At 61.1% G+C, this 55,012-nt stretch carries 48 protein-coding genes and 3 pseudogenes (1 of these 51 only partly in view); 30 read left to right on the top strand and 21 right to left on the bottom strand.

Annotated features, from left to right (window positions below):
- Positions 1–252 precede the first annotated feature (252 nt).
- The gene (locus tag FN060_RS18440) at positions 253–1,188 is read right to left on the bottom strand and encodes a sugar-binding transcriptional regulator (protein ID WP_142589430.1); all 936 of its coding nucleotides are present in this window, start codon (positions 1,186–1,188) and stop codon (positions 253–255) included.
- Between the two features lie 172 nt (positions 1,189–1,360).
- Between FN060_RS18440 and FN060_RS18435 the strand changes: the two genes are divergently transcribed.
- The 8 genes from FN060_RS18435 to FN060_RS18400 all read left to right on the top strand — a co-directional run bounded on the left by FN060_RS18435 (position 1,361) and on the right by FN060_RS18400 (position 9,486).
- On the top strand, positions 1,361–2,071 hold the full coding sequence (locus FN060_RS18435) for an HAD family hydrolase (protein ID WP_142589428.1): 711 nt from the start codon (positions 1,361–1,363) through the stop codon (positions 2,069–2,071).
- 119 nt (positions 2,072–2,190) lie between these two features.
- Complete coding sequence (locus tag FN060_RS18430) at positions 2,191–3,825, top strand: ABC transporter substrate-binding protein (protein WP_142589426.1); 1,635 nt, start codon at positions 2,191–2,193, stop codon at positions 3,823–3,825.
- A 111-nt stretch (positions 3,826–3,936) separates the two neighbouring features.
- On the top strand, positions 3,937–4,935 hold the full coding sequence (locus FN060_RS18425; protein WP_142589424.1) for an ABC transporter ATP-binding protein: 999 nt from the start codon (positions 3,937–3,939) through the stop codon (positions 4,933–4,935).
- 48 nt (positions 4,936–4,983) lie between these two features.
- Positions 4,984–5,922, top strand: a complete 939-nt coding sequence (locus tag FN060_RS18420) for an ABC transporter ATP-binding protein (protein ID WP_142589582.1) — start codon at positions 4,984–4,986, stop codon at positions 5,920–5,922.
- A 10-nt stretch (positions 5,923–5,932) separates the two neighbouring features.
- Positions 5,933–6,859 (top strand): ABC transporter permease, encoded by a 927-nt coding sequence (locus FN060_RS18415; protein ID WP_077548212.1) that lies wholly within the window; start codon positions 5,933–5,935, stop codon positions 6,857–6,859.
- An 11-nt stretch (positions 6,860–6,870) separates the two neighbouring features.
- Positions 6,871–7,752 carry an ABC transporter permease gene (locus FN060_RS18410; RefSeq protein ID WP_142589422.1) on the top strand — a complete coding sequence of 294 codons (882 nt, stop codon included), beginning with the start codon at positions 6,871–6,873 and terminating at the stop codon, positions 7,750–7,752.
- 33 nt (positions 7,753–7,785) lie between these two features.
- Positions 7,786–8,535, top strand: a complete 750-nt coding sequence (locus FN060_RS18405; protein WP_142589420.1) for a glycerophosphodiester phosphodiesterase family protein — start codon at positions 7,786–7,788, stop codon at positions 8,533–8,535.
- Positions 8,536–8,571: 36 nt separating this feature from the next.
- Positions 8,572–9,486, top strand: a complete 915-nt coding sequence (locus FN060_RS18400; protein ID WP_142589418.1) for a TIM barrel protein — start codon at positions 8,572–8,574, stop codon at positions 9,484–9,486.
- Between the two features lie 550 nt (positions 9,487–10,036).
- On the opposite strand, the pseudogene FN060_RS23185 reads toward FN060_RS18400, so the two are convergent.
- A pseudogene (locus FN060_RS23185) lies at positions 10,037–10,581 on the bottom strand (hypothetical protein); the annotation flags it as partial.
- On the opposite strand from FN060_RS23185, the pseudogene FN060_RS18390 reads away from it, so the two are divergent.
- Positions 10,582–10,874: pseudogene (locus FN060_RS18390) on the top strand (substrate-binding domain-containing protein); the annotation flags it as partial.
- Between the two features lie 100 nt (positions 10,875–10,974).
- Here the strand turns inward: FN060_RS18390 and FN060_RS18385 are convergent.
- From FN060_RS18385 to FN060_RS18350, 7 genes and pseudogenes are all read right to left on the bottom strand, one after another.
- The gene (locus FN060_RS18385; RefSeq protein ID WP_342345189.1) at positions 10,975–13,221 is read right to left on the bottom strand and encodes a tetratricopeptide repeat protein; all 2,247 of its coding nucleotides are present in this window, start codon (positions 13,219–13,221) and stop codon (positions 10,975–10,977) included.
- Positions 13,212–14,261, bottom strand: a complete 1,050-nt coding sequence (locus tag FN060_RS18380) for a family 8 glycosyl hydrolase (RefSeq protein WP_425312185.1) — start codon at positions 14,259–14,261, stop codon at positions 13,212–13,214. The genes FN060_RS18385 and FN060_RS18380 overlap by 10 nt, the downstream gene beginning before the upstream one ends.
- Positions 14,258–16,387: a cellulose biosynthesis cyclic di-GMP-binding regulatory protein BcsB gene (locus FN060_RS18375; RefSeq protein WP_183949796.1), complete on the bottom strand. Its 2,130-nt coding sequence runs from the start codon at positions 16,385–16,387 to the stop codon at positions 14,258–14,260. The genes FN060_RS18380 and FN060_RS18375 overlap by 4 nt, the downstream gene beginning before the upstream one ends.
- 320 nt (positions 16,388–16,707) lie before the next feature.
- Positions 16,708–18,888: a UDP-forming cellulose synthase catalytic subunit gene (gene bcsA, locus FN060_RS18370; protein ID WP_142589414.1), complete on the bottom strand. Its 2,181-nt coding sequence runs from the start codon at positions 18,886–18,888 to the stop codon at positions 16,708–16,710.
- A 71-nt stretch (positions 18,889–18,959) separates the two neighbouring features.
- The gene (gene bcsN / locus FN060_RS18365; protein WP_142589411.1) at positions 18,960–19,901 is read right to left on the bottom strand and encodes a cellulose biosynthesis protein BcsN; all 942 of its coding nucleotides are present in this window, start codon (positions 19,899–19,901) and stop codon (positions 18,960–18,962) included.
- Positions 19,902–20,719: 818 nt separating this feature from the next.
- Positions 20,720–21,362: pseudogene (locus tag FN060_RS23180) on the bottom strand (IS3 family transposase); the annotation flags it as partial.
- Between the two features lie 315 nt (positions 21,363–21,677).
- A complete protein-coding gene (locus tag FN060_RS18350; RefSeq protein ID WP_142589405.1) occupies positions 21,678–22,514 on the bottom strand; it encodes a DNA-binding transcriptional regulator in 837 nt (278 codons plus the stop codon).
- A gap of 118 nt (positions 22,515–22,632) precedes the next feature.
- Between FN060_RS18350 and FN060_RS18345 the strand changes: the two genes are divergently transcribed.
- The 7 genes from FN060_RS18345 (at position 22,633) to FN060_RS18315 (ending at position 29,956) form a co-directional block, all read left to right on the top strand.
- On the top strand, positions 22,633–23,580 hold the full coding sequence (locus FN060_RS18345; RefSeq protein ID WP_142589403.1) for a DUF6282 family protein: 948 nt from the start codon (positions 22,633–22,635) through the stop codon (positions 23,578–23,580).
- A 180-nt stretch (positions 23,581–23,760) separates the two neighbouring features.
- Positions 23,761–24,522, top strand: coding sequence for an SDR family NAD(P)-dependent oxidoreductase (locus FN060_RS18340; RefSeq protein ID WP_210310711.1), 762 nt, complete (start codon positions 23,761–23,763; stop codon positions 24,520–24,522).
- A gap of 145 nt (positions 24,523–24,667) precedes the next feature.
- Complete coding sequence (locus tag FN060_RS18335; protein ID WP_142589401.1) at positions 24,668–26,092, top strand: aldehyde dehydrogenase family protein; 1,425 nt, start codon at positions 24,668–24,670, stop codon at positions 26,090–26,092.
- Between the two features lie 117 nt (positions 26,093–26,209).
- Positions 26,210–26,659: a tripartite tricarboxylate transporter TctB family protein gene (locus FN060_RS18330; protein WP_142589399.1), complete on the top strand. Its 450-nt coding sequence runs from the start codon at positions 26,210–26,212 to the stop codon at positions 26,657–26,659.
- Positions 26,660–26,683: 24 nt separating this feature from the next.
- Complete coding sequence (locus tag FN060_RS18325) at positions 26,684–28,189, top strand: tripartite tricarboxylate transporter permease (protein ID WP_142589398.1); 1,506 nt, start codon at positions 26,684–26,686, stop codon at positions 28,187–28,189.
- Between the two features lie 46 nt (positions 28,190–28,235).
- Complete coding sequence (locus FN060_RS18320; protein ID WP_142589396.1) at positions 28,236–28,859, top strand: nuclear transport factor 2 family protein; 624 nt, start codon at positions 28,236–28,238, stop codon at positions 28,857–28,859.
- Between the two features lie 122 nt (positions 28,860–28,981).
- Entirely contained in the window at positions 28,982–29,956 is a 975-nt protein-coding gene (locus FN060_RS18315; protein WP_142589394.1) for a Bug family tripartite tricarboxylate transporter substrate binding protein, read from the top strand.
- A gap of 78 nt (positions 29,957–30,034) precedes the next feature.
- Here FN060_RS18315 and FN060_RS18310 read toward each other — a convergent pair whose 3' ends face one another.
- From FN060_RS18310 to FN060_RS18295, 4 genes are all read right to left on the bottom strand, one after another.
- Positions 30,035–30,946 carry a cupin domain-containing protein gene (locus tag FN060_RS18310; protein WP_142589392.1) on the bottom strand — a complete coding sequence of 304 codons (912 nt, stop codon included), beginning with the start codon at positions 30,944–30,946 and terminating at the stop codon, positions 30,035–30,037.
- A 48-nt stretch (positions 30,947–30,994) separates the two neighbouring features.
- Entirely contained in the window at positions 30,995–31,888 is an 894-nt protein-coding gene (locus FN060_RS18305) for a beta-keto acid cleavage family enzyme (protein ID WP_142589390.1), read from the bottom strand.
- Between the two features lie 211 nt (positions 31,889–32,099).
- On the bottom strand, positions 32,100–32,894 hold the full coding sequence (locus tag FN060_RS18300; RefSeq protein ID WP_142589388.1) for an HpcH/HpaI aldolase family protein: 795 nt from the start codon (positions 32,892–32,894) through the stop codon (positions 32,100–32,102).
- A 75-nt stretch (positions 32,895–32,969) separates the two neighbouring features.
- On the bottom strand, positions 32,970–33,788 hold the full coding sequence (locus tag FN060_RS18295; RefSeq protein ID WP_142589387.1) for an IclR family transcriptional regulator domain-containing protein: 819 nt from the start codon (positions 33,786–33,788) through the stop codon (positions 32,970–32,972).
- Positions 33,789–33,976: 188 nt separating this feature from the next.
- On the opposite strand from FN060_RS18295, the gene FN060_RS18290 reads away from it, so the two are divergent.
- From FN060_RS18290 to FN060_RS18280, 3 genes are all read left to right on the top strand, one after another.
- On the top strand, positions 33,977–35,008 hold the full coding sequence (locus tag FN060_RS18290) for an NAD(P)H-quinone oxidoreductase (protein ID WP_244665853.1): 1,032 nt from the start codon (positions 33,977–33,979) through the stop codon (positions 35,006–35,008).
- Between the two features lie 214 nt (positions 35,009–35,222).
- Entirely contained in the window at positions 35,223–36,200 is a 978-nt protein-coding gene (locus tag FN060_RS18285; RefSeq protein ID WP_142589385.1) for a Bug family tripartite tricarboxylate transporter substrate binding protein, read from the top strand.
- A gap of 113 nt (positions 36,201–36,313) precedes the next feature.
- Positions 36,314–37,714, top strand: coding sequence for an MmgE/PrpD family protein (locus FN060_RS18280; protein ID WP_183949792.1), 1,401 nt, complete (start codon positions 36,314–36,316; stop codon positions 37,712–37,714).
- Positions 37,715–37,791: 77 nt separating this feature from the next.
- On the opposite strand, the gene FN060_RS18275 is transcribed toward FN060_RS18280, so the two are convergent.
- The 6 genes from FN060_RS18275 to pqqB form a co-directional block, all read right to left on the bottom strand.
- On the bottom strand, positions 37,792–39,291 hold the full coding sequence (locus FN060_RS18275; protein WP_142589381.1) for a tripartite tricarboxylate transporter permease: 1,500 nt from the start codon (positions 39,289–39,291) through the stop codon (positions 37,792–37,794).
- Positions 39,284–39,751, bottom strand: a complete 468-nt coding sequence (locus FN060_RS18270; RefSeq protein ID WP_142589379.1) for a tripartite tricarboxylate transporter TctB family protein — start codon at positions 39,749–39,751, stop codon at positions 39,284–39,286. Before FN060_RS18270 ends, FN060_RS18275 begins: the two co-directional genes overlap by 8 nt.
- 371 nt (positions 39,752–40,122) lie before the next feature.
- Positions 40,123–41,232 (bottom strand): pyrroloquinoline quinone biosynthesis protein PqqE, encoded by a 1,110-nt coding sequence (pqqE, locus tag FN060_RS18265; protein ID WP_142589378.1) that lies wholly within the window; start codon positions 41,230–41,232, stop codon positions 40,123–40,125.
- Positions 41,229–41,498 (bottom strand): pyrroloquinoline quinone biosynthesis peptide chaperone PqqD, encoded by a 270-nt coding sequence (gene pqqD, locus FN060_RS18260; RefSeq protein ID WP_244665852.1) that lies wholly within the window; start codon positions 41,496–41,498, stop codon positions 41,229–41,231. Before pqqD ends, pqqE begins: the two co-directional genes overlap by 4 nt.
- Before the next feature lie 23 nt (positions 41,499–41,521).
- On the bottom strand, positions 41,522–42,280 hold the full coding sequence (gene pqqC / locus FN060_RS18255; protein ID WP_142589374.1) for a pyrroloquinoline-quinone synthase PqqC: 759 nt from the start codon (positions 42,278–42,280) through the stop codon (positions 41,522–41,524).
- Entirely contained in the window at positions 42,277–43,215 is a 939-nt protein-coding gene (gene pqqB, locus FN060_RS18250) for a pyrroloquinoline quinone biosynthesis protein PqqB (protein ID WP_142589372.1), read from the bottom strand. Before pqqB ends, pqqC begins: the two co-directional genes overlap by 4 nt.
- Positions 43,216–43,615: 400 nt before the next feature.
- On the opposite strand from pqqB, the gene FN060_RS18245 reads away from it, so the two are divergent.
- Genes FN060_RS18245 through FN060_RS18220 form a run of 6 tightly spaced genes read left to right on the top strand, consistent with a single transcriptional unit; the run spans position 43,616 to position 48,655 of the window.
- On the top strand, positions 43,616–44,821 hold the full coding sequence (locus FN060_RS18245) for an ABC transporter substrate-binding protein (protein ID WP_142589371.1): 1,206 nt from the start codon (positions 43,616–43,618) through the stop codon (positions 44,819–44,821).
- Between the two features lie 23 nt (positions 44,822–44,844).
- Complete coding sequence (locus FN060_RS18240) at positions 44,845–45,822, top strand: YVTN family beta-propeller repeat protein (RefSeq protein ID WP_142589369.1); 978 nt, start codon at positions 44,845–44,847, stop codon at positions 45,820–45,822.
- A gap of 29 nt (positions 45,823–45,851) precedes the next feature.
- A complete protein-coding gene (locus tag FN060_RS18235) occupies positions 45,852–46,340 on the top strand; it encodes a cupredoxin domain-containing protein (protein ID WP_142589367.1) in 489 nt (162 codons plus the stop codon).
- Positions 46,341–46,368: 28 nt separating this feature from the next.
- Complete coding sequence (locus FN060_RS18230; protein WP_142589365.1) at positions 46,369–47,154, top strand: ABC transporter ATP-binding protein; 786 nt, start codon at positions 46,369–46,371, stop codon at positions 47,152–47,154.
- Entirely contained in the window at positions 47,151–48,023 is an 873-nt protein-coding gene (locus FN060_RS18225) for an ABC transporter permease (protein ID WP_142589363.1), read from the top strand. The genes FN060_RS18230 and FN060_RS18225 overlap by 4 nt, the downstream gene beginning before the upstream one ends.
- The gene (locus FN060_RS18220; RefSeq protein WP_244665851.1) at positions 48,020–48,655 is read left to right on the top strand and encodes a hypothetical protein; all 636 of its coding nucleotides are present in this window, start codon (positions 48,020–48,022) and stop codon (positions 48,653–48,655) included. The genes FN060_RS18225 and FN060_RS18220 overlap by 4 nt, the downstream gene beginning before the upstream one ends.
- A 2-nt stretch (positions 48,656–48,657) precedes the next feature.
- On the opposite strand, the gene FN060_RS18215 is transcribed toward FN060_RS18220, so the two are convergent.
- Positions 48,658–49,020 (bottom strand): c-type cytochrome, encoded by a 363-nt coding sequence (locus tag FN060_RS18215; protein ID WP_162197812.1) that lies wholly within the window; start codon positions 49,018–49,020, stop codon positions 48,658–48,660.
- A 506-nt stretch (positions 49,021–49,526) separates the two neighbouring features.
- Here FN060_RS18215 and FN060_RS18210 point away from each other — a divergent pair.
- The 3 genes from FN060_RS18210 to FN060_RS18200 are packed head-to-tail and all read left to right on the top strand — an operon-like array spanning position 49,527 to position 52,058.
- Positions 49,527–50,519, top strand: a complete 993-nt coding sequence (locus tag FN060_RS18210; RefSeq protein WP_142589360.1) for an ABC transporter substrate-binding protein — start codon at positions 49,527–49,529, stop codon at positions 50,517–50,519.
- 29 nt (positions 50,520–50,548) lie between these two features.
- Positions 50,549–51,340, top strand: a complete 792-nt coding sequence (locus FN060_RS18205) for an ABC transporter permease (protein ID WP_244665850.1) — start codon at positions 50,549–50,551, stop codon at positions 51,338–51,340.
- Positions 51,309–52,058, top strand: a complete 750-nt coding sequence (locus FN060_RS18200; RefSeq protein ID WP_142589576.1) for an ABC transporter ATP-binding protein — start codon at positions 51,309–51,311, stop codon at positions 52,056–52,058. The genes FN060_RS18205 and FN060_RS18200 overlap by 32 nt, the downstream gene beginning before the upstream one ends.
- 36 nt (positions 52,059–52,094) lie before the next feature.
- Here FN060_RS18200 and FN060_RS18195 read toward each other — a convergent pair whose 3' ends face one another.
- On the bottom strand, positions 52,095–52,442 hold the full coding sequence (locus FN060_RS18195) for a hypothetical protein (RefSeq protein WP_142589356.1): 348 nt from the start codon (positions 52,440–52,442) through the stop codon (positions 52,095–52,097).
- A gap of 435 nt (positions 52,443–52,877) precedes the next feature.
- Between FN060_RS18195 and FN060_RS18190 the strand changes: the two genes are divergently transcribed.
- Entirely contained in the window at positions 52,878–54,782 is a 1,905-nt protein-coding gene (locus FN060_RS18190; protein WP_142589354.1) for a methanol/ethanol family PQQ-dependent dehydrogenase, read from the top strand.
- Positions 54,783–54,909: 127 nt separating this feature from the next.
- Positions 54,910–55,012, top strand: the start of a protein-coding gene (locus FN060_RS18185) for a c-type cytochrome, methanol metabolism-related (RefSeq protein WP_142589353.1). 419 nt of this gene lie beyond the right edge of the window; 103 of the gene's 522 nt are visible here — the first part of the coding sequence; it begins with the start codon at positions 54,910–54,912; the stop codon falls past the right edge of the window.

Below are 55,012 nucleotides of genomic sequence, written 5' to 3'. Positions count from 1 at the left end.
GAGGGACGGTTGAAACATGGGTCAATTCTCAATGGAAATATCAGGCTGCCCCGGGTCAGCTCTCAGTGGAAATCAACAGCCATCGTTTGATCTGCATAAAAGCAGACATCGCTTGGCCCCTCACGTCGCCACTATTTGCGACGTTCAACGGCGACGACCAAACAGGTCTGCGATTGCGTATCCGTCCGTATTCGAAAATGCCGCCTCATGTAATGGTCGAGTCCGCGAGCCACAGCGCTTTGCCGGATGGGATCATGCGCGCAAAAGAAAGCGAGCACTATCCGCGTCTGTCACGACTGCGGTTGCGAGCCGTGCGTTGAGCACAGCAAGAAGGATTGCATGCTTATGGGGGCCACCCGATGCGATGATGCGAAAAGGGATGGCGCGATAGGACTCAAGGTTGGGGGAAATCACCTGGCGGTTCAGCGGGTGATCGACCGGGCAACCCTGGGCATCGAGGTACCGTCCCAGGAGATCGCCCACGGCGCCGGCGGCCACGAGTTCCCTGATGTCAGTCTGTGCTGGAAGACCATAGCGTACCTGCAACGACCTGCCGGTCACGTCACCGACGCTCAAAAAGGAAACATCGACAGCCGTCGCCTCGCGCAGGAATTCCTGGAAAACCGGCTGGGCCATGATCTGGGTGTGTGCCTTCTCGCTGCCCGCATAGATCGGCGCAGCGAAATAGTGACACTTTGCGCTTAGCACCTTCGCGAAGCTGTGGACGATCTCGAAGGTATTGATCTCCGAGCCGCGGGTCAGGCCACCCATCAATGATCGAATGCGCATCTCCGGCTCGCTCGTTGCTGTCATATGATGCACCGTCTCGCGTAACGTGGCGCCCCAGCCGACGCCGATCGAGCTGGGCCTGCGGCTCTGGATCAGCCGATCGAGGTACCCGCCAGCGGCCCGGCCAATGACGGCATGCATGTGATCCGGATCCAAAGGCGTCGGCGCCACGACCGCATGTTCTAAATGAAAACGGCGGCATAGCCGCGCCTCCAACTCGATGTTCTCCGCGAGCGAGGAGTTGAAACTGATGCGCACGACTCCTTTCTCCATCGCCTCGCCCAGCAGCTCATTCACCCGCCGCCGCGTGAGGTTCATGCGCTCGCCAATCTGCGCCTGGGTAAGCCCCTCAACGTGATACAGCCACGCCGCCCGCACCATCAGTTCCTGACTTTCCACGCTTCGCTCCGATCAAATGTCACACTGGCGTAACATGTGTAACCTACGAACGCTGCATCAACCACCGAGGCTAATGGCACATGTCCACAAGCAGATCGGAAGAGCAATTCGATGCCGGTGCGTCTGCCTTGTCGGAAGCATCACGTCGGGTGTGAACAAACAGTGGAACGGAATGACTGTAGAGCTTCTCATATTCGATTGCGATGGCGTGCTGATCGACAGTGAGCCGGTCGCGACCGCCATCTTGTGGAAGGCGCTCAACGATGCCGGCGTCTTAATTTCTCGGCCGGAGGTGCATCGTCGCTTCACCGGCTATTCCGAGATCGACGCGCACCGAATCTGTATCGAGGAACTGGGCCTGGCAGAACCCGCATCCGTCTTTGCCGGTCTTCGAACTGCTCTGTATCCGGAGTTCGCGCGCTCGCTTTCTCCGATGACAGGCATGCCTGCCCTCGTCCGATCCTTGTCGGTTCCAAAATGCGTCGCTTCGAACAGCGGTATTGAGCGCCTGCAAAACAGCCTCGGCCTCCTCGATCTGTGGCACGACTTCGCACCGCATATCTTCAGTGCCGAAATGGTCGAGGCGCCGAAGCCCGCTCCGGATCTCTTCCTGCATTGTGCCCGTGAGTTTGGCATCGATCCGAGCCGCTGCCTCGTCATCGACGACAGCGCCCACGGCATTATCGGTGCCGTGGCGGCCGGCATGCGCGCAATCGGCTTCGTCGATCCCGCTGATCCGCGTCCGAACCGGCCAGGTGTATTGGCTGAGGCCGGGGCGGTCACAGTCGCGACAGGTGCCTTCGAACTCCAGAAAGCCCTCGAGGGGCTTCTCCCTTCCGCTGTGTCTTCGCAGTTCGGTCCGACGCTTGCGGTGCCGGCCTGACCATTGCGCGTCGCGGCCTCCGCGGCACGTCATCGAAAATTCACTAGCCCATTAACAAACCGACATTCGAGAAGCGCAGGAGAACTCGCATCTCGAATATCCAACCCAGGAGGTTATCGATGCTTTCCATTAATCGACGCGGCGCGCTCGGCCTTATCGGGGCCGCCACCGGCAGCCTTATCCTTCCGCGCATGACCTTCGCGCAGGGCAAGCGCCCCTCGGTGACCATAGCGGTGCAGAAGATCACCAACAACAATACGCTCTGCGTCTGGAACGAGCAGTCCAATGTTGGGGAGCGGGTCTTCTTCCCGAACCTCTGGGAAGGTTTGATCAACCGTGACTGGATGGGGAACCAAGGCCCCGTCGCCGGCCTTGCGACCGAATGGAAGCGCATCGATGACAAGACGCTCGAGCTGAAGCTGCGCCAGGGCGTCAAGTTCCACAATGGCGACGAGTTGACGGCCGAAGATGTCGTCTTCTCCTTCTCCAAGGAGCGTGTGTTTGGTGAGACTGAGCCGAAGGGCGGCAAGACGATTTTCGCCGATGACCACAAGCCGACGACCGCCAAGGAACTGCCCGCTTCCGTCCCTGGCATCGGTCGCCGTCTGTGGCCGGCGCTCGCCGGCGTCGAGGCTGTCGACAAATACACAGTCCGCTTCCACAACACGACGCCCGACGTCACGCTCGAAGGCCGTCTCTACGCCTATGGTAGCCAGATCGCCAACCGTCGCGCCTGGGACGAGGCTGCCTCCTACACCGAGTGGGCGCGCAAGCCGATCACCACGGGCCCCTACATGGTCGCCGAATACAAGCCGGACGTCTCGCTGACGCTCGTCGCCTTCGATGAATACTGGGGCGGCCGCCCACCGCTCGAAGAAATCCGCTTTGTCGAGGTCCCGGAAGTCGCCTCGCGCGTCAACGGCCTGTTGTCGGGCGAATATGACTTCGCCTGCGACCTGCCGCCGGACCAGATCGCGTCCGTCCAGTCCGCATCGGGCTTCGAGGTTCAGGGCTCGACAATCCTCAACCATCGCATTTCCGTGTTCAATACGCAGAACCCCGTGCTTGCCGATCCGCTGGTGCGCCGCGCTATGACCCACGCGATCGATCGTCAGGCGATCGTCGAGGCGCTGTGGGGCGGCCAGACCGTCATTCCCGCCGGCCTGCAGTTCGACATCTTCAAGACGACGGATATGTTCATCGATGGCTGGCAGGTGCCGGAATACAATCCGCAACTCGCCCAAGACCTTTTGAAGCAGGCCAACTACAAGGGCGATGCGATCCCCTTCCGCCTGCTCAATAATTACTACACCAACCAGACCGCTAACGGCCAAATCATGGTCGAAATGTGGAAGCAGGTAGGCCTCAACGTCGAGATCCAGATGAAGGAGAACTGGGCGCAGATCCACGATCCGGAAGGCGTAAAGGGCGTGCGCGATTGGTCGGCCTCGGCAAATATCAATGATCCGGTGACGCCGATGGTCACGCAGTTCGGTCCGAACGGCGAGATGCAGCAGAAGAAGGACTGGACCAACGCCGAGATGAACGAGTTGTCGGTTGTGCTGGAGACTTCCACTGACCGGGCGCTGCGCAAGAAGGCCTATGCCCGCATGCTGGAAATCTGCGAGCGCGAAGACCCGGCCTACCAGGTCCTGCACCAGAATGCCGTCTTCACCGGTATGAAGTCCTCGCTCAAGTGGAAGGCAGCACCCGCCTTCGCCATGGACTTCCGCTCCAACAACTGGACCATGTAACGGTCTCGTTTTTGTCCGGCGGGTGATAAGCTCGCCGGACTTCCCTTCCAAAAAACCGTGGCGGCCAGGCCCAGCCTGGCGTGCGATCAGGCCTTGAAGAAGGAGAACGCAATGTCCAACCATCTCGTCGAGATCTGCGACCTGAAGGTCGCCTTCGATGGCGTCCAGGTGCTGCACGGCATCGATCTGGCGGTCGGCCGTGGAGAGGCACTCGGCCTTGTCGGTGAATCCGGCTGCGGCAAATCCGTTACATGGTTGGCGGCGCTGGGACTCCTGCCCGGCAGGGCGACAGTATCCGGTTCCGTCCGCATTGAGGGACAGGAATTGTGCGGGACGCCGCGCCAGGCGCTCGAGAACGTCCGCGGCGGGCGCATCGCGATGATCTCCCAGGACCCGTCGAGCTCGCTCAATCCGGTCATCCGCATCGGCCGGCAGATCACCGAGGCACTCACGCTTCATCGCGGCCTCCGAGGAGAAACTGCGAGGGCAGAGGCACTCCGGGTCATGGACATGGTCGGCATTCCAGATGCCCGCCGCCGCTTCGATCTTTATCCCCACGAGTTTTCCGGGGGCCAGTGCCAGCGGCTGATGATTGCCATGGCGCTCGCCGGCGAGCCCGACCTGCTGATTGCCGACGAGCCTACGACCGCGCTCGACGCCACCATCCAGGCGCAGATCCTCGACCTGCTCATCCAGCTCCGCGCCGAGACCGGGATGGCCACCGTCTTCATAAGCCACGACCTCGGCGCCGTTTCGCAGGTCTGCGAGCGGGTTTGCGTCATGTATGCCGGCCGCATCGTTGAACAAGGCACGATCGCGCAGCTCTTCTCGGAGCCCCGGCACCCGTATACCCGCGGCCTCTTCGATGCGATTCCGCGCCTCGATGGTCCGCGCGACCGGTTGATCCCGATCCCGGGCACGGTGCCCAATCCGAAGCATCTGACTGCCGGCTGCGCCTTTGCGCCCCGCTGTGCCCATGCGGCGGCCACCTGCGATTTTCAACGGCCGGCTCTAGACCTGCTTGATGACGGGCGGCACCTGGCATGCTTCAATCCTGTGCCTTTTGCCAAGACTGTGCCTGTCCGCCAGAAAATGTTGGAGGGTGTTTAGGTGGCCGCTCCGCTCATTGAGGCCGAGGGACTGACACGTGTCTACGAGATGCGGCGGGGGCTCTTCGGCAAAGTCACCCCTGTGCGAGCCGTGGACGGCGTGTCGCTCAAGGTGCTGCCGGGAGAAAGCCTCGGCATCGTCGGCGAATCCGGGTCGGGCAAGTCGACACTTGGCCGTATGCTGCTCGGCATCGATCCTGCGCAGACCGGAACGGTGACCTTCGAGGGCGAGCAAATGCCAGCACTCGGGACCGCTGAATGGCGTGCGCTGCGGGCAAAGATGCAGCTTGTCTACCAGGATCCGCTGGCCGCGCTCGACCGGCGGCTCACGATTGCGGCCCAGATCCGCGAGCCGCTGGACATCCATGATGTTCTGGCCAGGGAAGAGCGGATGGCGCGCGTTGAGGCGCTGATGACCGCCGTTGGTCTTCGTTCCGACCAGGCCGACCGATATCCGCATGAATTGTCCGGCGGACAACGACAGAGAGCCGTGATCGCCCGGGCGCTTGCTACCCGTCCCAAGCTGCTCGTCTGCGACGAGCCGGTCTCCGCGCTCGACGTCTCGATCCAGGCGCAGGTGGTCAACATGCTGCGTGACCTGCAGGAGGACAACGGCATCGCCATGGTCTTCATCAGCCACGACCTGAAGGTCGTGCGCAATATCGCCGACCGCGTCGCGGTCATGTATCTGGGCCGGATTGTGGAGGAGGCGTCCTCTGACGTGATCTTCGCTTCGCCACGTCATCCTTATACTCAGGCGCTCGTCTCCAGCGTGCCGGTTCCGGGGCGGCCGTTAAAAGGTCGGATGATCCTTCAAGGCGAGCCGCCAAACCCTGCAAGCCGGCCCTCCGGCTGTGCCTTCCATCCCCGCTGTCCACTGGCGACCGCGCTTTGCCGCAACGTAGTGCCGGAGCTTCGGACCCTTGGCGACGGGCGCACTGCTGCTTGTCACCTCGTTGAAGGCGCGAATGCGCCGATTGCCGCCTGAGGAGACGTCTGTGATCCGCTTCGTCCTCATCCGCCTGCTGCGTGCCTTCGTCACCATCCTCGCCGTAGTGACCTTCGCCTTCATCGTGCTGCGCATGTCGGGCGATCCGGCGCAGGTCATGCTCGGACCCGACGTGCCGCAGGAGGCAGTCGACGCCTTCCGACGCGCCTGGGGTCTCGATCAGCCACTGTGGGTTCAGTACTTCGCCTACATCCACTCGATCTTCACCGGCGATTTCGGCGTGTCCATGCGGGACAAGGCCTCCGCCTTGCGACTGGTACTGGAACGTATTCCGGCGACACTCCAGCTGACGATCCCGGCCCTGCTGCTGAAGCTCTTTATCGGCATTCCCGCCGGGGTCTATGCCGCACTTCACCGTCAGAGCGCGATCGACAGAGGCGTTATCCTTCTCGCTATCCTCGGCTTCACCATCCCGTCCTTTGTCATGGGTCTTCTGCTGGTGCTGATCTTCTCGGTAAGCCTCGGTCTGCTTCCCTCCGGTGGACAGGACACCTGGCTCCATGGCCTGCTTCCGACGATCACCATGAGCATCGGCGGTATCGGCATCCTAGCCCGGTTCTCGCGCAGCGCGATGATCGAGGTGATGGGTCAGCCCTATATCCGCACGGCGTCGGCGAAAGGCGTTAAGTGGTCGGACGTCGTATGGAACCACGCTCTCCCCAATGCTGCAGTTCCGATCATCACCATTGTCGGCTTCATGGTCGGGTCACTGATCGCCGGCGCCGTGGTGGTGGAATCGATCTTCTCCTGGCCCGGCATTGGCCGTTTGTTGGTGGTGTCCGTCAGCAACCGGGACCTCGCCGTCGTCCAGTGCATCCTCCTGATGATCGCCGCCACTATGGTGATATCGAACCTGATCGTCGACCTCTTCTATGGCTGGCTGGATCCTCGCCTCCGTCACCAGAACGCTCATTAGGAAGACACGGTATGACCACTGCAGAGATTGGCCGCCCCCATGCTCCCGCGACCCGCCGGCCAGGCTTCGTCGCAGCGCCCCGTCGCAATGTTCCGCTGTCGATCGGGCTTGGCATCCTGTGGCTGGCAGCCATGCTGCTTGTCGCAATCTTCGCCGACTACCTTCGCCCCTATGGCATCACCGCCATGGACCTCACCAACCGGCTGTCAGCACCCGGCAATGCGAAGCATTGGCTCGGCACCGATGAGCTTGGCCGCGATGTGCTTGCCCGTCTGATCCAGTCCATCCGGGTTTCGCTGGTCATCGCCTTCAGCGCGACGATCATCTCGGCCGTCTTCGGAACGGCGCTCGGCTTCGCCGCAGCGAAGTTTCGCGGCGTCGTCGAGCATGTCGTGCTCGTCCTGGCAGATTTCCAGGCAGCGCTGCCTTTCCTCATCATGTCGCTTGCCGTGCTCGCCTTCTTCGGCTCTTCCATGGTGCTGATCGTCTGCCTGATGGGTTTCTACGGCTGGGAACGCTACGCGCGCATCGCCCGGGGACTGGCCATCTCGGCAAGCGCACAAGGCTATGCCTCGGCGGTCGTGCAACTCGGAGCTTCGCCCTTCAGGATCTATTTCCGCCATATCCTCCCGAACGTTGCCTCCACGCTGATCGTGTCGATGACGCTGACATTTCCCGAGATTATCTTGATGGAAAGTGGTCTGTCGTTTCTCGGCCTCGGCGTGCAGCCGCCGGAGACCAGCCTCGGCAACATGGTCGGCTTCGGCCGAGAATATCTGACGCGCGCACCATGGATCATGTTGGCGCCGGCGCTCGTCATCATGCTCACCACGCTGTCGATCTCGCTGGTCGGCGACTGGCTGCGGGACAAGCTCGACCCGACCGTTCGCTGACCCACCAGGAAGTCACACATCAGGACCGATCTCATGACCTTCATTACCGGCCATCGCGGCGCCCGCAATCTCTGGCCCGAGAATTCCCTCCAGGGCTTCCGCAACGTGCTGGCTCTGGGCGTCGATGCCGTCGAATTCGATGTTCATCTGACCGACGCCGGCGAACTCGTCGTCATCCACGATGCGACGCTGGAGCGCACCAGCGAAGGCGAAGGTCCGGTGCGAGCGCTCTCGCCCAGCGCCCGTCGTGCCACCCGGCTCAAGGGTAGTGACGAGACCATCCCGACGATTGGCGAGGTTCTTGATGTCTTGGATACGGGCGAAGCTCTGCCGTTGCATGTCGAGATCAAGAGCGACCAGAACGGCGTGCCGTATGCCGGCATTGTGGAGAAAGTTGTTGCCGAACTTGCGGTCCGCGGGCTCGATCAGCGCAGCTATCTCACCTCTTTCGACGTCTCTGTGCTGGAAGACTGCCGCCGCATCGCACCGAAGATCCAGCGTCTCGTGTCGGTCAACGCCGCCTGGGCCGAAAGGCAGGGCGGCTTGGGGTCGTTCATCGACGGCGTTGACGGATTGGTCGACATTGTCGCCATCCATCACGAGCTGATGGATACCGAATGGGAGTTGGTTTCCAGTCGCCTGCCGCTCGAGCGTCTTTGCGTCTGGACGCTCAACGACGAGACGCTGATAACGAAGTGGCTTCACCGCGGCATCGGTCATCTCACTTCCGACAATCCCGACCTTGCACTCAATCTGCGTCGGGCCCTCTCTTCCGCCGCCTGAACCCCTTCGTTGTCACGCAACACCTGGAGATCAATCATGAGCAATATCATCGCGACCGGCTTCAATGCCGGCTCTACCAACGGCGAACTGGAAAGCCTCGAAGCGGACCTTCGCGCCCTTGCCGAAATCGGTGTAGACACGGTCGAACTGGGACTGACCACACTCGACCTGATTGCTGGGGGGCGCATCATCAGGGATCGCGCTGACCGTGTCGTCGCTCTCACGAAGAAGTTCGACTTCCGCTACACGGTGCACGGCCTTGTCTCGTCGAATTTCATGGATCCGGTGACATGCCGTTACCAGATCGATGCTGCCAAGGCGTTGGTCGAGATCTGCGACCGGATCGATGCCCGCATCCTCGTCCAGCACGGCGGCTGCCTGCGGGCCGACCAGATCTTCGACCGCGCCGCAGCCGATATCTGCGAGCGCGAAGCCCTGCTGGAACTGGCGGACTTCGCCGAGCCCTACGGCGTGCGCATCGCGCTGGAAAACATCTTCACCACCGAGCCGGGTCAGTATCGCCAGACGCCTGCGGAGGTCGCCGAAACCGTGAAGGCAGTGAACCACCCCAACGTCGTGGCCCTCATCGATTTCAGCCACGCCTATATCGAGTCGACCTATCGCGGCCTGAATTTCCGCGAACAGATCGCTGCCATGGCCCCTGTCGCCGGCCACCTGCACCTGCATGACAGCTTCGGACGCCCACAGGGCTTTTATAAAGGTTTCCACCCGCAGGAGAACACCGCCATGGGCATCGGCGACCTGCATATGCCGCTCGGTTGGGGCGACATCGACTGGGAGAGCATCTTCGGCGAACTCCAGTTCCTGCCAGGCACGGTTGCGATGATGGAGATCGGTGCCCGGTACCGCGCGGAACAGCTTGAAAGCCTCGAGCGAGCCCGCGGGTTGATGGCGATGAACAATCGCGAAAAGGCGATCGCAGCGGAATAGGAGGCAGCGGCTCATCCAATGCGGGACAGAAGACGCGTCCCTTCCGAAGGTGCGTCTCCTCGCCAATTCTACTCAGCAGGGGCTGGCCGTGGCCTACGTCGCGCGTCAAGCAGCTTCTCACCGAGCATTGACGTTGGAGAGAGAAGGAGCGGGGGGGAGGACCGGACGGGGGCATGAACTGAGCAGATACCAACGAACGCTTGCAGATCGATGCTCAAGCACGCGTTTTCGTGGGAGGTTAATAAGGGGGGCGCATAGAGTGTCTCACAGCGGAAATGATTTCCGTTTCGCGCCCCCGCATTTCCGAGCCGAAGTCGGCTGCTCGAAATCCCACCGCGGAAGCACACAGTCCGCTGTCGGCCCCCTTCCGGACATTCCCATTGCGCCAGGTGCTTGATCTGGCGCATTTATCTGCGAGTTTGCATCCGAAGTAATGGCATGTCGAGGTTTCGATTTCGTCAAGGCTGTGACGACCATCGTTGGAGCGGCCGAGGCGTATACACCTTCCCAATTGACTGCGTGACGCGGATAGGGCCTACTTCCGGGTAAGCTATGCTGCCTCCCACACCTGATTGAGGATCCGCGCTGCCAATGCTGCCTTGTCCTGCGGCAGGAAGCGTCCGTAGTGCTGCTACACGACGTCGGGCGTATCTTGGATCGCGTAGCTTGCCTGCTCGTAGGATCCAGTCTGCTTCAGGATGTGGGTGGCGAGCACGTCCCGGACGTTGTGAGGGCCTGCGGTAGCAGTCCCCTGATGGCACCGCGGCCGGTGTACGGATTGTAGATGCCGTATCGCTGGATCGCCAGCCGCCAAGCCTCATAGAACGTCGTCTGATTGTAAGCGGCGTCAACGCTGGTCGTCTTTACTGTCTTGACGAACAGCGTGCCCGGATCGGGTGCGCGACCCAGCAGCACCTTCCGATGTCGCTCTATGTAGGCGTTGAGATAGGTGTAGAGATCAAGCAGATCCGGCAGCACCAGGCGAAACGGCTTCTGCCCGAAGAAGGATGAGCCGGAGTTCTTGAATGCGTTAGACGGGATGGAGACCTCCCAGCCGCGCTCCCGCTCACTCCAGCGCAGTTCACCGCGCTTCATCGCATCCTGATGGACCAATTGCTCGGCCAGGCCCGCCCTGACGGCTATTGGATCCAGCCCCGCTCGCACACCGCAGTGGCTGCCGCAGTCGAAAAGGGACGTGCCGATTGGGGCGTTACAATCGCTCCCGTGGCACGAGCAGGGGGCCTCGGCTTCATACCGTTGACCGAGAAGCACTATGATTTGTGGTGGTCGCGGAGAGACAGGAGCGTGAACCGGTCCACGCCTTTCTTGAAGCGCTCTCGTCACGCGACATGCAGGACGGGCCGCTGTTCGCCCGTCTCAACGCTTAAAGCTCGGCTCATTGCTCGCGTCGACCGCTCGGGAGACTATCTGCTTCAGCAGCCCGTGGTTCATCTCGTCGTTTGCGCGAGTTATATGAGGACTTGGTGGTCAGTTCAGCCCGACGGCTTCCTTGGCGTCAGCAAGTCCCCGGCTTGCGTCGCGATTGCCTGTGGCGGCTGCGGCCTCGAAGATGCGTAGTGCATCATGAGGTCTGTTGAGGTTCATGTAGCTGTAACCGCGCAGCACCATCAGATCTACAGGTTCCTGCTGTACCTGCATCCTCTGGTCGAGATAGAGCAGCGCTTCTCGAAAACGCTGGGACTGGAAGGCCTGGACGGCGCGGTCAGCGAGTATCGAGGCCTGCAGTTCGCGGGCTCGCGAAGGACCCATCGGTGCCCTTGTCGCTGCGACCGCTGCACGATCGGTTAGGCCCAGCCGCAAGTAGGCGAGGCTCTGACCGTAAGCGGCATCCTCACTGACGGAATGGTTGTTGCTACGGATCGCAACGCCGAAACTATCGGCGGCTTCCAAGGGGCGGTTGAGCTCCATCAGGCACCATCCCCTGGCCAATGCGGCGCCCGGGCTAAGACGGGACACGTCGACACGACTCGTGCAGGAGAGACGGGTAGACCTTGCGGTGAGGTTAGAGGACTCCCCGACGACATTTCGGGCTGGCGGTGCTGCAGTGCGCGCCTTGCTAGGGGGTGTTGGGCGGCTGGGAGCCTGTGGCGGGGCAGGTGCAGGCCTTTCGTCAGCTGTTCTGGAGGCCGAAGGTGTCACGGCCAGATCCTTGATCCTCGTAGATCGTTCTGCCCATGCCCTGTGAACTTCTAGAAACCCGATTTGATCATTCAGTTGCTGCCGGGTGAGCGCCAGCCCATAGGCAGAGGGTTCGTCTTCCGGTGCCCATTGAAGGGCGGTTTCGAACCATTGTGCGGCAGTTTCCGGTTGGTCGAACTCGCGGGCGTACCATCCGAACTGTTGCGCGGACGGCGCGTAGCGCTTGTCCATAACCGTCTCAGCCATGCGTGTCAGCACATCATCCGTGATGGCGGGCGGCGGGTCGAAGGCGAGGAGATTTGCTGTCGTGGCGAGATAGGTCGCCATCGTCTCCTCCGAATTCTCCCGCCAGTTGTAAAGAACGGCCTCTGCGTCGGCCGGCTTGCCGCCTTCAAGCAGCACCAGCGCAAGTCCTTGCGAGGCGTCCGCACTGTCCTCCTGCTCCCGTGCGAGGCGGAACCATCTCTCGGCCTCGCCAGCATTGTCTCGACGCAGATGGTACCAGCCGAGGAGCACAGCATCGGATGCCGCACCTCTGCCGCTCGCCAGTTCCGCCAGCCGTTCCAGGTGCTCCGGCGCAATCTCAAGTGCAGGTTTCTCGTTGGCTTCCGAGACAAAGCGACGGGCAAGGTCGTCGCGGATGCTGTCGAACTCACCACCGCCACCCTCGGTCGGCTTCTCAAGCGCCAGAAGTGGATCGACTTGGCTGTAGGGCAGGACTGTTGCGGCCTTTTGGACGGTAGCCATCCGCTCGCCGGCATCCGTGCAGTTGGACAGGATGTAGGAATATGCATCCACTGCCCGCTGGGGGCGCTCCGTATTGGCGAAAGCCTCGGCAACCCGCCAGAGTACATCCACCTCGCTGCAGTTGAGCAAGGCAGGATTTGAAGCCCCCACGTCGATCACGGTCTGGTGCTGCTTGAGGTTTGATGCGTTCACCAGTCGGCTGCGCGCTTCGGCGATCGCCAGGCGCTCCAGCAGATCACCTGGCGGGTCCCAATCGGCATCGGCCACCTGTCGCTCTACGATCAGCTTTCGGACTTCCGGATAGCGGCCCTGTGCATAAAGCTGCCACATCGCCTCAAGCTGGCTGTCAGCGTTTTGAGGCACGGCGAGAGGATCTTCAGGTGGTGTCCAGTCCGGATAAAGCTGGCGCAGCCGGGCGATCTCCGCGGCCAGTCTCTTCTCATCGCCCTGTGCGGCAAAGTAACGAAGCGCCGATTCATCGACCTGTAAGGACTGGTCGTCTTCCGTGTTCCCGTCGCTAGTCTCTTCCAACGCCAAATCTGGGTGATCAAGTTGCGAGAGCTGGAAAGGCGTAATGGGAGACGATGGGGTCAAGCGCTCGGTCGTGCGCTGGCCCTGTTGCAGAGACCTGATGTCTCGGGCAGCGTCCGCCAGATGAACACCATCATTTTGCGCAGTGGATGCGTTCTGTTCCACCCGAGATGCGCCGCCTTCCCCCTCCGCGTCAGAGGAAGCTCGCCGGATCAGAAACGTCTGGTCAGACTGCGTGACGTAGAGACCCGCGACCAGCGTAGCTGTAACCATCATCACGGGCAGCTTTACAGACACGAGGGGTGTTTCTCCACGACATAGGCCAGGCCGAGCAGATGCAGGGTCGCCGGGTAGTAAAGCTCGGACGACAGCTCTTGTTCGGCGGCAGGCACGCTCGTGCCGGCTTCCACACAGGCCAGAATATGGTTAACGAAACGATAACCCGGGTCGTCGAGAGGCTCCTTCACATCACCGCTGGAGAGATCGAATATCCCAACCTGGCCGTCCTCCAGTGTAGCATTCTTCTGCAATTGCTGCGCCAGTTGACGTCTGTCTAACGGCGCGCGCAGCAGGTAGAGGGGGATGCGAATGGCATTGTAACCATACTCGATCGGAAACCCTTCCGCCGGCTTGGGTTGGCGTGCGAGGCTTACCCATTCGGAGGGCAGATTGCGCGGGCCGAACCTCATCATCGAAAGAAGGGCTAGCCCGTCCTCCTGCAGGCGTTTCCAACGATCGGAAGGTGCCAGGATCTCCATGACCGGGAACGCCTCGTAAATCCAGTAGGAGGGATTGATCACGGGACCATCAGCGCGTTCGTCCGTGTCAAACCCTTCCGCGGCAGGCAGAAGGATGATCCGCCCGCCACGCTCGACGACGAGCTTGTCGAGGATAGACCGCGCGATCGCTGCGGCAGCGCCGAGATAGTCTTGCCGATCCCAGGCGGCTCCGGCCATTGCCAGCGCATAGGCGATCAGAAGATCCCCGTCGGAAGCATTGTTGAGATCGGTTACATGGGGTTTGGCATTAGGATCCCACTTCCAGGCTGCCAAGCCATCGGCGCGGATCAAAAGTTCCGTTCTGGTGAATGTCCATAACTGCTCGAAGTCGGCAGGACTATTCGCGAGAAACGCAAGCAGGAGCCCATAGCCTTGACCCTCGCTATGGCTGATGCCGCCATTTCCATTGTCGATGATGCGGCCAGTCTTGTCCAGAAAGCGGGTCTTGTAGCTCTCCCAGAAGCCTGCGCTTACGGATCCTTGCTCGGAGGCGGCGGGAGACGCAGAGATGATTAGGCTCATTGCGACCAAGAGCGTGACTAGTTTGGATCTTGTCACTGCTGCCTCCCCAGCCACCTCAGCAGGCTGGCGGTAGTCAAGCCCAGAAGGCAGGACAATATGACAATTGCCGCAGCATATGAAAGCAGATTGGTGGAGAGCCAATTTGCGGCGATCAGGCGATAGTTGCTGAACGTGTTGTCCACCGGTGCGAGAAAGGAGAGATTGCGGGCTTCCACCGCTCGCACCTCGTTGCGGGCTCTCGAATAACTGAAAGCCCGCCCTTCCACCTGTTGCCATATGTCCTGGCGAACGAGCTCACCGGACGCGAGAGCCAAGTCCTGTGTTTCCGGGGCAGTCAGCACGGTCCAGATCCCGGCCCCGTTCAGGGCTGGACCCTGAGCCAGGAGAAGGTCGTCCTCCATCTCCGGCGTGAAAGCAGTTTCTGACCCTGGCAGAAACCGAAGAGCTCCCTCTGTGAAGTCCAGCTTCTCTCGCAGCCAGGCTCTGGCTGCCGAAATCCGTTGCGCAACCGTCCCGCCCTCCATTCGCTCACGCCAATCATCGAGCGACACTGGGCTGTCCATGCTCGATAGATCCTGGTCGGTGGCCGGTCGCCAACTGGAGGCGAGCTCCTGGTTCAGGTTGAGTTGCGCCAGCACATTTGCCGGGATCTGGTCAGCGCGTGCGACGAAGATTGCGTGGCGCGCGCCAACGGCATTGGCGGCCGAAACCGGCTCGACAGCGATAGGCGTCCCGGCAACCTGTGCCATCTTGCCTAAAATGTTGGCAGCCGCGGAGAGCGTCTCCTCGCGGATCCGGTCGAGGAAAAGTGCAGTCGGCTGCTCCTGCCGGCTATATGGGAACCCCGTCCCCGACAACCCCGCCAGATTGGGGGTCTGGCCAAGGCGAGCGTATTTGGGCACATAGAAAGACGAGCTATCGAACAGGGCAAAACGCGGCTCCGGCGACGAGTCGCTGGTAGGCGCACAAATGGCATCCGCCTCGGCGATCAATACAGCTTCCATGTCGATACGGTTCAATCCGGGCCGGAGATGCCGCATTGTGATCCGGATGGGCGCCTGGCGAAGTATTCCGCCGCCTTCCTCCGTGATCGGCACGGTCGATGCGATGTTGCCGTTCACGTAGATATTGATCTGGCTGCCGGCGGTAACCGAACCACTATAGGCCGCATCGAGATACAGTACCGCCTCCCCATATGCGCCGGCGTAGAAATCCGAGGGCAGTGCAATATTGAAGCTGGAGCGGAAGCGTCGGCCTGAGAACTCAGTAGAGGGAATCCCAAGCTCGGATAGGGAAAGGCGCTCACCGCCGAATACAAAACGCGCATTCGGGCGATGCCACCGGTCAGTCGTAAGAGATTCCCTGCGCGCCGTGAGCGGACGAAGCACAGGCGCGCTGAACGTGTCGATCGCCCGTCCAACATCCGACCATGTCGGACCGGTAATGACGATCATAGAACCCGTACCATCTGTCGACGGCAGGACGCTGGTCACGGGGCCGGCTTCGGCGCCAGGTGGAAGCCCTGTCAGTATTTCTTCCAAATCTGCCGCTGTCCCTATGGCAACGGTCATCTGTCCTGGAGACGCGGCTTCGGCCTCGATCCGGGGCTGGAACGCAAATTCCGGGTTCGGCATGCCACTCATGACAGCAAGGGCCTGCGACACCCGCAACAGCGGGGCAACCTGTTCCAGCGCGCCCAGGGAGGGCACTATCATCTGAAACCGTGTCCGGCCTTCTGCGTCAGCGCCAAGGGCTTGAACAGCTTCCACCGCCGATGTGGTGGCTTTCAGATAGGGCCTAAATTCAAGATAGCTGCCTGCACCGTCTACTTCCGTCCAGAGATCGTAAGTTGAGCGGATGTCGCAGTCGGTGCGGTGTCTCTGACTGACCACGAGATCGAGATCATTACCTCCCGCCCGCAACACACCGTCAGGGATGGTCCAAGTGATCGACTTGGTGCCATTGCTCGCGCTTATATTCTCCTCGCCGATCCGGCGGTTATTGATGAAAAGCGTAAGGCTGGAGGTTTCGGGAGCTACTACGATGGCGTTTTGATAGCTCAAGGTCACCGAATGCCCTGCTTGTGCCTGTTCGGCCGTCAGATAGATCGCCCAGGAGCTTCGGGCAAACTCACCCGTGAGGGCTAGGGTCTCGGCTGACAAAAGGAAGCGCCGCGCCGGTTCAGGCGTCCTGGCTGCGGTCGCGGGCGGAACAGCTTTGTCCCGATCAGGCGTAGCAGGCTGGGGCTCCGCGGTCCTTTCCGTCGTCGGCTCCACAGGCCCCGCATCAGCCTCGTCTGGAGCTGGGGCAGGAACCGGACTGACTGGGGGCACGATACGTGGGCGCGGCAATTGAGGAACGGGCTCGAGTTGGGGAGGCCTTTCGGGGGACATGTCGAATGGCGCGGGTTGCGCCTCAGCTCTTTTCAACTCGAACTGGCCCATGAGGAGGGCGGCAAGGAATAGAGAAAGAACGCAGTGGATCATTGTGCTCTTCCCTTGTCGGCGGCTGCAAGGGCCCCTTTACCGCGCACGAGATAGAGCAGGCCACGGGTCGTTTGGTAGAGCGCAACCCCCAGGAACACCACGGTACCCTTGATGATCCCTGGATTTGTACGGCGAGACTGCTGAAATTGCGACCACTGGTCAGAGTTTGCAAATATTAGGTCTGCGATCCAACGATGATCGGCGGGGCTGGCGGGATCGTACTGGCAACCGATCACCGTCATGTCTCCAACCGGGTCGATCCCTCGGATGATGATGGGAAGCGTTTCCACGCCCATCCTGCCGTGTGGCTGAAACCGCAGCAGCGACTTCTTGCCCTTCGTCAGGGCCCTGATGTGCTTGGCGTTAACATTGACCTTGGCGCCACCGACGGAAACGTCCTCGATGGAGCCAGTGTACCACTGGTCCTCGATGAAGACTTCGCAGCGCCGCTGGACCTTGACCCGACGAGAGGATGCGCGTTCGCGTCGCTCTGCGACGACGCCCAAAGCACAACCTGCCAAGATCAGGTTCAAGACGTTCCAGCCGGCAACGACAAGAGTTATGTCCGCCTTGTAAGGCTCTGTGTATATGCGATAGGCGGCAAATCCCGTCGCGATCAGGAGAACGGCAAAGATCACAAAGAAGGGGCGGCTGATCTCCGACAAGCGAGCAACCGTGATCGATTCGTCTTTGGCGGTGACCTTGAAGGTCGGCTTGCGAGGGTTGAGTATGACGGAAACGACCGCCGGCAGCAGATGGACGGTCTGAACATATTCGTAGAGCTCGGAAATCCATGGCCAACGAAAATACCCATACAGATAGTTCTGCATCATCAGGTTCACGATCAGGTAGGAGAGCGTGTAGGCGAGGAAGTCGCCACCGGAGGCGATGAAGATCTGCAGGTCGAAGAACAGATAGAAGAGCGGCGCAAACAGGAAGGTTGCGCGGGTAAAGGGAAACAGCCAGAAGAGCGTAGAAGACATGTAGCAGAGACGCTGTGGAAGGGTCAGGCCGCGTTTGAAGAGCGGAAACCGAAACCGCAGGATCTGCATCATGCCCTGCGCCCAGCGGCTGCGCTGGCCGATAAAGCTGGCGAACGTCGCAGGCTGGAGGCCTGCGATCAATGGCTTGTCGACATAAATACTGTTCCAGCCCGCGCTATGAAGGGCGAGCGCTGTTTCGCAATCTTCTGTGATGCTCAGACCTGAGAAACCACTCGTCTGCTCAAGGGCCTCCCGGCTCAGGACCGCCGCGGAACCGCAGAAGAACGCTGCATTCCACTTGTCGAGCCCCCGCTGGATGATCCCGTAGAACATCTCGTTCTCGCTCGGCATGACCTGGAACGTCTGGAGATTTCGCTCGACTGGATCCGGGTTGATGAAGAAATGCGGCGTCTGAACCAGGAAGAGCTTTGGATCCTCGCGGAAATAGCCAACCGTCTCGCGCAGGAAGTCGCGGGCCGGAGCGTGATCGGCATCGAATACCGCGACAAGCTCTGCCTTGGAGTGAGCAAGCCCATTATTGAGATTACCGGCCTTGGCGTGTTCGTTTCGTTCGCGCGTGAGATAAGTCACGCCGAGAGCTGCGCAAAGCTCCTGCAATTCGTGGTGTCGCATCATGGCGTCTTCGGCGGCCGCCACGTTCGATGAAGCTCGCTTTTGGACCGTCCCACCGTCATCGAGCAGCCAGACGCGAAGCTTATCCGGCGGATAGTCCATGGCCTTGGCAGCCGCCAATGTGTTTGCGAGCAGCTTTGCATCTTCGTTGTAAGTGGGAATGAAGACGTCGACGTCCGGCAAGTCTTCGCTCGGATCATTGCGGGAGGGGCGAGGCGGCAGAGGCATCGCGACGATAAAGATGCTCAGTCCCAGCATCAGTACGTTGTACATCTCGGCGAGGTAGAGAAGCATGCCAGGAATAAAGTCTTCGATCTGCTCGATCGGCGGCAGGGTCTCCGTCGTGCGCCAATACACGTAGCGCAAGACGATTGCCGTGCCGAGGGCAAGCGAGATCAGCCTCCACACCCCGTGCGCATTGAGCAGCTTGATGATGCCCATGAGGGCAACGACCCCGAGCCCTGCGATCATTTGCGCCTGGGGGCTGACGGGAAGCGTGATCAACACGATCCCGAATATCGCTACGATTGCCCACAAGAATATGCTACGGGCCTTGTTCATCGACATCCTTCGGCATCAAAGGACCAACCGATCCCTCGGCTGGCAATACGCCTTCTGTTGGCACCCCGCTATCATTGCGGAGGCGCTGAGATACTCCTGGGCGAGGGCACCTTGACCACGAGCGCGCTCGCGTTTGACGCTTGCGGTGCGGCCGCAGCTTTATCCGCTCCTGTCGGCAGGCTCGTGGGAAGCGGCACGCGGGGCCCCTCCACCGGTCTGTCGGCGGTTGGCTTCGCCAGTGCAGGCTTCACCGGAACTGGTGCTGTTCGCCTGACCGAAATCGTTATTGGCCGAAGATCCACACCTCCCGCATAGCCGATTGAAAGGTTCTCGGGGGCCGCATTGGCGACTGGATAGATGGGTTGACCCGTTTCACCGATTCTTGGGTCCGCCGGTCTGGGCTCCCCGAACGGGTTCCACGCCTTGCCTTCGAAGGTGCCGGTGATCGTGTAGTTGTAAACGGCGCTGAGGAGCTGCTCCTCGCTGGCGTAACTGTCGCAAAGTCGCCAACGAACCTGGATCATTCCGAAATTGCGTCCGATCCCGTCGGACGCTGTCCCTGCACGGATCTGCTGCCAGGCATAGAGGCAGGTATCGCCCAGCGTGCTCCGCCCAGCAGCATAGGCGAACGGGCCGTAGCTGTTCTGCAGGTACGTGCTGCGGCGCACGAGGTTTACACCCGGGATGGCTTCCGCGGCCTCCCTGAGGATGATCCGCTCATGGATGGACCTGAACGGTGCAGACTGTCCACGCGAAACAGCAGGGCCGAAGAACTCCACCCTCAGATAGTTCTGGCCAGATACTCGCGCGGTGGTCGCCAATGATATGACCTGCTCCACGCCGTTCGCGCGGGGCCGCTCGACCACCCCGACGATACCTGGTCCGCCAGGAGGGGGCAGTGCAAGAGCCTTTTCCTCTGAAATGAGCGATGGTGCGACGGGACGTGTCACTGTGCCGGTAGAGTTGCAGCCTGCGGTCGTGGAGATCGCCAATCCTGTACAAACGTGCAACATCCAGTTTCTCGCAGCCGGCACGACATGATCCTTGTTCGTCAACCTTGGGGAATGACGCGGCAAATCAATACACAAGCCCGCTTGACGATGACTTTAGGCGCCGATCTGCTTAACGGAGGGTTAAGACGAGGCTGTCAAGTCAGCGATCCGTCCCATACGCAGCCAACACCGGGCCTCCTCTAAGGGAAGCCACTGACGCCAGCGCCACGGATGCCAAAAAAGGATAAAGGGTACGGTGCGCCTAGGCAGCCATGGCGCGGTTACGCGCTCACGCCTTGGCGTGGTATAGCGCGTGATCCACCGCGTCGATCAGGCACTGCGCGTCCGGTGGCTATCACGGGCAGCCAGTCCGATTGCCGAGGTCGCTCTGACTGACCTACTATTGCAAATCCGGAGGTCCTTCGTCTCGCATGCCGTCCAGATGCGCTCGGCGCCCCCTGTAACCTTCGGTCACATCGGTCTCCACCATGACGACGAGGAACTCCTCATCAACAACCGCAAGACGTCTTGTGTCCGAAACACATCGTGAGGTTACAGAGCCGTCCGCTTGACCGTACGCCGGTCTGCGAGTTGGCTGAAGCCCCCCACGGACTGTGCCTCGAGCCGGAAAAATACCGTGACAAGGCGCAGTCACTGCTACCAAGAGCGGGGGCATTTACAGGGCAGTAATCCGCGACGGGCACCTGCGCCTGCTCAGAGGTGCTGCTTTCGTGTAAGCCAAATATTCGCTGATATATACTAGCTGGCCTCATGCGGCCTGTTTTTTCCTTAGCCATTTTGATTGCGAGCACGCTGGGAGTGATATTGCCGAGCGATCAGTGCGGTCTGTTTCTGTTGTAGTCTTCTGTCGATGCGGTGATGGCGGCGCGGGCTTGGGTGAGCGACGAGAACAGCGTTTCGTTGAGGCACTCGTCGCGGAAGCTGCCGTTGAAGCTTTCCAAGAAGCCGTTCTGCATCGGCTTGCGGGGGCGATGTAGTGCCCTTCGACCTTGGTCTCCTGGCACCATTTGAGGATGGCCATGCTGGTCATCTCCGTGCCGTTGTCCGAGACAATCGTCCTCGGCTTCTCCCGTCTGGTGATGAGACTATCCAGTTCGCGGACGCGCCGGGCTCCCGAGAGGGGTGTATCGGCGACCAAGGGACAGGCATTCGCGGGTAAAATCCGTCGACGACCGCCAAAACCCGTAAGCGGCGGTCGTCAGTGAAGGCATCGCTGACGAAGTGCGGGCGCCAGCGCTCTTTCGGGCGTGACTGAGAGCGCGGCGTCCTGTCACTAGGCTGGCTTGCGACCGCCACGCTTTCGCACCGTCAGCTTCTGCTCCGATAGAGACGTCGAAGCTTCTTTAGATTCAGGACGATCCCCTGCCGGTCAAGCATCACGTGGATCCGCCGGTAACCGAAGTGCAGCCGCTCAGATGCCACTTTCTTCATCGCGCCACGGATCGACGCATCGTCCGGTCGCACACTGGGTTATTGCATGCTTGACACTATAAGCGCCTGAAAAGAGGTCAGGCGAGCGCATTCCTTGCGCTCGACCCGCCGCCCTGACGAAAGGTCATCATCTGTATGATAGAGAACAGATCAATGTGGGTCCGCATCAGCCGAAATCTCGCCTTCTGCAACAGCCAACAAGGTGGCTCCTCGTCCTGAAGGCGAGCCGCGAACGCGGGCCGTACACTAGATACTGCGCCTATGTAGATTGCCGAGGGCGCGTCTCGCGCTGTTAGGCAACCGGTCGAGACGCAAAGTCCTGCCGCGCGCGATGTTGGCCCTGGCTCAGCAATCACTGGTCCGCAAATCCTGGACGTGGTTTGGTCGCAGGCCACTCTCCTCGATTGCAAGCTTGCTCGATAGGCGTTCCAGGTCTTCCGAGATTGCGGATGCTGCTGATTTCAGGAGGGGTGAAAAGCGATCGATGGCCTGCTGGTCCGAGGAAAATGCAGACTTGAAGTAGGTGAGACCAATCGTGGCGAGCACGTTGCCGCCCTTGGCGATGATAGGTACGGCAATCGTGTTGGAGTTGCGCGGCTCGACCAGAGAGGAGCGGGTCGCATAGCCGGCCTCCCGTATCTGCGTCATCAGCCGGTCCGCCTCGGTTGGATGGTGGCTTAGCGCATCCTCCGGATCCTGCGACTTCCTGAGAATGCCCATCGTCAGATCGAAGGCCTCGCGGTCGAGAAAGGCGATATAGGCCAGCCCCAAGGCTCGCGTCAGCATTCCTAGCCGGCGGTTGACGGTGCTGTGAAAGGGTGAAATCGGGCTGTCGGGAACTGTGCTGAAACGCACGATCATCCCGTCATAGTCGGGGAGCGCGATCGCCACGGGCCATTTGTGCTTGCGCGTGAGAGCGATCGCCCAGGCGCGGCCGGCCTCCACCACCATCGGGCCCTTGTGGAAGCCCGAACTCAAGGAGGTGACAAGGGCGGTGACCTGGTAGCCTCCCTGTCGAGTGTCGTTCTCCACGTAGCCGGCCTCTTCCAAGGTCTTGAGGATGCGAACCAAGGTGGGCTTGGGAAGCCTGGTGCGTGCGTGCAACTGAGCGATCGTGTTGATGGGCTGCAGATTGAGTTCGTGCAGCACGTTCATCGCCCGCTCGACGGATCGAATTCCCATCGCTTCCTCCTTGCGACGCCCTCCCGTCCGTTTCGGCGGGCGGAACGCCCTGGACGATAGGTTGTGGCTTCATCAAGTCAAGGCTTAAGGCTGCTGCACGCGTTCAAGGAGGATAGCAATGGCGACTGCAGAGGACACGAAACGCAATCGGGAGGAAGTCCGGGCACTGATCGCCGATGTGGATGATGGCCGCGCGGCGGCACTTTTGCGGGGGGCACTGGACCTGCACGTCCATTCCGGTCCCTCGACGATGCCGCGGCAGCTCGACCACCTGCAGGCCGCAGAAGAAGCCGTGGCAGCCGGGATGAGGGGAGTTCTGTTCAAGGATCACCACTATTCAGTCGCACCCTTCGTTCCGCTAATGGAGCGGGTCCTCGGCGACCGCAGTCTTTCCATGTTCAGCGGCCTGGTGCTGAACAATTCGACTGGCGGTCTCAATCCATACGTCGTTGATGCGCAGTTGAAGATGGGGGCGAAGCTCATCTGGATGCCGACCGCGCAGGCCGCAAACCATATCAGGAGCGCTCATCGCAAGGTGCGCCTGGCATCCAACGTGCAGTTACGCAACTCGCCGGGCCTGACGGTCGTCGACGGCTATGGCAACGTGCTTGACGAGGTGAAGCAGATCCTCGACCTCGTCGCCGAGTTCGATGCAATCCTGTCGTCCGGGCACCTGCATGTCTGGGAGATCTGGAGGCTGTTCGAGGAGGCGAGGGCAAGGGGTGTCAAGCGGCTTCTGGTCAACCATCCGATGTATGGCCTGCACTTCACCTATGACGACATCCGCGATCTGGCCGCGATGGGTGCGCTGATCGAGCAGTCCGCCGCCCTCTATGTCGACAGCCGGTTCAACGTCTTTTCGCCGCAGGAGCTGAAGGAGCACATCCTCGCTGCCGGCGTGTCGCGATCCTCGATCGGCTCGGATCTCGGCCAGGTCGACAATCCCACACCGGTCGAGGGTATGCGGCAGGCCATCAAGCTCTGCCTCGCCCTGGGCTTTACGGATGAGGAGGTGCGGACCATGGTAGCGGATAATCCTGCCCGACTGGTGGGGCTGATCGAGTGACAGCGCACAAGCCGCAGAGGGCCCCTAGAGATCAGGCGACCTTACGCTCGCCCCCTCCGGCCCCCAGTGAGTACGACGCGGTAAGCAGCGGCCATGGTGCCGCTCCCTAGTGGCCCAGAGCCATCAGTGAGCATTGCAGCTGGTCATCCGGAGCAATACGCTCCATTCCATGGAGAGACAATGCCGACCATCGATATTCCCGATCTCCCCGTCCCGGGGGTGAGTGTCGTCACCGGAGGAAGCAGCGGCATCGGCCGGGCCACCGCGGCGCGTCTGGCGTCGATCGGCTCGACCGTCGTTGTCGGTTATAATCAGAGGCCGGATGCGGCGCATGAGGTTGTCAGTGGCTTGGCGGGAAGCGGTCATCTTGCCATGCGGATCGCGATCGATGACGCAGCCTCGATCGTTTCCGCGGCTGCGATGGTGACAGAGAGGTTCGGTAAGGTCGATGCTCTCGTCAACTGCGGCGGCGCAACGACACCGGTCCCCGCCTCGGACCTGGACGGTCTCACCGACGAGATCTTTGATCGTACCGTGATGTTGAACCTGCGCGGTCCGTTTGCGATGGTGCGGGCATTCCGCCCTTTGCTGGAGAGCGGTGACAATGCGGCGATCGTCAACATTTCCTCCATTGCGGCCCGCACCGGCATCGGCAGCAGTCTTGCCTATCTGGCGGCCAAAGGGGGGCTCGATTCGCTGACCGTCGCCCTTGCAAAGGTGCTTGCGCCCAAGATCCGCGTCTTTTCGGTCTCGCCGGCGGGGGTCGACACGGATTTCGTGCCACAGCGCACGCGCCAGCAACTCGAGCAGGTGGCGCAAAGACTGCCTCTCGGACATGTGACAACGCCGGACGACGTGGCGCGGGCGGTCGTCGCCTGCGTCGTCAATCTGACAAGCTCGACCGGGATCATTGTCCCCGTGGACGAGGGCCGTCACATTTGATCGCCTTCGCAAACCGTAGCGCGCGGGCGCGGAGGGCAAGGGATTGCATCTTGTCATCACACGAAACGCCACGGACTACGCGTTACGACCGCTGGCGAACATTATACCCTTCTCCAATCCGCAACGGTAGCAAATGACGGGAAGCATGGAAAAACGAAAGTTCTACATCGACGGACGCTGGGTCGAGCCTGCCGCCCCCGCTACGATCGGCATCGTCAATCCCGCAACGGAGGAAACCTTCGCCAGCATCAGTCTCGGCTCACGCCAGGATGTCGACCGGGCGGTGCAGGCCGCGAGGCGCGCCTTTGCCGCCTATAGCGAGGTGAGCGTCGAGCAACGGCTCGAATACCTCGACCGGATCATCAGGGGCTTTCGCGCCAACCTGCCGGAACTCGCGAGGCTGATGACGCTGGAAATGGGGTCGCCGATCACCTTCTCGACGGAACGTCAGGCCACGGTTGCGCTCTTTCATTTCGAGGAAGCAGTTCGGGTGCTCGCGAGCTATGCATTTGAACAGCGGATGGGTAGCGGCATCATCCGCCGGGAACCGATCGGTGTGTGCGGCTTCATCACCCCCTGGAACTGGCCGCTCAATCAGGTGGCGTCAAAGGTTGCGCCTGCTCTGGCAGCTGGCTGCACCATTGTCCTGAAACCAAGTGAACTGGCGCCACTCAGTTCGATGCTGCTTGCCGAGATCATCGACGAGGCGGGCCTGCCACCAGGGGTCTTCAACCTGGTGAACGGAGACGGGGCGACGGTGGGCGAGGCGATCGCCAGCCATCCCGACATTGACATGATCTCCTTTACCGGCTCGACAGCAGCAGGCATCCGGGTCGCGAAGCTCGCGGCCGACAGCGTGAAGCGGGTTGCGCAGGAACTCGGCGGGAAATCGGCGAACCTCATCCTAGACGATGCCGATATTGAGGCGTCCGTCCGGGCCGGAGTTCATGCCTGTTATACGAATGCTGGCCAGAATTGCCAGTCGCCGACCCGGATGCTCGTCCCCCGATCACAGCGGAGCGTGGCCTTCGAAGCTGCCCGAAGGGCGGTTGCGGAAATCCGGATCGGCGATCCCCTCGACGAACAGACGATGATGGGACCCCTGGTGAGCCAGAGCCAGTTCGACAAGGTTCAGGAGTTGATCCAAGCCGGCATTGAAGATGGGGCCGTTCTGGTTGCCGGCGGTCCTGGACGGCCGGCGGAGGTCAATCGCGGCTACTATGTCCGACCGACCGTCTTCGGCGATGTGACGCAGGATATGCGCATCGCGCGGGAAGAGATTTTCGGCCCCGTCCTGTCGATCATGAACTACGAGACCGAAGACGAAGCCGTCGCGATCGCCAACAACACTCCGTTTGGGCTTGCCGGATTTGTGCAGTCGGCTGATCCGGACCGCGCGCGAAGGGTCGCGAACCGCATTCGCGCCGGCCGCGTCTATCTCAATGGCGCGCTCTTTGACCGAAGCCTGCCATTCGGAGGTTATAAACAATCCGGCAATGGGCGGGAGTTCGGTCTGTTCGGATTTGAGGAATATCTCGAGGTCAAGGCGATCCTTGGTTATCCGTCATAGCCTCGTCAGCAAAAGCCGTCTCGACAGGAGGAGGTTGAGACGGTGCACATTTTCGGACCGCAGTCGATCCTGCCGCTGAGGCGCCGGCTCCTGGTTCGCTTTCACCGGGAGGTTTGCATGAAAATCGTCCAGGACGCTCTGCTTGGGTCCTTCTTCACCCTGACCGGCTTCGCCGCCTTTTCAATGGCGCTGCAGTATCCCTTCGGCACGTCCGGCCGCATGGGACCGGGCTATTTTCCGGTGATCGTGTCCGGCCTGCTGGTGGTGACGGGGATCTGCATCATCATCCGCTCGATGGCGGGGGACAGCGACAGCATTGCTCACGTCCGCTGGAAGCCGCTCTTGCTGGTTCCGGGCGCCGTCCTCGCATTCGGCCTGGCTGTCGAGCCGCTCGGCCTTTTCGCCGCCGTCCTGCTGATGCTCGTCATCAGCGCGGTAAGCAGCAGCAAGTTTCGCTGGAGCTGGAAGCCGCTGGCCGGAGCTCTGGTCTTTGCCGGCCTGTGCTGTCTACTCTTCGTGCAACTGATTGGCCTGCCGATGCCGCTGGTCGGCTACTGGCTGCAGTAGCAGCGCGCGACGGGGATCCCGCACATGGATATTTTCGACGGACTGCTGCTTGGCTTTTCGACGGCCACCACCTTCTCAAACCTGCTTTACTGTTTCGCTGGCGTCCTGCTCGGGACTGCGGTTGGAGTCCTGCCGGGGCTCGGGCCGATCGCGACGATCTCCATGCTCTTGCCGTTCACCTTCGGATTGCCGGTCGACACGGCTTTGATCATGTTGGCTGGAATCTTCTACGGCTCCCAGTATGGCGGTTCGACGACGGCGATCCTGATGAATCTTCCGGGCGAAGCGTCCTCGGTGGTGACCACCCTGGACGGCCACCAGATGGCAAGACAAGGCAAGGCGGGCCGAGCTCTGGCAGCGGCAGCGATTGGCAGTTTTTTCGCAGGAACGGTCGGCACCCTTTTCATCGCAGTTTCCGCGCCGCTTCTAGCCAGTCTGGCGCTGACCTTCGGGCCTGCCGAATACTTTTCGCTGATCGTGCTGGGGCTGATCACATCCATGGTTCTGGCCAGCGGTTCCTTGCTGACGGCCTTCGGCATGGCGCTGTTCGGGATGATGCTCGGGATGATCGGCACCGATGTCAATTCGGGTGCGGCACGCTTTACCTTCGGTTTGCCGGATCTGCTCGATGGCCTGGACTTCGTGGTCGTTGCGACAGGGGTGTTCGGCCTAGGCGACATTCTTGCCAATCTGGAGAACGAGCGCAATCGCGAGGCCAGCGCTGCACCCATCAGCAGTCTCTTTCCGACCCGAGAAGATCGCAGGCGGATGGTGGCGCCGATCCTGCGCGGAACCGGGCTCGGTGTCCTGCTCGGCGTGTTGCCAGGGGCCGGGGTGCTGCTTGCCTCCTTCTCGGCCTACGCGCTGGAAAAGAAGGTTTCGCGGCATCCCGAGGAGTTCGGCCGTGGCGCCATCGAAGGCGTAGCGGGGCCCGAGGCGGCCAACAATGCGGCCGCTCAGACCTGCTTCATTCCGATGCTGACGCTCGGCCTTCCCGGAACGGCGACCATGGCCCTGATGATCGGCGCTCTGGTGATCCAGGGCGTCCAACCGGGACCCGAGATCCTGTCGCAGCAACCGACGCTGTTCTGGGGGCTCGTCGTCTCGATGTGGCTCGGCAATCTGATGCTGCTGTTTCTGAACCTTCCGCTGGTCGGCCTTTGGGCGAAGCTGATTTCTGTCCCCTATCACTTCCTCTTTCCGGTGATCTGCGTGTTTGTCGCGATCGGGGTCTACAGCATCAACAACAGCGTCTTCGACGTCTACATGATGGCGCTGTTCGGGGTGCTCGGCTATTTCTTCCGAAAAGTTGGCGCCGAGGCCGCACCTCTCATCCTCGCCATGATCCTTGGCCCGATGGCCGAGGAATATCTGCGGCGGGCGCTCCTGATCTCGCACGGGGACGCCAGCATCTTCTTCACCTCGCCGCTGAGCTTGGGAACCCTGCTGGTGGCAATGCTGCTCCTGCTGTCGATCGTCTCGCCGCGGTTCCGTCGTGTGCGGGAGGAAGGATTGCAGGAGGCCGACTAGAACGGCCTCCCGCGCCACCATCAACAGGCAACACGCGTGAGGCGTCATGGAACCGAACCAAATTTTGAGACTTCAGTCCTTTCTCGATCGCGAGGAGCTTTTCGATCTCGTCCGCCGGGAGCGCTTCGCCCGCGATCAGCGTCGTTTCGACGTGATGCGCGCATGTTTTCACCGCGACGCATACGTCCGTACAAGCTGGTACGAGGGACGAGGTGGCAATGCCTATGTCGAGGCAACGCGTGAATGGATGGTCAAGACCGGTAACAGCAAGCATTGGGTGTTTCCCGCCTTTGCGCGCGTGAGCGGGGATCGGGCGACGGTGGAAAGCTCTGCCATGATCTTCAATCGTGCCAGACTTGAGGGCGTGGAAGTGGACTTCCATGTGTTTTGCCGGTTCTTCTCGCGGGCGGTCCGGGAGGATGGAAACTGGAAGCTTCTTACCTTCCACGTCCTGTTCGAGCGGGATGTCCTGAAGCCGGTCGATCCCGCCGCGCAGCTTTCCGTGGATGGGGTCCTCCTGGATACACTGCGGCCGTCTTACAAGTTTCTCGCCTACATCCAGCGACAGCGCGGCGTGTTCGTTGATCCGGATCTGCTGGGTGACGACCGGCCGGAAATGCTGGACGGTTTTCATGCCGAGGAGGAGCGGTGGCTCACTGATGGACGCTGACGCGGAACCAGGTCCTGCCCATTTCATCCCGCGAAACATCACAAGCCAAACTTTCGTAAGCTGATCCTGTCTCGCTAGTCTGGCTGAGGAAGCCCGATAACCGGGTGTTGGGAGGAGCAGAGATGAACAGACGTGAATTCATGGTGTTCGGCGCGGCCGCCGTGATGGTACCCTCGCACCGCATTGCCTTCGCGGATCAGTGGCCAAGCAAACCGGCGGTAGTTTTGTCGGCCTATCCGCCCGGTGGGACCAGCGACATCATCACGCGCCTTGTCGCCGACGTTCTGACGGCGAAGTTCGGCCAGCAGTTCGTGGTCGAGAATTACGCCGGTGCCGCGGGCGGCCTGGCGGGAGGCCGCCTCGCCCGCGCGGCGCCGGATGGTTACACCATCATGGTAAGTGGCAGTGCGCCGATAGCGGCCAACAAGGTGGTCCAGAAGAACCTCGCCTATGACCCACAGGTGGACTTCACCCCGATTTCGATCATTGCACAGAGCCCGGCCTTGCTGAGCGCCAGTGCATCCGCTCCGGCCCAGTCTCTGGAGGATCTGGTCGCCTATGCCAAGGCCAATCCCGGACAGGTCAATATCGGTAACCCCGGTGCCGGCACAAAGGGACATATCGCGGCAGCCATAATCGGTCAGATGGCCGGTGTGGAGATCAACCACGTTCCCTACAAGGGCTCTCCGCCGCTGTTGGCAGATCTACTCGGCGGTCATATTCACTTTGCCCTGGACGCGCCTTCCAACTATCTGCCGCACCTTCGCGAGCAGAAGATCCGTGCACTGGCCGTGACCTCGGCCACGCGTGCACCGGAACTGCCTGACGTGCCAACTGTCCAGGAACAAGGTTTCAAGGATTATGAGCAGACGCTCTGGTTTGGCGCCGTAGGACCGAAAGACATGCCGGCAGAGATCGTGGCCGCAATAAATGGCGCGATACGTGAATGGGTCGCGACGCCGGCAGCAACGGAAAAGTTGGCGTCGCTCGGATTGACGCCGGTGGCCAACTCTCCGGACGAGATGCGCGCGGCAATCCAGCGCGAGATCGATGCCATACGTCCTCTGGTCGATGCAGGTCTCGTGCAGCCCACTTGATCAAGCTGACTGAGAAGTCCTTGGGAGCGCCATGCACCTTGAGGGGGCCCGTGAGATCGTCGCGGGCCCCGCTCTCTATTACTTCGGCGGCATTGGATAGTCGGCCTCGTTCAGCACCCAGCCCGGTTTAAGGGAGAAGTCCATGCGAGGCGGCGCGAAGATGTCCACTAGTTGATTGACGCCGGCGGATTCGGCGGTCGTCGTGTGGATGGCCGGGGGCGGGATTACGCAGATCGAGGGTGAACGACAATAAAGGTGCTCGTCGTCGCGCCACATGTTCATGTTCGTCGTCCATGGCCAGCGCAGATGATGGGTGAAGGCGCCGCTCAGCGCCAGAGAGCACTGCTCGAAGTCGTCATGGTGATGCGGCGAAACCTTGTCGCGCTCCCGCGGGCCGACGCGCGGCGTCAGATAATTGATCATGAACGTCGTGCAGCGATAGATCCGTCCGAAGCGCGCGGGATCTTCCGGGACATCCAACGTGTACCACCGGACTTTGAGCCCGTCCGGCGGATCCGGCCAGGGCTCGAACGGCGGCACGTTGGGATGCGGCTCCGCAAACGCTTCGCGGTTGGCTGATGCGTCGGCCATGTCGCGGGATCTGGGCGTAAAGAGGCGGACGATGGTTCCCGCCGTCACCAGGCGGATTTGGCTATCGCCCGGAGGAATGAAGACGACGGAATAGCCAGGCACGGTCGTCGTTCCAACGTCTGTGGTCACTTCGATCGTCGTCTCCTTGTCTGGAATGATCACCGCGTATTCATCAGCCTGCTCCTTGCGCACAAAGACGGCGTGCTGCCGAGCGGTGCTATAGGCGACGACGAAGTTCTGGCCGCGGCTGATCCAGGTCTCTCCGTTCTCGTCGGAGATCTGGGGCGGCGTTTCGTAAAACAGGCCGAGCTGTGAGCCGAAATAGCGGCTGTGAAGCCGTGCTTCGGCCGGTTGGGCGGCATTGGCAAGGCTGGATCTAGGGTCGCTTGAAACGTACATCTGGTCCTCCGCTGGGTTTTCCTCTGGGGCATCGTCAGTCGCAATTCGTCAGGCCGCCTTGGGCAACTGTCTCCTGAGGCCGAGGATTTCGCGAGTTTGCCCCGGTGTCGCCACGGCTCCTCCCAATTCCCTGATGATCCGCGCCGCCTTGGCGACGAGCTCGGCATTGCCCTTCGCCAGGACCCCCTTCTCCAGATAGATGTTGTCCTCGAGGCCAACACGAACATGACCGCCCAACAACCAGGCCTGTGCCAGCATCGGGAACTCCAGACGCCCGATTCCGAAGGCTGCCCAATGGGAACCAGTGGGCAGGAGTGACTTCAAGTAGGCCATCGTTTCCGGGGTCGCGATTGCGCCGTAACGAACTCCAAGCACGATCTGGAATAGCGCAGGCGCATCCAGTCGACCGTCTCGGATGAACTCATTCGCTAACTGAATGTCGCCGCTGTCGAACACCTCCAGTTCGGGTCGGACGCCAGCATCGCGGATGATATCCGTCATGATGCCAAGGTTGCGGGGGGTGTTGATGACCACCGAATTGCCCGAATACATCGTATTGAAGTCCAGGCTGCAGATCTCCGGGCGAAGAGCCGCAATGTGCTCGACACGGCGCTCAGGCACCGTCAGGGTAGTGCCTGGGCCGGCGACACTAGGATCAGCTTCGCTCGGAACAAACCTCTGTCCCGGCCCCGTGGTCAGGTTGATGATGACGTCTTCCTCGGCAGATCGCAGGCGCTCCACCACCTCACGGTAATGCTGCAGTTCCATGCTTGGCCGGCCATCCGCGTGCCGGACATGGATATGCACGATCGCAGCCCCTGCTCGGACCGACTCGAGACACGACTGGGCAATCTGCTCCGGTGTCACGGGCAGGTAGGGCGTGGAATCAACGGTCGTCATGTTGCCGGTGACGGCGCAAGTTATGATGGTTGGATGTGTCAAATTTCACTCCTGATCACGGAACATGAGTCCTGTGCAGCGCGTGCGACCCGTCCTGGCATTCCACCGAACCGGCCACAAAATGTTTCGGAAACCGTTTCGCGTGCAGAAACTGCTGGCTGATCTGGCCACGCACTAACTGTGGATCGGCCGCTCTTGCTTGAGCTTGGGGTGGCCACCAGTGCGGGGAGATGACGGGGAAATCTGGACACATTCAGCCGCCCGGCCGCAACTGGTCTCCTTTGAAAACCGCGTAGTCACGAAGGACGTTTGCGGCAGATGATCTTAGAAAGTTATGGTCACTTCCGACCAGGAACACTGTCGCTCCGAGAGCATGGAAGGCTGCCGCGTCCGCCGGAGTTGACGCGAGGATTGCCAACGCCTTTCCTGCAGCGTTGGTTGCCTTGGCAATGCGGACTGCCGCCTCCGCGGCGAACTGCGCGGCGTCCGGATGATCTCCGAAGGCGGCGGTCAGGTCGCCACGGCCGATGAAAACCGCATCCACACCCTCGATGGAGGCGATTTCGATCCCATGCTCCACTGCCTCCAGGTCCTCGATCATCACTATGCATGCGAGCTCGGTATCTTGCGCTCGCATGTGTTCAATCCTGTCTCTCGATCCCCACAGACCGGCCCGGGTCATCGACGCAAACCCGCGCGTACCTCCGACGTAGCGGCAGGCAGAAACGATCGACCGTGCCTTCTCCACGCTTGTGACGTGGGGGACCAGGATGCCGGAGGCGCCGCAATCCAGTGCGGAAAGCACACCAGACTCGCTGGCGTCGGCAAGCCTGACCAGCGGGGCAATATTGCTCGCCCGGCCCGCCAGAACCATCAGATCGACCTGCGCGCGGTCGAGCGGCGCATGCTCCTGGTCGATGACGACGAAGTCCATGCCCGTCGCCCCGAAAATCTCGATCGCCTGGGTCGTGGGCAGTTTGACGAAGGTCCCGAGCATCTCCTCCCGCTGGACGAGCCGTTGACGGAAGAGCGTGAAAGACGGATTCATGAAGCCTCCTCAGATCGTGTTGGCCGATCTTAGGCGGGCTTTCTGATGCCGTCCGAGGCAAAGTCCGACCGTTTCTCAGGTCGGAACGCGTTCGGGATGCGTCGTGACCGACGGTTGGAGCGCGTTACCCTGTAGACGCTTGAGATCAAGGAGGATCTCCGACGCAGCCGACTTCAGAACCGGCACATAGCGCTCGCACGCCTCCTTCTCGGAGCGGAAAGCCGTGGTGAAATAGGTGAGCCCGAGGCTGGCCACTGCACGGCCTTCCTCGTTGAAGACGGGCACGGCGATTGTGTTGGAGTTTTTGGGTTCGACGAAGGAGGAGCGCGTCGCATAGCCAGCCTTGCGGACCTGTTCCAGCCGCTTCTTGAGCCGGTCCGGAAAATGGGCAAGCCCGTTCTCGGGATCGTCGCACTTGCGCAGCATGTCAACGATCAGATTGAGCTCTTCGGGATCAGTGAACGCAAGATAGGCCAACCCGAGACCGCGTGTCAGCAGCGGCAGGCGCATGTTTACGGTCTTGTGAAAGGGCGAGATGGAGCTTTCGGCCACTGTGCTGAATCGCACGACCACCGCGTCATGGTCGAGAAGAGCGATCGAGGTCGGCCACTTGTATTTGCGGGTGATTGCGATCGCCCAGGGGCGGCCGGCTTCCACTACCATCGGCTCCTTGTGATAGCCTGAGCTCAGCGACGTAACCAGACCGCTCACCTGATAGCCGCCCTGACGGTGATCGTTCTCCACATAGCCGGCCTCCTCCATCGTTTGGAGAATACGCACCAGCGTTGGCTTGGGAAGTCCTGTGCGTGCGTGCAGATGAGCAATCGTGCTGATAGGCTGCAGGTTCATTTCCTGAAGGACGCGGAGGGCGCGTTCAATGGCCCGGATTGCCATGCTCTTCTCCTCCCAAGGACGCGAGCCTCCTATTCCGTCTGGCGGAACGTAGTGGACCTTACGTTTTGAGTATTGGGTGTCAATCTCTATGGTGGGACGCCGGTGTACCATGGCCGGAGGATGCCGGTAGGGGTGCTTCTGGCGCAGGGCTTCTGCGGGAGGGCGTGCTGGAGGCTGAAGGAGGATGGATGGTGGCGGTTGACGTAATGCGCTTTGTCGAGGTCGAAAGACCGGGCGGACCGGAGATGTTGCGCATCGTGGAGGGGCCGAAGCCGTCCGTAGGGGACGGTGAGGTACGGATTCGGGTAGTGGCCGCGGGGGTCAACCGGCCGGATATCCAGCAGCGGCGCGGCCTTTATCCGCCGCCGCCGGATGCGAGCGGGGTCCTCGGATTGGACGTCGCCGGCATCATTGAGCGAGTGGGTGCTGGTGTCCGCGACCTTGCCGAGGGAGATGCCGTCTGTGCCCTCACCAATGGTGGCGGTTATGCGCAATACTGCACCGTTCCGGCCGTCCAGTGCCTGCCGGTGCCGAAAGGCCTTAGCTTCGCCGAGGCGGCCTCGCTTCCGGAGGTGTTCTTCACGGCCTGGAACAATCTCATCTGGCTTGCCCGCCTTGAGGAGGGGGAAAGCTTGCTCATCCAGGGCGGGACGAGCGGCGTCGGCCTCGCCGGCATCCAGATTGCACGGATACTGCGCAAGGCCACCGTCTATGTGACGGCAGGAACTGAGGAAAAGCGGAAGGTGTGCATCGATTTGGGTGCCGCTGCGGCCGTCGACTATCACGGCCCATGGGATCAGCAGATCCGCGAGCTTGCCGGCGGCAAGGGGATGGATGTGATACTCGATGCCCAGGCCGGCTCTTATACCCAGCGACAGCTGGATCTCCTGAACTTCGACGGCCGCCTGGTCTTTATCGCCAGCCATCTTGGGGAGACGGCGACGGTCAATGTTCGTTCGCTCGTGCGCCGTCGATTGACGATGACAGGCTCGACGCTGCGCCCGCGTCCGCCGGCCTACAAGGGCCGGCTGGCACGGGAGTTGATCGCTCATGTCTGGCCGCTCATCGAGGCGGGCCAGATCGTTACTCGCGTTTATTCGGTAATGCCGCTGGAAGAGGTGGCGGCCGCCCATGAAATTCTCGACGCCAACCGGCAGATCGGCAAGGTTGTGCTCGCCGTCTACGAACGCCTTGCGCATGCAGTTCCCTCCGCCCGATGAGACATGCCACAACGAGCGATCCCACGCCGCCCAATTCTCCACATTCGGCACCTGCGTCACCCTCGAGGTTCTGTTGCGGACAAGTGCACGCTTGCCGGGCCCCCTGCACTTGTGCCGATTTCGCTGCTCGGAACGACCGCGGCGAGCTTTTGCATTTGCCTGGAGTGGCTGCCACTGTGTGTTTAAGCGGACACCATGATGTGAGGAGGAATCGATGGTCGTTTGGGCAAAGAGAGTGAAATCGGGGCTGGCTGCGGCAGCGTTCGTGCTGACCGGCGCAGTCGGCAGCTTCGCGCAGGAGCAATACCCGATCGAGACGGTGCGCATGATCGTGCCTTACGCCCCGGGAGGAGGCGGTGACATCACCGGGCGCATGATCGCCGAGGAGATCAGCAAGCGTCTCAACACGACGGTCGTCGTCGAAAACATCGGCGGGGCAAGTGGCACGATCGGGACGGAAAAGGCGGCGCGTGCCAAGCCGGATGGGGCGACCCTGCTTCTCGCCGGCAGCGCCATCTTCACCACAGCGCCGCATCTCACCCAGATCGGCTTTGATCCGCTCAAGGATTTCGTCGCGATTGCCAATGTGAGCGAGTCCGTGCGTATGCTGAGCGTACCGCCGTCCCTCGGGGTGAAGAGCTACGAGGAACTTGTCGCCTATGGCAAGGCAAATCCCGGCATGCTGAATTATGCATCCGTCGGCCTGGGTTCGACCGGACATATCATCGGGGTCGAGTTTCTGCGTGGTGCAGGTGTCGAGGCGCGGCATATTCCCTATAGCGGCGCATCACAGGCCGTGCAGGCTCTGTTGTCGGGCGACGTGCAGTTCGTCATCGATGCCATGGTCATTCCACCCACGCGGGAAGGCAAGCTGGTACCGATCGCAGTGCCCAGCGAGAACCGGCTTGCAGATTTCCCCGATGTGCCGACATTCCGGGAGGTAGGATTAAAGGACGTCCGGACGGGGGGCTGGCAGGCGGTGATGGCACCGGCAGGAACACCCCCAGAACTGGTGCAGATGATTGAGGGGGCCCTAAAGGCTGCGGCTGAAAGCCCCGAGTTCCAGACGGCGCTGACACGCGCCGGTTTTTCGCCGCGCTTCCGCACCGGCGCCCAACTGCAGCAGGAGCTTGAGGCGGAATATGCCTATTTCGGCGAACTTCTGAAGAGCATGGAAGTCAGCAGAAAATAGTCTCGCCAAACCAGGGGTGGCCAGACAAAACGAGATGCGCGTCACCGTTTGGCGCGCATCGCCTTCGTCTCGGCTGCAGAAGGAATCTGACACCAATGCTCGACGGACGTCCAATGGCCACGACCCTCAATGCCGCCGCTGCGGAATGGGTCGCAGGTTTCTCTCCGACGACCGTTCCTGAAGCGGTTCTGGAGCATACGAGGCTTCAGATCCTCGACATGGTCGGTGTGATGATCGCCTCGAGCGGTCTCGGTGTGGTCGGCGCCGCGCGCCGGGCGGTCGCCGAGTCGGATGGTGCCATGGGTCCAGCCTTCTCGCTCACCGATGTCGCGCCGACCACACCTGCCAATGCGGCCTTCCTCAACGGCGTCATGTCCGCAGTTCTCGAATTTGACGACACCCATATCGAGTCCAACATCCACCCGACTGGCGTGGTCTTATCGGCGCTTCTGCCCGAGTGCGAACGGCTCGGCCTTTCGGGCAAGGATCTTCTCGAGGCTGTGCTGGTGGGCAGCGAGCTACTCTGCCGCCTCGGTCTCATCTCGCCAATCCGGATGCATGAAGTCGGCTTCCACCCAAGTTCCGCTTACGGAATCTTCGGTGCCGTCTGGGGACTGGCGCATCTGCGACGCCTGCCGGTCGAACAGACGATGCATGCGATTGGCACAGCCGCCAGCCTGTCGGCCGGCTCGATTGCTTCCTTCGAAGACGGAACGTCGACGAAGACGCTGCATGTGGGCATGGCGGCTTCGGCGGCAATCCGCGCCGTTGCCTTGGCAGGCCAAGACATCTCCGGTCCACATCCGGTCTTCGAGGGTAAGTTCGGATGGTTCAAGAGCCATTTTCAGTCGGCTCCCGAATTCCGTTTCTCCGCATTGACCGATGATCTTGGCGAACGCTGGGAGGTCGTGAACATCGCATCGAAGGCCCATCCCTGCGCGTACACCCTTATCCCATTCATCGCCGCCGCAATCGCATTGTGCGAGGCCCATGAGTTCAGCCCTGCGGAGATCGAGGTCGTGTATTGTGATATCATGCCGCGGTCGTTCGCGACCGTCTGTGAACCGGTTGAGGAGAAGAGGCGGCCCCGGACAAGCTGGCATGGACGCATCAGTCTGCAGCACACGGTGGCCGAGGCGCTCGTGCTCGGTCGCATGGACAAGAACGCCTATGCGCCGGAAAGCCTAGTCGATCCGCAGATCAATGCCGTCGCAGACAAGGTCGTCCACCGTCTGGATCCCGTGGCGGCCGCCGATATCAGCAGGTCGCGCGCCTGCGTCTCGATCCGCTTGCGTGACGGTCGCGAACTGACCCATACGATCGAAGACATGCCGGGAACGAGCCGCAACCCGATCGGTCGTGAAGATTATCTGCGAAAGTTCAGAAGCAATGTCGACGGCGTGCTTTCCTCATCCCGCGCGGACGAGCTGGCAAGCGCTCTAATCAGGCTCGACGAGGTCGATGACATCGGTCGGCTCCTGCGCCCTCTGAGGCGTTGGATCGCCTCTGCGTGAGGAGGGACGGGCGGGCCGATCCTTGATGGGCGATCGGATCCCACCAACGGGTGAGAGAACAGAAGCCGGTACTTCCCTCAGTCCGTTGCTTCCTGCGCCCCGCGCTTGACCAGCGGTGTGGTGGCGGCGAGCAGGATGGCGATGCCCAGCACGACGAAGGTCAGACTGATCGGACGATTGAGGAAGGTCATCGGATCACCCCGTGACAGCGACAGGGCGCGGCGGAAATTTTCCTCGAACATCGGCCCGAGCACGAAGCCGAGGATAAACATGGCAAGGCTGCAGTCGGCCCGCTTCAGGACATAGCCGATGGCGCCGAAGATCACGAGCGTCAGGATCTGCAGAGACGAGAAGCCGATCGAATAGACCCCGACAGAGGCGAAGGCGAGAACGAACAGATAGAGCCACTGGTAGGGCACCGTCAGGAGCTTTACCCAAAGGCCGATCAGCGGCAGGTTCAGGATGACAAGCATCAGATTGCCGATCCACATGGATCCGACGAGGCCCCAGAATAGGTCCGGATTGTTGGTGATCATGCTCGGCCCGGGATTGATCCCCTGGATCATCAGGGCGCCCAGGAAGAGAGCCATGACCGGGCTTCCGGGCACACCCAGCATCAGCGTCGGTATGAAGGCGGTCTGCGAGGCCGCATTGTTGGCTGCCTCTGGTGCGGCCACGCCCTCGACGGCACCAGAGCCGAAACGGTCCGGTTGTCGGGAAATGCTCTTTTCGACCATGTAGGCTGAGAAGGAGCTCATCGCGAGACCAGCGCCCGGCAGGACGCCGAGGAAGGAACCCAGTGCCGTCCCACGCAGCACGGCCGGCCATGCGAGGCGAAACTCCTGGGCATTCGGCCAAAGCCGCCCGACCTTCGTCGTCACGACCTCCGGCTTTCCGGAACTGCCGATCGTCGTAATGATTTCTGACACCGCAAAGAGCCCCACCGCCAGCACGGCGAAATCGATTCCGTCGCGCAATTCCGGGATGCCGAAGGTGAAGCGGAAGACGCCGGAGGCGACATCGGCGCCGGCGAGACCCATAAGCACGCCGAGAACGCCCGACCCGATGCCCTTGATGAAGCCACCCTTGGCGATCGAAGCCGTGGCGACCAGGGCGCAGAAGACGAGCGCGGCATATTCGGCAGAACCGAACCGTGCCGCGACCGAGGCCATGGCCGGCGCGGCGGCGGCAATGAGCACCGTGCCGATCGTGCCGGCAAAGAAGGAGCCGAGAGCCGCAATGGCCAATGCCGATCCCGCACGGCCGCGCCTTGCCATCTGGTGGCCGTCGAGACAGGTGACCGCCGATGAAGCCTCGCCCGGCAGATTGAGCAGGATAGAGGTCGTCGATCCACCGTAGGCCGCGCCGTAATAGATCCCTGCCAACAGGATAAGCGAGCCGGTGGGGGGCAGGCCAAATGTCAGCGGCAGAAGCAGCGAGATGGTGATGATCGGCCCAACCCCGGGCAGTACCCCGATTGCCGTTCCGAGCATCACGCCGAGCAGGCAGTAAAAGAGATTGTCGACGCTTGCCGCGACCTGCAGCCCCAGGAGGATCGAAGAGATGAAATCAGGCACGGGCGATGCTCCAGTCAAGCAGATGGAAGGGAATGCCCAGTCCGAAATAGAAGATTGCGACGACGATCGCGGCAATGGCAAGGAGGAGGAGCGGTAGTTCCTTCAGCCGTCCCCGGCTGTCGGCTAGCCAACCAACGGCGACGAGTGCCACGAGGCTTGGAAGAAGCCCAACTCGGTCGATAAGCAGCCCGAATGCAAGGAGCGCGGCAAGAATGGCAAGGAAAGGACGCCTTTCCTCGCGTGGCATGAGCTCGGTCGCCGTACGCTCCTCGTGGACGAAACCGGCCTGGAGCAGGAGTGCCACTCCAAGGAGCGACAATGTGGCGCCAAGCAATACCGGCAAGGCACCTGGGCCCATGTCCGCAAGGCTGCCGAAGCCATATCCGATGCCGAGATAAGCGGCGATGCCGCCTACCGCGATGAAAAGAATGCCGACTGCATGATCAGCGTGAAAACTCATACCTCCTCCTTACTATCCGGCAGGCTGATCCGCGCTCCTGGAACCTGAAGTCTTCCTGCCCTTCAGTATACGCTAGGAGGGCGCGTACCAGTGCCTTCCCCTGCCTTCGTAACGCAAACCTTACATCTGCGCCAAAACCGAAAGACGTTCGTTTCGATGTTCGGAATGGAAGAGGGAGGATAAGGTGCATTTTCCGTCGGAATGCCGCGTCTAGTGCTTCCCACCAAACGGTCACTTGGGAACAACTTCATGGCCTCAGGGGGAGGGCTAAGCGCACCGCGAACCAAGAACGCGGAGGGTTTTTGGTTGCGCGACGGGTTCGACACCATCGCGGGGCTGCGGAAGGAGGCTACTTCTGAAGGGGCCGCAGGTCACTGACGTTCGAGAACCGGCGAACCGATACGCCGATACCGAAATTCCTCGCGATCCGCTGCCATGGCCTCATCGATCAGCGTTGCCATCCGTGCGTGGAGCGGAGACTTCGCACAGGCGGGGTCTGTTTCCGCAGCGCTGCCGGCGATCGCCATCGCCTGGCAGCGGCATCCGCCCCAGTCGATCTCCTTCCTCTCGCAACTGCGGCAGGGTTCGCTCATCCAGTCGGTCCCGCGAAAGGCGTTGAAGGCCTTCGATTGATGCCAGATCTCCGCGAGGCTCTTGTCTCCGAAGCGGTCGAAGACGAGATCCGGAATGGTGCTGGCGGCATGGCATGGAAGGACGCTTCCGTCCGGTGCGACCACGAATGCATCGCGTGCCCATCCGCCCATGCAAGGCTTCGGATACATGGCAAAATAATCAGGGGTGACGAAATCGATGGCCAGGATGCCGAGGAGGTCTTCCTGGGCCTTGCGCACCGTCTCAACCTGGCGCTCGACCGACGCGCGCTCCGGCATCAGCGCATTCCGGTTGAGGAGCGCCCACCCAGCATATTGCACATTGGCGATCTCCAGGCGCTCGGCGTCGAGGGCCAGGGCGAGATCGATGAAGGCCGGCACTTCCTCGATATTGTGCCGGTGGATCGGCGCGTTGATCGTCAGCGGCAGGCCGGCGGCGCGCACCTGCCTTGCCGTTTCCATCTTCTTCTGGTGGGCGCCTCGATGATTGCCGATCTTTTCGGTCGTTGGAGCAAATGCGCCCTGGAAACTGACCTGGACATGGTCCAGTCCCGCCTGTGCCAGCGCTTCCATCCGTCCCTCGGCGAGGCCGACGCCGGCCGTGATCAGGTTCGTGTAGACGCCGCGGCGCGCCAGGTGCTCTACTAGCACTTCCAGGTCCGGTCGAAGAGTGGGCTCGCCTCCCGACAGGTGGATTTGCAGCACGCCGAGATCGGCTGCCTGGTCAAACAGCGCAAGCCAGGCTTCCGTTGCCATTTCCCGGTTTGCCTTCAGGAGCTCGAGCGGGTTGGAGCAATAAGCGCATTGCAGCGGGCATCGATGCGTCAGCTCTGCCAGCATTCCGATCGGCGGAAGTATCGCTTGGGTCATAGGGTCACCAAAGATCTGTCAGACCATTCCTGGAGAAAGCCTTCAACGTCCTCTGCAATCTCTTCGGGCGGAGCTTCGTAAACAGACGCCAGGTGATCTAGGATCTGCCTGACCGAGTGCTTCCCATCGCACAGCCTCAGAATGTCCAGGCTGATCTCGTCGGGCCAGAACACCTTTTCCGGAGACAGGAGGGCCCAGGCCTGCCGGACCGGATCATATTGCAGGCGTACATGGCGCTTCAGCACCGGGATGGAACTTGCAGTCACGATCCTGCGCCCCCGCCGCGGCATCATTGTGGCCGGCTCGGATCGAAGGCGCCGGGCGGCACATGGCCATGATCCCCATAGGCCTGCTCAAGGGCATCCAGCATGGCCCAGAGTACGTCGCACTTGAAGACGAGGGCGTCGATCACCGCCTGCTGCTTTTCCGGTGTGTCGGCATTTGCGAGCACATAGGCCAGGGCGAAGTCGGAATCCCGCGAGGCCTGCGCCGGCCTTGGCCGGAAATATTCAAGGATCTCTTCCGTCACGTAGTCGTATTTCGCCAGCATGGCCGGAACGCGCTCGCCGATGATCACAGGGGAGAAGAGCTCGGTCAGTGACGAGGCCACCGCCTCCAGCAGCGTACGATCCGTGCAGAAGGACAGGTAAGCGCCGACGGCGAAGCGTGTGGCCGGCAGTGCTGACTTCTGGCTCTTCACGAGGTCGGCATCGAGGCCGAGGCCGGTCGCCAGCTTCAGCCAGCGCGCAATGCCGCCGTTCCAGCCGTCGGTGCCATCGTGATCCTCGACGCGCTTGCGCCACTCGGCACGGAAAGCAGGGTCTTCGGCGCGGGCGATGATCATGGCATCCTTTCGAGGAATGACTGATTGATAGCAGTAGCGGTTCAGCGCCCAGGCCTGCAATTGTGCCTTCGACAGCGAGCCCGCCGTCATCTTGTGATGCAGCGGGTGGCGGTTATGGTAGCGGCTGGCTCCTACCTCGCGCAGAACCTTCTCCAGCGCTTCGGGCGAAAGACCGTCTCTTGCTGCATTCGCAAACTCGGTCACAGCACCACCTCCATCCCGTCATGGGCAACCTCCCAGCCGCTTCCACGTACCGTCTCCGCTTCGGCGGAATTCTCGTCGAGGATCGGGTTGGTGTTGTTGATGTGGAGGTAGATGCGGCGGCCGATCTCCACATCGGCCAAGGCTTCCGCCGAGCCGTCCGGGCCGGAAATATGCATGTGACCCATGCGCTGCCCCGTCTTGGAGCCGACGCCAGAAGTGAGCATCTCGTCATCGGTATAGGCGGTGCCATCGAAGAGGAGACAGCGCGCTCCATGTAGACGTGTCTTCAGGTCGCTATCGACGGCGGCGCATCCCGGAATGTAGAAGGCCGCGACGTTCTCAGCATCCGCTGCAATCCGGACGCCGATCGTGTCCCCCGCCTGCGTCCCGAACCCGGTGTCGGCCTTGCTTTCGTCTTCCATGAACAGCGCCACTTTGCCCGGAACGGGGAAGGGCTCCACCGTAAGGCCCGTCGGTCTGTTCTGCCAATCGAGGACCTGGGTGGTGATGTTTAGAGGTAGCTCGCGTCGTTGAACGACCCTCGGATCAAGGACGTTGAAAATCGAGTTTTGATCCAGCACATCGAGCACGCGCCGCGTCGCATAGATGACGAACGCTTGTCGTTCTCGCAAGCTGAGAAGCCCGGCGATATGATCGACATCGGCATTCGTCAGCACGACCGCCGCGATCGGCGTCGAGCGGAGCGGCGCATCCCCGGCAGGCTGCAGTTCCGGCGTGGCGGCGATCTGCTGGCGGATGTCGGGGGAGGCATTGAAGATCACCCAATCGGCGCCATTGGCAGAAGCGGCCAGACTGGATTGCGTTCTCGCCTTCACACCTTCGGCGCCCATCCGAGCCGCCCGGCTCAGTCGGAAATTGCAGTTCCACTGGGGGAAACCGCCACCGGCGGCGGATCCCAGGATCTTCAGCCGCATCGAATGCCTCTCCCCACGGCGAACGCCAAGGCTGTCACGAGCATGCGAGGCCCGTCTCACCCGCTGGGCGGGTGAGACGGTGATCGTCAGTTATTTCTTCGCAGGCAGTTGGGCAGGAAAATAACGCGACATTTCCATCCCCACAGCGACGGTGCACATCGCTGGCTTCTTCCATGTCTTCTTCATGTTTCCTCCTTCCAGGTGGCCCCAGTGTTTGAGCCACAGTCATCATACGCTGTTTGGCGCAGCATCCAAGCCCCGCATGGCTCACGAAATCTTGGGAGCCCGCCTCTGGATTCAGGGGTTGATTAAATCCTGTCGCGGGATAGTCTGCCCTTCGGCACCGAAAAGACGTTAGTTCCGAGCCACTTCGGGACTGGTTTATCCGTGGAGGGATCCGGTGCCTGCTGTCTTCCTGCCGTTCATTGCTATCTTTCTCGTTCTGTTTGGTGTCTTCCCGACTGCGGCGCAGCAATCGGCCGCGCCGCAGGTACAGGTCAAGCTGGGCTACCTTCGCGCCTATGAGCCACAGCTCGCGCTCTCCGTACTCGATGTCGCGCCACGCGACGAAGGGGTGGCCGGCGCTGATGTGGCAATCGCCGACAACAACACGACCGGTAAGTTCCTGGGGCAGACCTACACGCTCGACGTGACCGAGGTAAAACTTGATGCGGATGTGAAGGCGGCGACAGACGAACTCATCTCTAAGGGGGTGAACTACATCCTGGCGGACTTATCCGCTGAGCAGCTTCTATCGATCACCGACCTCGCGCGGGATCGGGACGTGCTGATCTTTAACATCGGTGCCACGGATGACCGGCTGCGCGAGGAGGCTTGCCATTCGAACGTCTTCCACACGGCTCCCACGCGCAGCATGCTGGCCGACGGGCTGGCGCAATATCTTGTCTGGAAGCAATGGCGTCGCTGGGTGTTGATCCATGGCTCCCATGAGAGGGACAAGCTTTTTGCCGATGCGCTTCGTCGTGCAGCAGAGCGCTTCGGCGGTGAGATCCTGTTGGAGAAGGAGTTCATGGACACCGGGACCGCCCGCAGGACGGATTCAGGCGTTGTCCAGATCCAGCGCCAAATGCCGGTCTTCACGCAGGACTTCCCAGAGCACGATGTCGTTCTGGTAGCCGATGAGAGCGAGGTCTTCGGCACCTATGTCCCGTATCGGACCTGGACCCCGCGTCCCGTGGCCGGTACGGCCGGACTTATTCCCTCCGCCTGGCATCCCGCCAGCGAGCAATGGGGAGGCACGCAGATCCAGAACCGGTTCGCCAAGGCCAATGGCAGGCGGATGCTGTGGAAGGACATGGCCGCCTGGACGGCGGTGCGGATCGTGGGCGAAGCTGTGACGCGTACCCAGAGCGCCGAGGCCGCGAAAACTGCAGACTACCTGCGAAGCCCTGATTTCTCGATTGCAGCCTTCAAGGGGCAGAAGCTGACCTTCCGGACTTGGAACGGGCAGTTGCGCCAGCCGATATTCCTTGGCGATGGGCGCTCGGTGGTATCGACCTCGCCGCAGGAGGGGTTTCTACATCAGGTGTCGGAGTTGGACACGCTCGGGGTCGATCAACCGGAAACGACATGCGTTCTGGACTGAAAACGTGTGAGGAGGGATCTGGAATGCTTGGAAGACTGAGTTGTTTGTCAGGCGCGCTTATACTTGCGGTTGGCCTTACCACGCCCGCGTCAGCCTACATGGTCTATGTCTCGAACGAGAAGGACAACACCGTAACTGTCGTGGACTCCACCACCATGGAGGTGGTCCAAACGATCGATGTCGGCCAGCGGCCTCGCGGCATCACCATCTCGCATGACGGCAAGTTCATCTACCTGTGTGCCAGCGACGACGACACGATCGAGATCATCGATACGGCGACCAATCAGATCGTCGGCTCACTGCCTTCGGGCCCGGATCCGGAACTCTTCGTGCTCTCGCCCGATGGCAAGACTCTCTACGTCGCCAACGAGGACGATAACCTGGTCACGGTCATCGATCTCGACAGCAAGAGCGTGGTGGCCGAAATCCCTGTCGGCGTAGAGCCTGAAGGGATGGGGATCAGCCCGGACGGAAAGACGATGGTCAACACGTCCGAGACAACCAACATGGCGCATTTCATCGACACCGCCACGAACGAGATCACGCATAACGTACTGGTCGATTCCCGTCCGCGCTTTGCCGAATTCAAGCCGGACAATTCGGAGGTCTGGGTCAGCGCCGAGATTGGCGGCACCGTCTCGGTCATCGACAACGAGAGCCGCGAGATAAAGCAGAAGATCAGCTTCGAGATCCCGGGCCTTCGCTCCGAAGCCATTCAACCTGTCGGGGTCAGGATCACTGCGGATGGCAAGAAGGCCTATGTCGCGCTCGGTCCCGCCAATCGCGTCGCTGTCGTCAATACGGAGACCTATGAGGTCGAGAAGTATGTACTGGTTGGCCAGCGTGTCTGGCAGCTCGCTTTCACGCCCGACCAGAAGACGATCATCAGCACCAACGGCGTCTCCAACGATATCACCTTCATCGATGTCGAAACGGACGAGCCAGTCCAATCGGTGACGGTCGGGGCGCTTCCATGGGGCGTGGTTGTGTCGCCGCAATAGTTTCAGCGTTTTCAGGAGGAGGATTTGAAATGGACTACTATCGCAGACTGTCTCTCGCGGCCTTCATGGGCCTTGCCATCTCCGTGACACCGGCATTCTCGCAGGGTGCCGATGATGATGACGACGACGATGCGCCGGCACCGGCGGCCGCGGGGACGGAGAAGGTGACGCGGGCCAGCAAGGACGTCCCGGAACTGGTCCTTGGATCGGCGGAAGACAGTTTCACCGTCAACCAGAAGGACTTTGAACTGATCGCCGGGCAGGGGTATCGCTGGAAGATTACCTCTGCTGCCGGACTGGAGTATAAATTCCACACGGACCTGTTCCGCAACGTCTGGATGAACCAGATCGTCATCAACGATCTGGAGGTTCACATGAACGGTGCCCCTGCCTGGTTGGAATTCGATGCCGAGGGGACGATGCAGGTGCAGTTCACGACGATCCGCCCTGGAACCTACACCTGGTCAGTGCCGGACTTGGCCGACAAGGGAATGCAGGGCACGATCACCATCAAGTAGCGTGGAGAGAGCTCAGAAAGGCGGGATCATGCAGCATGTGAAGGCGGATGAAGCCTTAGTCCCGCCCGCCGCTCTGGAGGTGTCCGGCGTAAGCCACGCCTATGGCCGCAAACAGGTGCTTTCAGATGTGTCCTTCGCGATCCCGCAAGGCCGCTTCACGGTCTTGCTCGGCCTCAATGGTGCCGGAAAGACAACGCTGTTTTCCCTGATCTGCCATCTCTACGATACCCGGCATGGCGCGATCCGCATCTTCGGGCATGACATCGCAAGGCAGCCGGGCCAGGCGCTTCGTCGTCTCGGAATTGTGTTCCAGGCCCGTACGCTGGACCTCGACCTCAGTATCTATCAGAATCTTGCCTATCACGCGTCCCTGCACGGGATCGACCGGGCTGCGGCGATGGAGCGGATAGGGACGCTTTTGCAGCAGGTCGGAATGAGTGATCGCCTGCACGATAAGGTCCGGGCGCTGTCGGGCGGCCAGATGCGTCGCATCGAAATCGTCCGTTCCCTACTGCACCGACCGCCGCTGCTCCTGCTGGACGAAGCTACAGTCGGTCTCGATATTAAGTCGCGGGCCGACATCTTGGTCACGATACGAAACCTGGTGGCGGAGGAGGGGATCAGCGTCCTGTGGGCGACGCATCTGATCGACGAGGTGGATGTCAGCGATCGCGTTGTCCTGCTCCACAGGGGCAGGGTGTTGGCGGATGGCCGTGTTTCGGATGTCGTTTCGGCGACCGGCGCCGAGAATATCGGTGAAACCTTCGGAATACTCACTCAGTCCGAGGTGCAGGCGGAGGAGGTGCTGCGATGACGTCGCAAGTTCAGGCCGAGATGCTCGCCGCCGCCGCCGGCCGCGGGTCAGGGTTCCGTCTGCGCCACTACCTCATCTGCTTTCGCGGCATCGTGTTCAGGGAGGCGTTGCGCTTCCTGAACCAGCGGGAGCGCTTCATCTCCTCGCTCGTGCGCCCGCTGTTGTGGCTGTTCATCTTCGCGGCTGGCTTCCGGCAGGTCCTGGGCGTCTCGATCATTCCGCCCTACAAGACCTATGTCCTCTATGAAGTCTATATCACGCCCGGCCTGTGCGGGATGATCTTGCTGTTTAGCGGCATGCAGTCCTCGCTTTCCATGGTCTACGACCGGGAGATGGGCAATATGAGAACCCTGCTGGTCAGCCCTTTCCCGCGCTGGTTCCTGCTGGTGTCGAAGCTGCTGGCGGGCGTGACGGTTTCGATCCTGCAAGTCTATGTCTTCCTGGCAATCGCCTGGTTCTGGGGCGTGAAGCCACCGCTCATCGGTTACCTGTTCATCCTGCCGGCACTTTTCCTCGCGGGAGTGATGCTGTGCGCGCTTGGCATGCTGCTTTCATCGATGATCAAGCAGCTGGAGAATTTTGCGGGCATCATGAACTTCGTGATCTTCCCGATGTATTTCGCTTCTTCGGCGCTCTACCCTCTGTGGCGTATCCAGGAGGCTAGTCCGCTTCTTCACAAGATCTGCCTCGCCAACCCCTTTACCTACGCGGTCGAACTGGTTCGCTTCGCGCTCTACGGGCAGATCAACTGGCATTCCCTATTGGTGGTGATCGGATGCATCCTGATCTTCCTGGGCGGCGCGATCCTGGCCTATGACCCGTCGAAAGGCTTGCTCAGCCGCAGGCAGGATGAAGGAGGAAACACATGAGGTTCTCGGCGCACGTGATGACATACCTCGGGGCATTCCTGTTGCACGGCGCTCTCGTCGGGCCGGCCCTTGCGGCTCAGGGAGATGATCCCGATTGGCCCTGCATCCAGCGCAAGGTGCCAGAACTCTCACTTGCCCAGATCTGGACCGGACCGGAACTGCCGCCATCGGCAGGCGAATGGGCAGATGATGCCGACGTTTCGGATCTTGTCGCAGAGGTCGCGGCGAGGCGCGTGCCCCTGGCGGAAGCCGAACAGATGATCCGCGACTTTGCCTCCAGGCTGACGCCGGACGAGCGGCGGGTACGGCTGACCAAGCTGGTGAGGGGGCTTTTCGATCACATGAACCGCGAACGCTCGCAAGTCATCAGCGGCATCGGCCGGTATGCCCACAAACAGAGGGATCTGGCCGATGCACTGCGCAAGGAAGGTTCGGCGGTCGATGCGTTACGGGCGAAGGCCGACGCCGATCCCAATGAGGTTGCTGTTCGCAACGACCGGCTCGTCTTCCAGACGAGGATCTTCCAGGAGCGGGTACAGTCTCTCACTTTCGTCTGCGAGGTGCCGACCTTGATCGAGCAGCGCTTGTATGCGCTCGCCAAGACGATCTCGCAGACGCTGGAGAGCCGTTAGGTTTAGGGGAACTGCTTGAGGTAGGCGATCACGTTTGCGAGGTCCTCGTCCTTCTTCAGCCCGACGAACGCCATCTTGTTGCCCTTGATGTAAGCTTTCGGGTCGTGAAGATACTCCGCAAGCGTTTCGTCGTTCCAGACGAGACCCTTTTCTCCGGCCTCGGCCATGGCTTTGGAGTATTTGAACCCTTCATGAGTGCCAGCGGTGCGACCGACGACGCCCTTGAGAGAGGGACCAATCTTGTTTGTGTCGCCTTCGACGACGTGACATGCCTTGCATTTGGCGAACACTTTCTCGCCGGCTGCAGCGTCTTGGGCAAGACACTGACCGGCCATCGCGATCACGAGGCCAGCCGCCCCAACCATTACCGTAAGCTGCATTCCACATCCTCCCGGAGGTCCAGTTTGTCGTGTAGCGATGCGCTCCGATCGGATGCGCTCTACACGCGGAGAAAGGTAGACCTTCGTTTGAGCGAGTCAACATAGTCGCGTGGTCCACGCAGTGCACTCAGTTGACGCATGTCTGCGCAGGGCATATTCTACTGGAAGCTTTTCATCGGGCACCTTGAGGAGCTTCTGTCGGGTGCGTGCGCTCGGCCTTCTGTATTGCGCGTCACGCAAGAAAGGTGCTTCCTTGAACCTCGTCGATCTTGTCCTGACAGTGTGTCTGTTCGCCAGCCCTACCAGTTGCCGCGACGAGCATCTCTATTTCGAAAGCGAAGGCTCTCTCATGCAATGCATGGTCTCGGCGCCGAGCCGCATCGCGCGATGGTCGGAAGGACGACCGGCGTTGAAGATCGTACGCTGGAAATGCGCATTTCCCGATGGGAGCCGTGATATCTGACGGGCAAACCTACTTCAGGGGGAGTGGCATGGGAATTTCGAGACGCGAATTCGGGAGCTTGGGGCTTGGTTTGGTGGCGACCAGCATAGGCCTTCCGGCGTTCGGAGCACCCGATCTGCCGAAGATCAAGGTCGGGGTCCTCAAGTTCGGCACCGTCAGCTGGGAACTCAATACGATCAAGCATCATGGCCTGGACCAGAAGAACGGCGTGGATGTCGAAGTTCTCGACTTCGCCGGGGAGGACGCAACCAACGTCGCCATGCTGGCCGGCGATCTGGATGTCATCGTCTCCGACTGGCTCTGGGTATCGCGACAACGGTCGGAAGGGGAGGCGCTGACACTGGCGCCCTACTCCACGGCAGTTGGGGCGCTCATGGTCAAGAATGACTCCAGCCTGCGTCAACTTCCTGACCTTGCCGGCAAGAAGATCGGCGTCGCCGGCGGACCGCTGGACAAGAGCTGGTTGCTGATCCAGGGCCTTGCCCAGCAGGATCACACGCTCGACCTCGCCAAGGAAGCAGAGATCGTCTACGGCGCCCCGCCACTCCTCGCCGAGAAGGCGCTCTCGGGCGAACTGGATGCGGTCCTGAACTTCTGGCATTTCTGTGCTCGCCTTGAAGCGGAGGGCTTCCGACGGCTGGTCGGCGCCGACGATGCGGCGCGGGGCCTCGGAGCATCTGGCCCGGTATCGGCTCTCGGATATGTGTTCCGGGAGGAATGGGCCGACCAGAACCAGGATGTGGCGCTGAACTTCATTCGAGCAAGTTCGGAGGCAAAGGCGCTGCTGGCCGGTTCCGATCCGGAATGGCAGCGGCTTGCGCCGTTGGTCAGGGCAGAAGGGCGAGCGCTTGAGGTGCTGCGCGATCGGTATCGCGAAGGTATTCCGCAGCGTCCTGTTGCCGAAGAGGAGCAGGATGCCGCCAAACTCTACGAAGTCCTCGCCACCCTGGGCGGCGAGAAGCTCGTCGGGAAGGCACGGCGAATGGCGCCCGGCACTTATTGGGCTGCATTGAAGGCATGAACGTTGACGAGGATGCGAGGGCTGGCTTGGTGTCCGGACGACCCGAGCGTGGCGGACCTAGGGCCGCCGCTCTGCTGCCGCTGGCGAGCACCGCGGCATCCCTGATCGGCCTCCTGCTGGTGTGGAGCCTGGTCGCAGGGCTCTGGCCGAGCCGGGCGCTGCCACCCCCAATGGCGGTATGGCGCGTCATTGTTGCCGAATTGGTGAGCGGCGATCTCGCGTATCATCTGATGATGACCTTGTGGCGCGTCGCTGCCGCCTATCTCATTGCCATGGTGATCGGGACGGTGATCGGGATCCTGCTGGGCCGGCGGCGACGGCTCGAGTCATTCTTTGATCCCTGGCTCGTTCTCTTCCTGAACATACCCGCCCTGGTGATCATCGTCCTCGCCTATATCTGGTTCGGGTTGACGGAAGCAGCCGCGATTGGCGCCGTCGCGGTCAACAAGATCCCGAATGTCGTCGTCACGATGAGAGAGGGCGCGCGTGCCCTTGACGATCGCTTCATGGAGATGGCGCAGGTCTACCGTCTGACTCGACTTGACCGGGTCCGGCACATCCTGGTGCCGCAACTCCAGCCGTACTTTGCCGCGGCATCGCGTTCAGGGATCGCGCTGATCTGGAAGATCGTTCTCGTCGTGGAACTGCTAGGCCGCTCGAATGGCGTCGGCTTCCAGATCTACCTCTATTTCCAGATCTTCGATGTCGCCGGTATCCTGGCCTACACCCTGGCCTTCGTTGCCATCATGTTGATGATCGAACTCGTTGTGGTGCAGCCCGTTGAACAGCATGCAAGCCGTTGGCGTCGCCGCGCCGCTTAAGGTTGACATCCGTGAAAAAACTTTCCGCTCGACGGAGGGCGTAGGCGTCGTCGCTCTACGAGACCTCTCCTTCGAAGTCGGGTCGGGCGAGTTTGCATGCCTCCTCGGTCCGTCAGGATGCGGCAAGACCACGACATTGCGCATCCTGCTCGGTCTTGATCGAGCCTATTCAGGCAGCATCCGGATGCCGGCCGGAGACAGTCACCGCATCGCGGCTGTCTTTCAGGAGCCGGTGCTCCTTCCATGGCGGACGGTGGAGCAGAACATCCGGTTGACGCTGCCTCCGTCCCTGAGGAAGGTCGTGCTCGACGAACTGTTCGAGGCTCTTGGCCTGTCTGGGCTGGAGACCCTTTATCCTTCCGAACTGTCGCTTGGACTTGCAAGACGCGTCGCTCTTGCCCGCGCCTTTGCGACTGAGCCTTCCATCCTCTTCCTGGACGAGCCGTTCGTATCGCTTGACGAGGCAACCGCCGAAAGACTGCGAAGTCTTCTCGTAACGATCTGGTCGACGCGACCGACCACGGCGTTGATGGTGACGCACAACTTGCGCGAGGCCCTCTTGCTTGCCGACAGGATCATCGTTCTATCGCCCAGGCCAGCAAAAGTCGTCGGCATTTTCAACGTCGGTTTGCCCCGGCCGGAAAGGGATGCGGACCATCTGGACCGACTGGTTCGCGCCTTCAAGCAGCAGTTTGCCGGCGTGGATGGCTTCGCCTGATCATTCATATAGTGCGTAAGGGAAGGTGCGTCCGTATCAGAAGCAGCGGACGTCTGCCTCTGCCTGCGCTCGTCGCAGATCTGCCGTCGCGGACCGTGCAGGCGCACTTTGGCGAAACAGGACGCCTCGTTCACCTGTGATCAAACCAAGGCTTCGAAAGGTCTCCGCCTCCTCATAACGGGTATAGGCTATGATGGAGGAAATGACATCTATGGAGCAGGAACAGCTTTCCAGAGCCTGCCGGGAATTTCCGTTGGCCTTCATGCATCCATAGACGTAGTCGGCGACAGCGATCGTTGGATAATCCTGCGCGGCAGAGGCTCCGGCCGCATACATGATAGCCGCGAAAAACAACACCGAGCGGCGTTTCTGGGCGAGCGTCATAGGTGATCTCCGAGGGGCTCGGGAAGCGATGGGTAAGGTTCATGCTTCAAATACCTAAGTATTATCATAGCAATTGATGGGGCTGGATTAAAGAAAAATCGGCCGTGAGCAGTATGCGCTGATACTGCGCCGCAGCAATTCTTTCGCAACGCACCATTCAGATGTATTTATTCTTGCCTATACGGCTATTGTATCCTATCGTCATCTTTGTCATCCGGCTTCAAGGTTTTGTCTTATGGGAGGGACGAGGCTTCGCAGGTGAAAATCGGTACGGCAGCAACGGTGCCCGCTGCTCAAGCCGACAGACATCGTGACACGCTGACGGAAGACGATCCCAGACAGCATGAACGTCCATGACCGGCAAACCAGGTCTTTGGGACCAGTTGTGCCGCGATGACGTGCCTCGGGTGAATAACTGCATCGGGAGGACTACGCATGCGCCTGACCAAAACCTCTGCCTGTCTGTCTCTGACTGCTGCTGGATTTCTGGCAGCTGCCCTTGCCAGCACGGCACTTGCCAATGACGAACTGACTGCCCTCGCGGCAGATTCGAAGAACTGGGCAATGCCCACCGGCGACTACGCCAATCACCGGTATTCGAAGCTCAACCAGATTACCAAGGACAACGTGAAGGATCTGCAGGTCAAGTGGACCTTTTCGACCGGCGTCCTGCGCGGGCACGAGGGTGGCCCGCTGGTCATCGGCGATGTTATGTACGTCCATACGCCGTTTCCGAACATCGTCTATGCCCTCGACCTGAAGAATGACGGGAAGATTCTCTGGAAGTACGAGCCGCGGCAGGATCCCAATGTCATCGGGATCATGTGCTGCGATACGGTGAACCGCGGCGTGGCCTACGGCGACGGCAAGATCATCCTGAACCAGGCCGACACCACGGTGGTCGCTCTGGACGCCAAGACGGGTGAAGTCGTGTGGTCCGTGAAGAACGGTGACCAGATCGACGGCGGCAAGGGTGAGTCCGGTACGGCTGCACCCATGGTCGTCAAGGACAAGGTCATCATTGGGGTGTCGGGTGCCGAATTCGGCGTACGGGGCTGGACGGCCGCCTATAACCTCAAGGATGGCTCGCTGGCCTGGAAGGCCTATTCGATGGGACCCGATTCAGAGACGCTGATCGATCCCGAAAAGACCACCCACCTGGGCAAGCCCGTCGGACCGGATTCAGGGACGAATACCTGGGAAGGGGAACAGTGGAAGACAGGCGGCGGAACGACATGGGGATGGTTCGCCTATGACCCCAAAAGCAACCTGGTGTTCTACGGTACCGGAAACCCGTCGACATGGAACCCGGTGCAGCGCCCCGGCGACAACCGCTGGTCCATGACCCTGATGGCCCGTGATGCCGATACTGGTGTCGCCAAGTGGCTCTACCAGATGACGCCTCATGACGAATGGGACTATGACGGGGTGAACGAAAACATCCTCGTGGATGCGATGGACATCAATGGCGAGAAGCGGGACGTGCTCGTGCACTTCGACCGTAACGGCTTTGCCTATACGCTCGATCGCAACACCGGCGAACTCCTGGTTGCCAAAAAGTACGATCCGAAGGTCAACTGGGCGACGGAAGTCGTGATGGATCCGAACAGCGACCAGTACGGCCGACCGCAGGTCGTGGCTCAGTATTCCACCGACCAGAACGGTGAGGATACCAATACCACCGGGGTTTGCCCGGCGGCTCTCGGAACGAAGGACCAGCAGCCTGCCTCCTATTCGCCCAAGACCGGCTTGTTCTATGTGCCGACGAACCACGTCTGCATGGACTATGAGCCCTACAGGGTGAGCTATACGGCGGGACAACCCTATGTGGGTGCCACCGTGTCAATGTATCCGGCACCGGACAGCCATGGCGGCATGGGCAACTTCATCGCCTGGGATGCCGCCAAGGGCGAGATCGTCTGGTCGAAGCCCGAGCAGTTCTCGGTCTGGTCGGGTGCGCTCGCAACGGACGGCGACGTCGTCTTCTACGGCACGCTGGAAGGTTACATCAAGGCGGTCGATCTCGACGGAAACGAACTCTACAAGTTCAAGACTCCGTCGGGGATCATCGGCAATATCAACACGTATGAGCATGAGGGTAAGCAGTACGTCGCCGTTCTGTCCGGCGTCGGTGGCTGGGCCGGCATCGGATTGGCAGGCGGTCTGCTTTCTCCGGAAAACGCTGCGGCGTGGCATGGTGCCGTTGGCCAGGGCCGTGACGCGGGTGAAGAAGCTCAGGTGGTCGGAACGGCCGGCCTGGGTGCCGTGGGCGGCTATGCGGCATTGGCCGACTACACCACCCTCGGCGGACAGTTGACCGTCTTCGGTCTTCCTGACTGACAGGCTCAATCAGCAATCAGGCTGCCTCGCGTGGGCGGCCTGATTGCAGCCAGTCGGCAGTCGCGTTTCTGATTGCCAAATGTGGATCCAGAGGATCACCGCCTTCTTGTGAGCATGAGGTTGCTTGATGAATTCCCGCCTTCTTGCCTTAGCCGTTGCCGTGACGCTCGCTGTTCTCAACCCAAGCCTTGTCCTATCAGCCGACACGAAGGAGAAAGCTGCCGCAGTCA

The sequence above is a fragment of the Pseudorhizobium halotolerans genome, from assembly GCF_902153235.2.
GTDB classification, from domain to species: domain Bacteria; phylum Pseudomonadota; class Alphaproteobacteria; order Rhizobiales; family Rhizobiaceae; genus Neorhizobium; species Neorhizobium flavum.
Note: the sequence above shows the minus strand (reverse complement) of the source record. Positions and strands in the feature narration are given on the sequence as shown.

Coding starts and splice junctions, on each gene's coding strand:
- FN060_RS18435 (WP_142589428.1), top strand. CDS start 1,361: ATGACTGTAGAGCTTCTCATATTCGATTGCGATGGCGTGCTGATCGAC.
- FN060_RS18430 (WP_142589426.1), top strand. CDS start 2,191: ATGCTTTCCATTAATCGACGCGGCGCGCTCGGCCTTATCGGGGCCGCC.
- FN060_RS18425 (WP_142589424.1), top strand. CDS start 3,937: ATGTCCAACCATCTCGTCGAGATCTGCGACCTGAAGGTCGCCTTCGAT.
- FN060_RS18420 (WP_142589582.1), top strand. CDS start 4,984: ATGCGGCGGGGGCTCTTCGGCAAAGTCACCCCTGTGCGAGCCGTGGAC.
- FN060_RS18410 (WP_142589422.1), top strand. CDS start 6,871: ATGACCACTGCAGAGATTGGCCGCCCCCATGCTCCCGCGACCCGCCGG.
- FN060_RS18405 (WP_142589420.1), top strand. CDS start 7,786: ATGACCTTCATTACCGGCCATCGCGGCGCCCGCAATCTCTGGCCCGAG.
- FN060_RS18400 (WP_142589418.1), top strand. CDS start 8,572: ATGAGCAATATCATCGCGACCGGCTTCAATGCCGGCTCTACCAACGGC.
- bcsA (WP_142589414.1), bottom strand. CDS start 18,888: ATGAACAAGGCCCGTAGCATATTCTTGTGGGCAATCGTAGCGATATTC.
- bcsN (WP_142589411.1), bottom strand. CDS start 19,901: ATGTTGCACGTTTGTACAGGATTGGCGATCTCCACGACCGCAGGCTGC.
- FN060_RS18350 (WP_142589405.1), bottom strand. CDS start 22,514: ATGGGAATTCGATCCGTCGAGCGGGCGATGAACGTGCTGCACGAACTC.
- FN060_RS18345 (WP_142589403.1), top strand. CDS start 22,633: ATGGCGACTGCAGAGGACACGAAACGCAATCGGGAGGAAGTCCGGGCA.
- FN060_RS18340 (WP_210310711.1), top strand. CDS start 23,761: ATGCCGACCATCGATATTCCCGATCTCCCCGTCCCGGGGGTGAGTGTC.
- FN060_RS18335 (WP_142589401.1), top strand. CDS start 24,668: ATGGAAAAACGAAAGTTCTACATCGACGGACGCTGGGTCGAGCCTGCC.
- FN060_RS18330 (WP_142589399.1), top strand. CDS start 26,210: ATGAAAATCGTCCAGGACGCTCTGCTTGGGTCCTTCTTCACCCTGACC.
- FN060_RS18325 (WP_142589398.1), top strand. CDS start 26,684: ATGGATATTTTCGACGGACTGCTGCTTGGCTTTTCGACGGCCACCACC.
- FN060_RS18320 (WP_142589396.1), top strand. CDS start 28,236: ATGGAACCGAACCAAATTTTGAGACTTCAGTCCTTTCTCGATCGCGAG.
- FN060_RS18315 (WP_142589394.1), top strand. CDS start 28,982: ATGAACAGACGTGAATTCATGGTGTTCGGCGCGGCCGCCGTGATGGTA.
- FN060_RS18310 (WP_142589392.1), bottom strand. CDS start 30,946: ATGTACGTTTCAAGCGACCCTAGATCCAGCCTTGCCAATGCCGCCCAA.
- FN060_RS18300 (WP_142589388.1), bottom strand. CDS start 32,894: ATGAATCCGTCTTTCACGCTCTTCCGTCAACGGCTCGTCCAGCGGGAG.
- FN060_RS18295 (WP_142589387.1), bottom strand. CDS start 33,788: ATGGCAATCCGGGCCATTGAACGCGCCCTCCGCGTCCTTCAGGAAATG.
- FN060_RS18290 (WP_244665853.1), top strand. CDS start 33,977: ATGGTGGCGGTTGACGTAATGCGCTTTGTCGAGGTCGAAAGACCGGGC.
- FN060_RS18285 (WP_142589385.1), top strand. CDS start 35,223: ATGGTCGTTTGGGCAAAGAGAGTGAAATCGGGGCTGGCTGCGGCAGCG.
- FN060_RS18280 (WP_183949792.1), top strand. CDS start 36,314: ATGGCCACGACCCTCAATGCCGCCGCTGCGGAATGGGTCGCAGGTTTC.
- FN060_RS18270 (WP_142589379.1), bottom strand. CDS start 39,751: ATGAGTTTTCACGCTGATCATGCAGTCGGCATTCTTTTCATCGCGGTA.
- pqqE (WP_142589378.1), bottom strand. CDS start 41,232: ATGACCCAAGCGATACTTCCGCCGATCGGAATGCTGGCAGAGCTGACG.
- pqqB (WP_142589372.1), bottom strand. CDS start 43,215: ATGCGGCTGAAGATCCTGGGATCCGCCGCCGGTGGCGGTTTCCCCCAG.
- FN060_RS18240 (WP_142589369.1), top strand. CDS start 44,845: ATGCTTGGAAGACTGAGTTGTTTGTCAGGCGCGCTTATACTTGCGGTT.
- FN060_RS18235 (WP_142589367.1), top strand. CDS start 45,852: ATGGACTACTATCGCAGACTGTCTCTCGCGGCCTTCATGGGCCTTGCC.
- FN060_RS18230 (WP_142589365.1), top strand. CDS start 46,369: ATGCAGCATGTGAAGGCGGATGAAGCCTTAGTCCCGCCCGCCGCTCTG.
- FN060_RS18225 (WP_142589363.1), top strand. CDS start 47,151: ATGACGTCGCAAGTTCAGGCCGAGATGCTCGCCGCCGCCGCCGGCCGC.
- FN060_RS18220 (WP_244665851.1), top strand. CDS start 48,020: ATGAGGTTCTCGGCGCACGTGATGACATACCTCGGGGCATTCCTGTTG.
- FN060_RS18215 (WP_162197812.1), bottom strand. CDS start 49,020: ATGGTTGGGGCGGCTGGCCTCGTGATCGCGATGGCCGGTCAGTGTCTT.
- FN060_RS18210 (WP_142589360.1), top strand. CDS start 49,527: ATGGGAATTTCGAGACGCGAATTCGGGAGCTTGGGGCTTGGTTTGGTG.
- FN060_RS18200 (WP_142589576.1), top strand. CDS start 51,309: ATGCAAGCCGTTGGCGTCGCCGCGCCGCTTAAGGTTGACATCCGTGAA.
- FN060_RS18195 (WP_142589356.1), bottom strand. CDS start 52,442: ATGACGCTCGCCCAGAAACGCCGCTCGGTGTTGTTTTTCGCGGCTATC.
- FN060_RS18190 (WP_142589354.1), top strand. CDS start 52,878: ATGCGCCTGACCAAAACCTCTGCCTGTCTGTCTCTGACTGCTGCTGGA.